Annotated in this window: 54 protein-coding genes and 1 pseudogene (1 of these 55 cut by a window edge); 34 read left to right on the top strand and 21 right to left on the bottom strand. The window is 70.6% G+C overall.

The features are described from left to right. Positions 1 to 97, bottom strand: partial view of a WcbI family polysaccharide biosynthesis putative acetyltransferase gene (locus tag ACIA6A_RS18750; protein WP_396098937.1) — the 5' end (the start) only. It extends 818 nt beyond the left edge of the window; the window shows 97 of its 915 coding nt (coding positions 1-97); its start codon is at positions 95 to 97; the stop codon falls past the left edge of the window. 175 nt (positions 98 to 272) lie between these two features. On the opposite strand from ACIA6A_RS18750, the gene ACIA6A_RS18745 reads away from it, so the two are divergent. The 5 genes from ACIA6A_RS18745 to ACIA6A_RS18725 all read left to right on the top strand — a co-directional run bounded on the left by ACIA6A_RS18745 (position 273) and on the right by ACIA6A_RS18725 (position 5,727). Next, positions 273 to 1,388 carry a hypothetical protein gene (locus ACIA6A_RS18745; RefSeq protein WP_396098936.1) on the top strand — a complete coding sequence of 372 codons (1,116 nt, stop codon included), beginning with the start codon at positions 273 to 275 and terminating at the stop codon, positions 1,386 to 1,388. Further along, the gene (locus tag ACIA6A_RS18740) at positions 1,385 to 2,518 is read left to right on the top strand and encodes a glycosyltransferase (RefSeq protein ID WP_396098935.1); all 1,134 of its coding nucleotides are present in this window, start codon (positions 1,385 to 1,387) and stop codon (positions 2,516 to 2,518) included. The genes ACIA6A_RS18745 and ACIA6A_RS18740 overlap by 4 nt, the downstream gene beginning before the upstream one ends. Beyond that, on the top strand, positions 2,509 to 3,501 hold the full coding sequence (locus ACIA6A_RS18735) for a glycosyltransferase (protein WP_396098934.1): 993 nt from the start codon (positions 2,509 to 2,511) through the stop codon (positions 3,499 to 3,501). Before ACIA6A_RS18740 ends, ACIA6A_RS18735 begins: the two co-directional genes overlap by 10 nt. Then, positions 3,498 to 4,310 (top strand): glycosyltransferase family 2 protein, encoded by an 813-nt coding sequence (locus ACIA6A_RS18730; protein ID WP_396098933.1) that lies wholly within the window; start codon positions 3,498 to 3,500, stop codon positions 4,308 to 4,310. Before ACIA6A_RS18735 ends, ACIA6A_RS18730 begins: the two co-directional genes overlap by 4 nt. Positions 4,311 to 4,377: 67 nt before the next feature. After that, positions 4,378 to 5,727, top strand: coding sequence for a serine hydrolase domain-containing protein (locus tag ACIA6A_RS18725; RefSeq protein WP_396098932.1), 1,350 nt, complete (start codon positions 4,378 to 4,380; stop codon positions 5,725 to 5,727). On the opposite strand, the gene ACIA6A_RS18720 is transcribed toward ACIA6A_RS18725, so the two are convergent. After that, positions 5,717 to 6,409, bottom strand: coding sequence for an alpha/beta hydrolase (locus ACIA6A_RS18720; RefSeq protein ID WP_396098931.1), 693 nt, complete (start codon positions 6,407 to 6,409; stop codon positions 5,717 to 5,719). The two genes, ACIA6A_RS18725 and ACIA6A_RS18720, sit on opposite strands and share 11 nt — an antisense overlap. 45 nt (positions 6,410 to 6,454) lie before the next feature. Here ACIA6A_RS18720 and ACIA6A_RS18715 point away from each other — a divergent pair, with 45 nt between their 5' ends. From ACIA6A_RS18715 to ACIA6A_RS18690, 6 genes are all read left to right on the top strand, one after another. Then, a complete protein-coding gene (locus ACIA6A_RS18715) occupies positions 6,455 to 7,009 on the top strand; it encodes a TetR/AcrR family transcriptional regulator (RefSeq protein WP_396098930.1) in 555 nt (184 codons plus the stop codon). A gap of 64 nt (positions 7,010 to 7,073) precedes the next feature. Next, positions 7,074 to 7,205: a hypothetical protein gene (locus ACIA6A_RS18710; RefSeq protein ID WP_396098929.1), complete on the top strand. Its 132-nt coding sequence runs from the start codon at positions 7,074 to 7,076 to the stop codon at positions 7,203 to 7,205. 320 nt (positions 7,206 to 7,525) lie between these two features. Further along, positions 7,526 to 8,587 (top strand): FecCD family ABC transporter permease, encoded by a 1,062-nt coding sequence (locus tag ACIA6A_RS18705; RefSeq protein WP_396098928.1) that lies wholly within the window; start codon positions 7,526 to 7,528, stop codon positions 8,585 to 8,587. A gap of 10 nt (positions 8,588 to 8,597) precedes the next feature. After that, positions 8,598 to 9,569 (top strand): ABC transporter substrate-binding protein, encoded by a 972-nt coding sequence (locus ACIA6A_RS18700; protein ID WP_396098927.1) that lies wholly within the window; start codon positions 8,598 to 8,600, stop codon positions 9,567 to 9,569. Continuing rightward, positions 9,566 to 10,339, top strand: coding sequence for an ABC transporter ATP-binding protein (locus ACIA6A_RS18695; RefSeq protein ID WP_396098926.1), 774 nt, complete (start codon positions 9,566 to 9,568; stop codon positions 10,337 to 10,339). Before ACIA6A_RS18700 ends, ACIA6A_RS18695 begins: the two co-directional genes overlap by 4 nt. Beyond that, positions 10,336 to 11,016, top strand: coding sequence for a class I SAM-dependent methyltransferase (locus ACIA6A_RS18690; protein WP_396098925.1), 681 nt, complete (start codon positions 10,336 to 10,338; stop codon positions 11,014 to 11,016). The genes ACIA6A_RS18695 and ACIA6A_RS18690 overlap by 4 nt, the downstream gene beginning before the upstream one ends. A gap of 235 nt (positions 11,017 to 11,251) precedes the next feature. Here the strand turns inward: ACIA6A_RS18690 and ACIA6A_RS18685 are convergent, their stop codons facing one another. Together ACIA6A_RS18685 and ACIA6A_RS18680 are read right to left on the bottom strand one after the other, a co-directional pair. Next, positions 11,252 to 11,521: a superoxide dismutase gene (locus ACIA6A_RS18685; protein WP_396098924.1), complete on the bottom strand. Its 270-nt coding sequence runs from the start codon at positions 11,519 to 11,521 to the stop codon at positions 11,252 to 11,254. After that, positions 11,511 to 12,137 carry a superoxide dismutase gene (locus ACIA6A_RS18680; protein ID WP_396098923.1) on the bottom strand — a complete coding sequence of 209 codons (627 nt, stop codon included), beginning with the start codon at positions 12,135 to 12,137 and terminating at the stop codon, positions 11,511 to 11,513. The genes ACIA6A_RS18685 and ACIA6A_RS18680 overlap by 11 nt, the downstream gene beginning before the upstream one ends. A gap of 156 nt (positions 12,138 to 12,293) precedes the next feature. Here ACIA6A_RS18680 and ACIA6A_RS18675 point away from each other — a divergent pair, with 156 nt between their 5' ends. The 4 genes from ACIA6A_RS18675 to ACIA6A_RS18660 all read left to right on the top strand — a co-directional run bounded on the left by ACIA6A_RS18675 (position 12,294) and on the right by ACIA6A_RS18660 (position 16,133). Continuing rightward, positions 12,294 to 12,725 carry a Fur family transcriptional regulator gene (locus tag ACIA6A_RS18675; RefSeq protein ID WP_396098922.1) on the top strand — a complete coding sequence of 144 codons (432 nt, stop codon included), beginning with the start codon at positions 12,294 to 12,296 and terminating at the stop codon, positions 12,723 to 12,725. An 81-nt stretch (positions 12,726 to 12,806) separates the two neighbouring features. Beyond that, entirely contained in the window at positions 12,807 to 13,598 is a 792-nt protein-coding gene (locus ACIA6A_RS18670; RefSeq protein WP_396098921.1) for a hypothetical protein, read from the top strand. A 250-nt stretch (positions 13,599 to 13,848) separates the two neighbouring features. Then, a complete protein-coding gene (locus tag ACIA6A_RS18665; RefSeq protein ID WP_396098920.1) occupies positions 13,849 to 14,802 on the top strand; it encodes a ferritin-like domain-containing protein in 954 nt (317 codons plus the stop codon). A gap of 50 nt (positions 14,803 to 14,852) precedes the next feature. Further along, positions 14,853 to 16,133, top strand: a complete 1,281-nt coding sequence (locus ACIA6A_RS18660; protein WP_396098919.1) for an Nramp family divalent metal transporter — start codon at positions 14,853 to 14,855, stop codon at positions 16,131 to 16,133. Here the strand turns inward: ACIA6A_RS18660 and ACIA6A_RS18655 are convergent. Together ACIA6A_RS18655 and ACIA6A_RS18650 are read right to left on the bottom strand one after the other, a co-directional pair. Next, positions 16,087 to 16,557, bottom strand: a complete 471-nt coding sequence (locus tag ACIA6A_RS18655) for a DUF4260 domain-containing protein (RefSeq protein ID WP_396098918.1) — start codon at positions 16,555 to 16,557, stop codon at positions 16,087 to 16,089. The genes ACIA6A_RS18660 and ACIA6A_RS18655 overlap by 47 nt on opposite strands. Continuing rightward, complete coding sequence (locus ACIA6A_RS18650) at positions 16,550 to 17,413, bottom strand: alpha/beta fold hydrolase (RefSeq protein WP_396098917.1); 864 nt, start codon at positions 17,411 to 17,413, stop codon at positions 16,550 to 16,552. Before ACIA6A_RS18650 ends, ACIA6A_RS18655 begins: the two co-directional genes overlap by 8 nt. A 129-nt stretch (positions 17,414 to 17,542) precedes the next feature. Here ACIA6A_RS18650 and ACIA6A_RS18645 point away from each other — a divergent pair, with 129 nt between their 5' ends. Together ACIA6A_RS18645 and ACIA6A_RS18640 are read left to right on the top strand one after the other, a co-directional pair. After that, complete coding sequence (locus ACIA6A_RS18645; protein ID WP_396098916.1) at positions 17,543 to 18,181, top strand: TetR/AcrR family transcriptional regulator; 639 nt, start codon at positions 17,543 to 17,545, stop codon at positions 18,179 to 18,181. A gap of 85 nt (positions 18,182 to 18,266) precedes the next feature. Continuing rightward, on the top strand, positions 18,267 to 20,120 hold the full coding sequence (locus ACIA6A_RS18640; RefSeq protein ID WP_396098915.1) for a cellulase family glycosylhydrolase: 1,854 nt from the start codon (positions 18,267 to 18,269) through the stop codon (positions 20,118 to 20,120). Here the strand turns inward: ACIA6A_RS18640 and ACIA6A_RS18635 are convergent. Next, entirely contained in the window at positions 20,114 to 22,969 is a 2,856-nt protein-coding gene (locus ACIA6A_RS18635; protein WP_396098914.1) for a BTAD domain-containing putative transcriptional regulator, read from the bottom strand. The genes ACIA6A_RS18640 and ACIA6A_RS18635 overlap by 7 nt on opposite strands. A gap of 28 nt (positions 22,970 to 22,997) precedes the next feature. Further along, entirely contained in the window at positions 22,998 to 23,471 is a 474-nt protein-coding gene (locus ACIA6A_RS18630; RefSeq protein WP_396098913.1) for a MarR family winged helix-turn-helix transcriptional regulator, read from the bottom strand. 100 nt (positions 23,472 to 23,571) lie between these two features. Here ACIA6A_RS18630 and ACIA6A_RS18625 point away from each other — a divergent pair, with 100 nt between their 5' ends. Genes ACIA6A_RS18625 through ACIA6A_RS18615 form a run of 3 tightly spaced genes read left to right on the top strand, consistent with a single transcriptional unit; the run spans position 23,572 to position 25,581 of the window. Beyond that, positions 23,572 to 24,477, top strand: a complete 906-nt coding sequence (locus ACIA6A_RS18625) for an NADP-dependent oxidoreductase (protein WP_396098912.1) — start codon at positions 23,572 to 23,574, stop codon at positions 24,475 to 24,477. 43 nt (positions 24,478 to 24,520) lie between these two features. After that, positions 24,521 to 25,387 (top strand): rhamnogalacturonan acetylesterase, encoded by an 867-nt coding sequence (locus ACIA6A_RS18620; protein ID WP_396098911.1) that lies wholly within the window; start codon positions 24,521 to 24,523, stop codon positions 25,385 to 25,387. Next, positions 25,345 to 25,581, top strand: coding sequence for a hypothetical protein (locus ACIA6A_RS18615; RefSeq protein WP_396099009.1), 237 nt, complete (start codon positions 25,345 to 25,347; stop codon positions 25,579 to 25,581). Before ACIA6A_RS18620 ends, ACIA6A_RS18615 begins: the two co-directional genes overlap by 43 nt. On the opposite strand, the gene ACIA6A_RS18610 is transcribed toward ACIA6A_RS18615, so the two are convergent. From ACIA6A_RS18610 to ACIA6A_RS18600, 3 genes are read right to left on the bottom strand one after another with little or no spacing between them, the layout of a single operon-like run. Further along, complete coding sequence (locus ACIA6A_RS18610; RefSeq protein WP_396098910.1) at positions 25,578 to 26,513, bottom strand: SDR family oxidoreductase; 936 nt, start codon at positions 26,511 to 26,513, stop codon at positions 25,578 to 25,580. The genes ACIA6A_RS18615 and ACIA6A_RS18610 overlap by 4 nt on opposite strands. A 16-nt stretch (positions 26,514 to 26,529) precedes the next feature. Next, entirely contained in the window at positions 26,530 to 27,372 is an 843-nt protein-coding gene (locus ACIA6A_RS18605) for a helix-turn-helix transcriptional regulator (RefSeq protein WP_396098909.1), read from the bottom strand. Positions 27,373 to 27,391: 19 nt separating this feature from the next. Continuing rightward, positions 27,392 to 28,345, bottom strand: coding sequence for a LysR family transcriptional regulator (locus ACIA6A_RS18600; RefSeq protein WP_396098908.1), 954 nt, complete (start codon positions 28,343 to 28,345; stop codon positions 27,392 to 27,394). Positions 28,346 to 28,422: 77 nt separating this feature from the next. On the opposite strand from ACIA6A_RS18600, the gene ACIA6A_RS18595 reads away from it, so the two are divergent. Next, positions 28,423 to 29,205: an NAD(P)-dependent oxidoreductase gene (locus ACIA6A_RS18595; protein ID WP_396098907.1), complete on the top strand. Its 783-nt coding sequence runs from the start codon at positions 28,423 to 28,425 to the stop codon at positions 29,203 to 29,205. Position 29,206: 1 nt separating this feature from the next. On the opposite strand, the gene ACIA6A_RS18590 is transcribed toward ACIA6A_RS18595, so the two are convergent. The 3 genes and pseudogenes from ACIA6A_RS18590 to ACIA6A_RS18580 all read right to left on the bottom strand — a co-directional run. Then, positions 29,207 to 30,883, bottom strand: coding sequence for a CocE/NonD family hydrolase (locus ACIA6A_RS18590; RefSeq protein WP_396099008.1), 1,677 nt, complete (start codon positions 30,881 to 30,883; stop codon positions 29,207 to 29,209). Beyond that, positions 30,880 to 31,020 (bottom strand): hypothetical protein, encoded by a 141-nt coding sequence (locus ACIA6A_RS18585; protein WP_396099015.1) that lies wholly within the window; start codon positions 31,018 to 31,020, stop codon positions 30,880 to 30,882. Before ACIA6A_RS18585 ends, ACIA6A_RS18590 begins: the two co-directional genes overlap by 4 nt. A gap of 55 nt (positions 31,021 to 31,075) precedes the next feature. Further along, positions 31,076 to 31,279 (bottom strand): annotated as a pseudogene (locus tag ACIA6A_RS18580) (MarR family transcriptional regulator); the annotation flags it as partial. A gap of 69 nt (positions 31,280 to 31,348) precedes the next feature. On the opposite strand from ACIA6A_RS18580, the gene ACIA6A_RS18575 reads away from it, so the two are divergent. Continuing rightward, positions 31,349 to 31,795, top strand: a complete 447-nt coding sequence (locus ACIA6A_RS18575; RefSeq protein ID WP_396098906.1) for a hypothetical protein — start codon at positions 31,349 to 31,351, stop codon at positions 31,793 to 31,795. Between the two features lie 370 nt (positions 31,796 to 32,165). Here ACIA6A_RS18575 and ACIA6A_RS18570 read toward each other — a convergent pair whose 3' ends face one another. Next, positions 32,166 to 32,369, bottom strand: a complete 204-nt coding sequence (locus ACIA6A_RS18570) for a cold-shock protein (protein ID WP_203840614.1) — start codon at positions 32,367 to 32,369, stop codon at positions 32,166 to 32,168. A gap of 494 nt (positions 32,370 to 32,863) precedes the next feature. On the opposite strand from ACIA6A_RS18570, the gene ACIA6A_RS18565 reads away from it, so the two are divergent. The 3 genes from ACIA6A_RS18565 to ACIA6A_RS18555 all read left to right on the top strand — a co-directional run bounded on the left by ACIA6A_RS18565 (position 32,864) and on the right by ACIA6A_RS18555 (position 35,964). After that, on the top strand, positions 32,864 to 33,970 hold the full coding sequence (locus tag ACIA6A_RS18565) for an RCC1 domain-containing protein (protein ID WP_396099007.1): 1,107 nt from the start codon (positions 32,864 to 32,866) through the stop codon (positions 33,968 to 33,970). Positions 33,971 to 34,060: 90 nt separating this feature from the next. Then, positions 34,061 to 34,687, top strand: a complete 627-nt coding sequence (locus ACIA6A_RS18560) for a DUF6518 family protein (protein ID WP_396098905.1) — start codon at positions 34,061 to 34,063, stop codon at positions 34,685 to 34,687. A 41-nt stretch (positions 34,688 to 34,728) separates the two neighbouring features. After that, positions 34,729 to 35,964: an FAD-dependent monooxygenase gene (locus tag ACIA6A_RS18555; RefSeq protein WP_396098904.1), complete on the top strand. Its 1,236-nt coding sequence runs from the start codon at positions 34,729 to 34,731 to the stop codon at positions 35,962 to 35,964. A gap of 268 nt (positions 35,965 to 36,232) precedes the next feature. Here ACIA6A_RS18555 and ACIA6A_RS18550 read toward each other — a convergent pair whose 3' ends face one another. The 3 genes from ACIA6A_RS18550 to ACIA6A_RS18540 all read right to left on the bottom strand — a co-directional run bounded on the left by ACIA6A_RS18550 (position 36,233) and on the right by ACIA6A_RS18540 (position 39,623). Continuing rightward, positions 36,233 to 36,577, bottom strand: a complete 345-nt coding sequence (locus ACIA6A_RS18550) for a peptidase inhibitor family I36 protein (protein WP_396098903.1) — start codon at positions 36,575 to 36,577, stop codon at positions 36,233 to 36,235. Positions 36,578 to 36,767: 190 nt separating this feature from the next. Next, positions 36,768 to 38,402, bottom strand: a complete 1,635-nt coding sequence (locus ACIA6A_RS18545; RefSeq protein ID WP_396098902.1) for a glycoside hydrolase family 27 protein — start codon at positions 38,400 to 38,402, stop codon at positions 36,768 to 36,770. A gap of 246 nt (positions 38,403 to 38,648) precedes the next feature. Further along, positions 38,649 to 39,623: a glycoside hydrolase family 11 protein gene (locus ACIA6A_RS18540; protein WP_396098901.1), complete on the bottom strand. Its 975-nt coding sequence runs from the start codon at positions 39,621 to 39,623 to the stop codon at positions 38,649 to 38,651. A gap of 49 nt (positions 39,624 to 39,672) precedes the next feature. Between ACIA6A_RS18540 and ACIA6A_RS18535 the strand changes: the two genes are divergently transcribed. From ACIA6A_RS18535 to ACIA6A_RS18495, 9 genes are all read left to right on the top strand, one after another. After that, positions 39,673 to 40,011, top strand: coding sequence for a hypothetical protein (locus tag ACIA6A_RS18535; protein WP_396098900.1), 339 nt, complete (start codon positions 39,673 to 39,675; stop codon positions 40,009 to 40,011). Between the two features lie 184 nt (positions 40,012 to 40,195). Beyond that, entirely contained in the window at positions 40,196 to 42,532 is a 2,337-nt protein-coding gene (locus ACIA6A_RS18530; RefSeq protein ID WP_396098899.1) for a beta-L-arabinofuranosidase domain-containing protein, read from the top strand. 55 nt (positions 42,533 to 42,587) lie between these two features. Continuing rightward, entirely contained in the window at positions 42,588 to 44,300 is a 1,713-nt protein-coding gene (locus ACIA6A_RS18525; RefSeq protein ID WP_396098898.1) for a cellulose binding domain-containing protein, read from the top strand. 154 nt (positions 44,301 to 44,454) lie between these two features. After that, positions 44,455 to 45,444, top strand: a complete 990-nt coding sequence (locus ACIA6A_RS18520; protein ID WP_396098897.1) for a LacI family DNA-binding transcriptional regulator — start codon at positions 44,455 to 44,457, stop codon at positions 45,442 to 45,444. Positions 45,445 to 45,572: 128 nt separating this feature from the next. Further along, positions 45,573 to 46,517 (top strand): alpha/beta hydrolase, encoded by a 945-nt coding sequence (locus tag ACIA6A_RS18515; RefSeq protein WP_396098896.1) that lies wholly within the window; start codon positions 45,573 to 45,575, stop codon positions 46,515 to 46,517. A gap of 39 nt (positions 46,518 to 46,556) precedes the next feature. Beyond that, the gene (locus ACIA6A_RS18510) at positions 46,557 to 47,888 is read left to right on the top strand and encodes an ABC transporter substrate-binding protein (RefSeq protein WP_396098895.1); all 1,332 of its coding nucleotides are present in this window, start codon (positions 46,557 to 46,559) and stop codon (positions 47,886 to 47,888) included. A 4-nt stretch (positions 47,889 to 47,892) separates the two neighbouring features. After that, on the top strand, positions 47,893 to 48,795 hold the full coding sequence (locus tag ACIA6A_RS18505) for a carbohydrate ABC transporter permease (protein WP_396098894.1): 903 nt from the start codon (positions 47,893 to 47,895) through the stop codon (positions 48,793 to 48,795). Next, entirely contained in the window at positions 48,792 to 49,616 is an 825-nt protein-coding gene (locus ACIA6A_RS18500) for a carbohydrate ABC transporter permease (RefSeq protein ID WP_396098893.1), read from the top strand. The genes ACIA6A_RS18505 and ACIA6A_RS18500 overlap by 4 nt, the downstream gene beginning before the upstream one ends. A 26-nt stretch (positions 49,617 to 49,642) precedes the next feature. Further along, entirely contained in the window at positions 49,643 to 50,545 is a 903-nt protein-coding gene (locus ACIA6A_RS18495) for an SGNH/GDSL hydrolase family protein (RefSeq protein WP_396098892.1), read from the top strand. On the opposite strand, the gene ACIA6A_RS18490 is transcribed toward ACIA6A_RS18495, so the two are convergent. The 3 genes from ACIA6A_RS18490 to ACIA6A_RS18480 all read right to left on the bottom strand — a co-directional run bounded on the left by ACIA6A_RS18490 (position 50,500) and on the right by ACIA6A_RS18480 (position 55,287). Then, on the bottom strand, positions 50,500 to 52,158 hold the full coding sequence (locus ACIA6A_RS18490) for a family 43 glycosylhydrolase (RefSeq protein WP_396099006.1): 1,659 nt from the start codon (positions 52,156 to 52,158) through the stop codon (positions 50,500 to 50,502). The genes ACIA6A_RS18495 and ACIA6A_RS18490 overlap by 46 nt on opposite strands. 67 nt (positions 52,159 to 52,225) lie before the next feature. Beyond that, on the bottom strand, positions 52,226 to 53,254 hold the full coding sequence (locus tag ACIA6A_RS18485) for a cellulose binding domain-containing protein (protein WP_396098891.1): 1,029 nt from the start codon (positions 53,252 to 53,254) through the stop codon (positions 52,226 to 52,228). Positions 53,255 to 53,352: 98 nt separating this feature from the next. Next, a complete protein-coding gene (locus ACIA6A_RS18480) occupies positions 53,353 to 55,287 on the bottom strand; it encodes a family 43 glycosylhydrolase (protein ID WP_396098890.1) in 1,935 nt (644 codons plus the stop codon). Positions 55,288 to 55,408: the final 121 nt, after the last annotated feature.

Raw genomic sequence — 55,408 nt, 5'->3', positions numbered from 1 at the left:
TGACCAGCGTGACCGGGCCGTCGCCGGCCGGCTCGTCCAGACCGTAGAACGCACCGTAGTGCCGGGTCCGGGGGCTGGGCGGCGCAGACATAGACATGATCGCCGAGGATTCCCGCCCGCACCCGGTATACACCTCCAGGGTCGAGGCGATTCTGTCGGCAACGTCTCGGATTGGATCGGGGCCCAGGGGGGAATGATGCTGTCCAGCAAGCATCCCGAGTTCGCGTCGGTCGCCTGCACCACCTTTGACCGACCCCTCGAGGAGGCCACCGATGCGGCTCGCCGTACCCACCGTCACAGTGGCGTCGATTCCGGCCGGTCACCCGTATGTGCGGCACGTGACTCGGGGTGACGGGATCGACCTGCTGCCCGATCCGCCGCCGCCCGGCGCCATCGACGGGCGCTGGTGGCCACCGGTCATGCTCGACGCCGCGTGGGTGGCCGCGAACCACGACCGCTTCGACGTCATGCACGTGCACTTCGGGACGGAGTCGTACCCGGCCGAGCACCTGCGCTCGCTCGTACGCGCGTTGCGCGCGACCGGCCGCCCGCTCGTCCACACGCTGCACGATCTCGAGAACCCCCAGCTGATCGACCAGGCGCCGCACCTCGAGCACCTCGACATCCTGGTCCCGGCCGCCGCTGGGATCATCACGCTGACCGCCGGTGCCGCCGCCGCGATCGAGCGGCGCTGGGGCCGGGTGGCGCAGGTCGTACCGCATCCGCACGTGCTCGATCTCGACGCCGACCGGCCGGCCGGGAACCGTACGGACGAGGTCGTGCTCGGCGTGCACCTGCGCGACATCCGTCCCGGCATCGACGCCGTCCGCGCCGTCGCGACCCTGCTCGACGCCGTGGACCGGCTGACCGCGCGGGGCCTCGCCGCGGTCGCCCGGGTGCAGGTCAACGAGCGGGTCCGGGACGAGAACGCCCGTGCCGAGGTTGCCGCGCTCGTCGCCGCGCATCCCGCCGCCGAGCTGCGCCGGACCGAACGGCTCGACGACGCCGCCCTCGCCCGGTCCATCGCCGACCTGGACATCGCCGTCCTGCCGTACCGCAGCGGTACGCACTCCGGTTGGGTCGAGCTCTGCTGGGACCTCGGTGTCCCGGTGGCCGGCCCGCGCGTCGGCCACGCGGGCGAGCAGCATCCGGCGGACTTCGCCGCGTTCGACGCGGGCGACGGTGAGTCGCTGGCCCGGGCCGTGCGCCGACTGGTCGCCGGGGCACCGCGGCCGGGCTCGGCCGGGCGGCTGGCCCGTCTCGCCGACCGGCGCCGGCAGCGGGTGGCCGGGGCTGACGCGATCACCGCCGCCCACACCGCGCTCTATGACCGCGTCCTGGCCGACCACGGTGGGGTCGTTGCCGGTTCCGCTGGGCGAGCCGCGTGAGCGCCGGGTCCGTGCGTCCCCGCACGATCGCCGTCATCGCGCCGCTGCGGCACCCCATCCGGGAGCCGCACGCCGGCGGGCTCGAGGCCATGGTGTGGGACCGCGTCCGGATGCTCCGTGCCCGCGGGCACCGGGTGCTGCTCTGCGCGGTGGAAGGCTCGCAGTTCCAGGAGGACGCCCCGGCCGCGTTCCGGCTGCCGGCCGCCGTCTGGCCCGACGAGGTGGACGCCACCGACTCCACGTATCCGCCGGGCCACCTCGACCGGGCCATCCCGGCCCTCGAGGAGGCGCTCGACTTCATCCGGCGCCACGCGGACACCATCGACCTGGTCGACAACCACAGCCTGCACCCGCAGCCGCTGACCTGGGCCGACCGCCTCGGGGTGCCGGTCGTGACCACGCTGCACACGCCGCCGCTCCCGGCCCTCGTCGAGGCCGCCCGCACGGCTATCCACCCCGGCCGGTTCCTCGCCGTCAGCGCCTACACCGCCGCCGAGTGGTGGGCGCACGGCGTGGACGCGCTCGTCGTGCCGAACGCGATCGACGTCAACCGCTGGCGCCTCGGTCCCGGCGGCCGTGGCCTCGTCTGGTTCGGGCGGATCGTGCCGGAGAAGGGCGCGCATCTGGCGGTGCAGGCCGCCCGGCTCACCGGCCGGCAGCTGCGCATCGCCGGCCGGGTCGGCGACGCCCCGTACTTCCGGCAACACATCCGGCCGTTCCTCGGCGACGGCATCGAGTATCTCGGGCCGCTGCGGCAGCCGGCTCTCGCCCAGCTCGTCGGCGGCAGCGCCTGCGCGCTCGTCACCCCGCTCTGGGCGGAGCCGTTCGGTCTCGTCGTCGCGGAGGCGCAGGCCACGGGCACCCCGGTCGCCGCGTTCGACATCGGCGGCATCGGCGAGGTCGCGGGCACCGCGCCCGCGGTCCGGCTGGTGCCGGCGGGCGACGTCGAGGCGCTGGCGGAGGCGGCCGAGCAGCTCGCGAGCGCCCGGGGCGGCGACGGCCGGCACCGCCGGCAGACCCGTGCGGCGGCCATCACCCGTTTCTCCCTGGACCACCGGGCCGCCGAGCTCGAAACCGTGTTCGACCGCTCCGCCGCGGTCGCCCGGCCGGGAGCTGACGCATGGGTCTGACCGGCTGGTACATCCACCATCACGGCGCGGGCCATCTGACCCGGTTCCGCGCGGTGCGGCCGCACCTCCCCGGCGAGGTGGTGGTCTTCAGCTCGCTGCCCGAACCGGACGTGCTCCCGCCGGGGACCCGCTGGACGCACCTCGACCCGGACAACGACCGGCCGCCGGGTGCCCCCGACCCGGCCGGCAGCGACCCGACCGCCGGTGGCCTGCTGCACTGGGCCCCGCTCGGGCACGCCGGGCACGCGCGCCGGCTCGCCGTCATCGCCGGCGCGGTCGCAGCCGGGCCCGTCGACCGTTTCGTCATCGACGTCTCGGTCGAGGTGGCGCTGTTCGTGCGGCTCCTCGGCGTCGCGACGGTCGTCGTCACCCAGCCCGGCGACCGCGGCGACGAACCGCACCGGCTCGCGTACGCGTCGGCGTCGCGGGTGCTGGCGCCCTGGCCGGTGGGAGCGCACGCCCGCGCCGCGGAGCATCGGTTCGTCGAGGTCGGCGGCATCTCGCGTTTCGACAGCCGGACCCGGGACACCGAACCGGATCCCGGCACGGTGCTCGTGCTCGGCGGTGGCGCCGCCGAGGACGATCTCGCCGATCGCGTCGCCCGCGCGTCCGCCGCGACCCCGGGCACCCACTGGCAGCTCGCGGGCGGCTCGGCGGCGACCTGGCTCGAGGACCCGTGGCAGGCGCTGCAACGGGCCGAGGTGGTCGTCGCGGCCGCCGGGCAGAACAGCATCGCGGATCTCGCCGCGGCCGGTGCCCGGGCGGTCGTCGTGCCCCAGCCGCGTCCCTTCGGCGAACAGGTCGCGACCGGCCGCGTTCTCGCCGCCCGCGGCCTCGCGGCCGTCGAACCGGCCTGGCCCGCCGACGCCGCCTGGCCCGGGGTGCTCGAACGGGCCCGGTCCCTGCGTCCCGACTGGACCCGTTGGCAGGTCACCGGCGCCGCGCGCCGGGCCGCCGACGCGATCGCGGAGGTCGGACCGTGAGCGCTACGACCGCGGTCGTCACCATCTGCTCCGCGTCGCGGCTCGACCACGTGCGCCGTCAGCAGCGGTTTCTGGCCCGGGAACGGGTACGCCGCGTCGTGGTCTGGCTGGACGCCGGCCCGCCGCCGTCCGTGCCGGAGTTCGCCGGCGCCGAGCTGGTGCACGTCCCGCCGGGGGAGCGGGGCATGAGACTCGCCGCCGGACGTGACCGGGGTGTCGAGCGGGCGCTGGCCGGGGGAGCCGGCTTCCTCGTCCTGCTCGACGCCGACTGCCTCCCCGGCCCCGGGCTGCTCGCTCGGTACCGTGCCGCGGCGGAGGCGCACCCGGGCGCCCTGCTGTGCGGCCCGGTCACCTACCTGCCGGAGGGGACGGTCCCACCGGGCCCGGCCGAGCTCCCCGCCCTGACCGACCCGCACCCGGCGCGGCCGAGTCCGCCCGACGGCGAGAACGTGCCGGGCGAGCACCGGTTGTTCTGGTCGCTCTCGTTCGCGGTGACGGCGGCGACCTGGCACGCGGTCGGCGGCTTCGACGAGAGCTACGAGGGGTACGGCGGCGAGGACACCGACTTCGCGTTCACCGCCCGGGCCGTGGGCGTCCCGCTCGTCTGGGTCGGCGGCGCGCACGCCTACCACCAGTACCACCCCACCTCGACCCCGCCGTGGCAGCACCTCGACGACATCCTGCGCAACGGCCGGCTCTTCGCCGACCGCTGGGGATCCTGGCCGATGCGGGGCTGGCTCGACGCGTTCGCGGCGGCCGGGGCCGTCGAGCACACCCCGCAGGGCTGGACCCGGTCAGCCGGCCGGTGAGTGCGGCCGGTGGTCCGACCGGTCGGCAGGTGCCCCGCGGGCGGCGTCGTCGTGGCATCATGCTGCCGTGTCGATATCTCGCCGCACCGCCCTGCTGACCGGTTTGTCCGCCGTAGCCGCCACCGCCGGCTGCCGATCGCCCGAGCCGGCCGCCCCCAGCTGGCAGCAGGCCGCCGCGACCGGGGACGCGGTGGCCCCGATCGCTCCGGCCGGCGCCGCGCCGACCGCCCCGGCGGCGACCACGGCCGCACCCCGCGCGGTGCCGGCCGATGTCGCTCAGGCCCTGGCGCCGCCGTACGTGGCCCGGGTCAGGACCGTGCTGACGAAATACCTGAAACCCACCACGGACAACCCGAAACATCCCGGGTACGCCGGGGCGGTCGCGCTCGTGCTCGTCGACGGGAAGACCACGCTGCACACCGCCGTCGGGCACGCGCTGCGCTACAAGGCCGGCCCGGTCGAGCTCCCCGCCGCGAAGCGGGTCGCGATGCGCACCGACTCGATCTTCGACCTGGCCTCCATCACCAAGGTCTACACCGCGCTGCTGGTGCTGCAGCTCGCCGACCAGGGCAAGATCGACCTCGACGCCCCGCTGGCCGGTTACCTGCCCGAGTTCACCGGCACCGGCAAGGGCGCGATCACCATCGCCCAGCTCCTGGCGCACACCTCGGCCCTGCCGGTCGGGGCCAAGGTCACCGGGCTGGCGAACAACACCGCCCGGTGGAAAGCGGTCATGACCACCCCGCTGGTCTCCGGCGGCGTGCCCGGCACCACGTTCCGGTACTCCAGTGTCGGGCTGATGGTGCTGGGCCGGCTCGTCGAGAAGCTCACCGGCAAGACCCTGGACAAAGCCGTCCGGGACGCCATCACCACCCCGCTCGGTCTCAAGGACACCGGCTTCAAGCCGCTGACCTGGGTCGGCGACAAGCAGCGCCTGGTCGCCACCGACGCGCGGTCCTCCCGGGGCCTGCTGCGCGGCACCGTGCACGACGACGTCGCCAACAACCTCGGCGGCGTCGCCGGGCACGCGGGCATCTTCGCCACCGCCAAGGACGTCGCGGTCATCGGGCAGCTCATGCTCGACGGGGGCACCTACAACGGCAAGCGCCTGCTGTCCGCCGCGATCCTGAAGAAGGCGCTGACGAACGTCAACAAGGGCAAGAAGGCCATCGACCTCGAGCGCCCGAACCGTACGGCCGACCACGGTCTCGGCGTCGAGATGAACCAGTCGTGGTTCATGGGCAAGCTGGCCTCCCCGACGAGCTTCGGGCACACCGGTTTCGCGGGCACCAGCCTGCTCGTCGTACCCGCGAAGAAGATGGTCGTGGTCCTGCTCACCAACCGGGCCCACCCGAACTGGAGCTGGTCCAACCCGGACACCCATCGCGTCGCCGTGCACAACGCCGTCAACGGCTGACGATGTCCGCGACCGTCCGCGGCCGGGACAGGAACGGGTGGTGGCCGGCCGCCACCTCGACGACCGTGTCCGCGCGGCGGGCGAACTCCCGTTGGGCCGCGGCCGGCGTGCCCCGGTCCTCGGTGCACACGAGATAGGTCGTGGGCAGGCCGGGCCAGGCCACCTCGCGGACGGGCTGCTGGGTCACGGCGAGCGTCTGCCGGACCAGGCGGGTCGCCGCGTCGCGGACGATCTCCGGTGCGCAGTCCTGGGCGAACGTCTCGGCGAACAGCTCGGGCCGGGCGCCGAAGGTGCCCGCGCCGGGGTCGAAGTCCAGGAACGGCGGGGGAGTGTCGGCGCCGAACGTCGACAGCGACTCACCGGGCTCGGGCAGATAGCTCGACACGAACACCATGTGACGCACCGTGGCCACGCCCACCGCCGCCGCGGAGGCGACGATGCCGCCGTAGCTGTGCCCGACGAGCACGGTCGGCTCGTCGCCCTCCAGTAGCACCGCACGCACCGAGGCGATGTCTTCTTCCAGGCCGGGGCCCTGCGGACCGGCCGGCACCCCGGTTTCGCCGCAGCTCGGCAACGCCGGGGCGACGCTGGTGACACCGCTGTCCCGCAGCGCCTCGGCGGTCGGGTGCCACCACCATGATCCGTCTCGCACGCACGCTCCGTGCACAAAAATAATACGCATGCCCCCACGGTAGACGTACCACCAGTTACGTGAAAATGTGTGGTCATGGGACGGCACAAGCAGCCCGCGATCCGCGGCCGGATCCTCGCCGCGTGCGTCGACCATGCGCTCGCGCACGGGCTGCCCGACCGGCTCGAGCCGTTCGCGGCGGCGGCCGGCGTGTCCACCCGGATGCTGATCTACCATTTCGGCACCCGCGACGCGCTGCTGCGCGAGACGCTGGGGCAGGCGCGGCAGCGGCAACGCGACCTCTTCGGTGACCTCGTGACCCCACGCCCCGGCGAGGAGTACCCGGTCACCCTGCGCAATGCCTGGCGGGTCATGACCGGGCCGGCCGGCCGGCCGTACCTCAGCATGTTCTCGAAATTGCGGGAGAGCGCCGACCAGCGGTTGTGGCCGGGTTTCCGTCGCGAGGCCACCACCGACTGGCTGCGGCCGTTCGAGGACGGCATGCGCAGCCTCGGCCGTCCCGAGCTGGGCACGCTGGTGCTCGCGGTGGTCCGCGGGCTCATCATGGACCTCGACGCCACCGGCGACACGGCCCGCGTCGACCGGGCCTTCGACGACTTCCTGGCCACCCTGGAGGTGTCCCCGCGCTGAACCCGCGCCCGGCGATGAACTCGACGGCTTCCGATGCGCTGGCCAGACGGCCGCCACGCGGGTGGTGGAGCACGAACGCGCCCGGACCTGTCCCGACGGCCTGTTCGCCGCGTGCAAGCTGCTGGGCCTGCCCTACCCGGAGGTGATGGGTGGCAGCCAGCCGTACGAGGTGTATGTGCAGCTCCGCAACGGATGAATGGCGGCGGCGCGCCGGATGCCCTGCCGAGGCCGGGTGAAGGGCACGGTGGCGCCCTTGAGGGCCGGGGCGAAAATCGGTTCGACTTCTCCGGTGCGGGACCGCGTGCCGGTGGCGACGGTGTCCCGTTGAGGAAGTAGTCGCTGAACCGGGTGGATGCTCTGACGACGCCGGGGTCGGTGTACTCCCGGTCAACGGTGCCGTCGGGTCCGGAACGGCCCGATGGTGATCATGGCCATGTCGGTGAGCTGATCCGAGCTGCTAGCTTTTGCACATCATTGGCAACAGCCTTGATGAGGCATGTAGAAGGGCGTCGGGGTGTGACCGATCTGCTCGGAGTCGGAGCGCGTCAGCGCCGAACCGTCGCCTGGCTCTTGGGGCTGACGGCCGGACTGATGCTGACCGGTGTCGTCGCCGTGGGATCGGGTGCGGTCGGGATCGCCCCGCTGACCGTGGCCCAGGTCATCGGCCACCATGTGGCCGGGTGGCCGGGTGAGGTGAGCTGGAGCCCGCCGCAGGACGCGATCGTCTGGCAGGTGCGCCTGCCGCGGGTGCTGCTCGGCATGCTCGTCGGCGCGGGCCTGGCGGTGTCCGGGGTGGCGTTGCAGGCGATGGTCCGCAACGTGCTCGCCGACCCGTATCTGCTGGGCGTCAATTCCGGTGCCTCCAGCGGTGCGGCGGCGGCGATCCTGTTCGGCGTGGGCGCCGGGTTCGGTCAGTACGCGCTGCCGTTCAGTGCGTTCCTCGGTGCTCTCGCGGCGTCGCTGCTGGTGTTCCTGATCGCCCGTACCGGCGGGCGGGTGACCTCGATCCGCCTGCTGTTGTCCGGTGTCGCGGTCGGCTACGCGCTGTATGCGACAACGAGTTTCCTGATCTTTGCGTCCGGGTCCGCCGAGGGCGCCCGGTCGGTGATGTTCTGGCTGCTCGGCTCGCTGGGCCTGGCCCGCTGGGACGGTCCCCTGGCCGTGGTCGCGCTGGTCGTCGTGCTGACGATCGGTGTGCTGACCGTGCAGGGCCGGCGCCTCGACGCCCTCGCGATCGGCGACGAGACCGCCCACACCCTGGGTGTCTCGCCCGACCGGTTCCGGACCGGGATGCTGGTCGTGGTCGCGCTCTGTGTCGGTGTGCTGGTCTCCGCGTCGGGCAGCATCGGATTCGTCGGCCTGGTCGTCCCGCATCTGGCCCGGCGCATCGTCGGTGCCACCCACGTGCGGGTGGTGCCGGTGGCCGCGTTGCTCGGCGCGATCCTGCTGGTCTGGGCCGATGTCATCGCCCGGGTGCTGCTGGCCCCGCAGGAGATCCCGATCGGCATCATCACCTCCCTGCTCGGCGCACCCTTCCTCATCGTGCTGATCCGTCGTTTCCACTCCTCCGCCGCGTAAAGGACATGTCATGCGGACACCTCATTTCGCCGCCGCCTCCGTGCTGATCCTGCTGAGCGCCGGATGCGGTGCCGACACCACCGCGGACACCGCGGCGGCCACCGGCGATTACCCCGTCACCGTCTCCAACTGCGGCGTGGATGTCACATTCACAGCCGAGCCCAAGCGGGTCGTCATGCTCAAGAGCGCCGCAGTGCCGTTCCTGCACGACCTCGGGGTGATGGACCGGGTGACCGCCCGCGCCGGCGCGTACCCCGACGCGTACTACGACGCGGCGACCATCGCCGAGCTCAAGGCGGTCCCGCTGCTGACGGACAAGACCGATACCAGCGGCCACCTGCAGATCTCCAAGGAGATCGTGATCAGTCAGCAGCCCGACCTCGTCCTCGGGGAGGTCGACAACCTGTCGCGCGACACGTTGTCCGCGGTGGACATCCCGCTGTTGGAGGAACCGGCACTGTGCGAGCAGGGCGTGCCTGATCCGTCGTTCGACGACATCTACGAGCAGATGCAGTCCTACGGCAAGGTGTTCGACCGGGGCGCCGAGGCCACAGCGGCGGTCGCGACGCTCAAGGAGCGGATGGCCGGCATCAAGGCGGTGGCGCCGGGGCGGACCGCGGCGGTGCTGTACCCGACGGTCGGTGGTGGCGTGACGTACGCGTACGGGAAGAAGAGCATGGCTCACCCGCAGCTGGCCACCGCCGGTTTCACAGATGTGTTCGGTGACGTCGACGAGCGGGTCTTCGAGGTCACCATGGAGGAACTGCTCGGCCGCAATCCCGATGTGCTGATCCTGCTGCACAGCGACGGTGACCCGAGGGCGGTCGAGCAGGCGATCACCACGCTGCCGGGTGCGAAGGACCTGACCGCTGTCAAGAACGGCGACGTCATGGCTCAGCTGTTCAACTTCACCGAACCGCCGAGCCCGCTGTCCATCGACGGTCTCGAGAACATCGTGCAGCGGTTCGGGACCGGGGCATGATCGAAGCCGAGGCGGTGTCGTGGACCTACGGCACGAACCCGGTCATCGAGGCCGTCAGTGTCACGGCCCGGCCCGGGCGGCTGCTCGGATTGATCGGCCCGAACGGCAGCGGCAAGACGACCCTGCTGAGGTTGCTCTACGGCGCGCTCCGTAGCCGTACCGGCCGGGTCACCGTCGACGGTGACGAACTGCCGTCGCTCGCGGCCCGCGAGGCGGCGCGCAGGCTGGCGGTGGTGGTGCAGGAGAGCGGTGGCGAGACGGCGCTGACGGTGGGGGAGATGGTGCTGCTCGGCCGTGGCCCGCATCTGTCGACGTTCCAGCGCTCCGGCGCCGCCGACCACGCGATCGCGGCGCGGTGCCTGGCCCGGGTCGGCGCGTCCCATCTGGGTGCCCGCGCGTTCGCCGGACTGTCGGGCGGTGAACGCCAACGGGTCCTGATCGCCCGCGCCCTCGCGCAGGAGGCGACCCATCTGCTGCTCGACGAGCCGACCAACCATCTCGACATCCGCTACCAGCACGAGATCCTGCGCCTGGTCCGTGACCTCGGCACCTGCTCCATCGTGGTGCTGCACGACCTGAACCTGGCCGCCCGCTACTGCGACGACCTGGTGCTGCTCGGTGCCGGTGGTGGTGTCGTGGCGGCGGGCACCGTCGACGAGGTCCTCGACCCGGCGATCCTCGAACCCGTCTACGGCATCGGGATCCAGCGTCTCGAGCTGCAAGGGTCGATCCATCTTCTCTTCCATCCGCGTGAAAGGCAGGACGCATGAGTGACGTGCAGGGACGTATCAACGGTTACTGGACGGGCCGCGCGCCTGCCTACGACGACTATCAGCGGCGCCCCGAACGCTTCTCCGCCGACCAGGCCGCCTGGGCGAAGGTCTGGGAACAGGCACTTCCCGCCGCGCCCGCGGATGTGCTCGACGTCGGGACCGGCAGTGGCCAGGTCGCCGTCATGCTCGCGGGTCTCGGTCACCGCGTCACCGGCATCGACCTCGCCGAGGGCATGCTGGACCGGGCCCGCGCCCACGCCGCGGCCATGGACAACCCGCCCACTATTCTGCGCGGTGACGCGGTGGAACCAGGCTTCCCGGCAGCCGGTTTCGACGCGATCACCAGCCGGTACCTGCTGTGGACCCTGCGCGAGCCCCAGGCCGCGCTCGCGAACTGGACCCGCCTGCTGCGGCCCGGTGGCATGATTGCCGCCGTCGACAGCACCTGGTTCCCCCGGGGCGTGGACATCTACGACGACGAGGTCCGCGCAGCACTGCCCCTGGCCGCCGCAACGTCGATCCAGCAGAGTGTCGCCCTGTTCGAACAGGCCGGTCTCACCGACGTCACGCTCACGCCGCTGACCACGATCCTCGAGCTCGACCAGCGCTACGGTGTGGCCGAGAACCACGAGGTCCAGCTGCAGTATCTGGTGACGGGACACGTCGCGGTGTGAACCAGGACCAGGCCCGTGAGTGGATCCGCCGCTGGGACCGCCAGCAGGAGCGTTACATCGCCGACCGCGGGCCCGCGCCGAGCGGGCCGGGGTGACCGGCAACGAGGATTGGCAGTCCTGTGGGACGCGGGGGAGGTGTCCCGGCGCGATGGATCATCGCTGCGCCGGGACACCGTGCCCTGGTATGGCGTCGACGACCGCCGTCATGACGTAGTTGCCCTGCCTTGCGACAAGCTCAGACGGGTGGGCCGTCTGTCGCCACGGCGGCGATGTGCAAGCTCAGCTGCTGCACCAGGTCGTCCATGCTCTCGCCGGTCTGAGCGCGCAGAATGGTCAGCGCCAGCTCGGCGAGCAACTGAAACCCGCGGGTACGGCTGGCTTCATCGGGAAACGAGGCGAGCAGCGCCTGCGCGCCGTCGAGATCGCCACGGTGTTTGGCAGCGATGGCCCCGGCGGCGCGCTGTGCGTCCTGGAACGCGTTCAGAGCGTGCGGGTCAGGGGGCAATGATGATCGGGTTGCCGGCCGCGCGGGCGGCGTCGAAGCGCTTGATCACGTCGGCCCAGTTGACCAGGTCCCAGAGCCGGTCGACGTAGTCCGGGCGTACGTTCTTGTACTGCAGGTAGTAGGCGTGCTCCCAGGCGTCGAACGCGAGGATCGGGGTGGAGCCCTGTCCGATGTTGCCGTGGTGGTCGTAGACCTGCTCGACGATCAGGCGCTGCGACAGTGGCTCCCAGGCCAGAATGCCCCAGCCGGACCCCTGCACGCCCTTGGTGGCGGTGGACAGCTGTCCCGCGAACGCCTCGAACGATCCGAAGTGCTCGTCGATGGCGGCGGCCAGCTCGCCGTCGGGGCGGTCGCCGCCGTCCGGGGACAGGTTGTTCCAGAAGATCGAGTGCAGGACGTGCCCGGAGAGGTTGAACGCCAGGGTCTTCTCCAGTCCGACCAGGGTGGAGAAGTCGCCCTTGTCGCGGGCCTCGGCGAGCTGGTCGAGGGTGTCGTTGCTGCCCTTGACGTACGCGGCGTGGTGCTTGCTGTGGTGCAGTTCGAGGATCTGGCCGCTCATCGCGGGCTCGAGTGCGCCGTAGTCGTAGGGCATGTCGGGGAGCGTGTAGAGCGCCATCGCTGCCTTCAATCTGCATAGACTTGGCTATTGCCTACATCTTGCAATACGCCGGATGGCCCTGCCGGGTTAGGTTCACCTATCTCGAACGCCCTTGCCGCTTTCGCCTGGACGTAGTTCGGGCCACCGCGCTCCCGCCGGTAGTAGGGTTGCCGGGTGCTCGACACCGATGACCGCGTCCGCGTGGACGCCATCCGCGACCAGATCCGCGCCGGCGGCCGTCGCTGGACCATCGCCAAGGGCGCCATCGTCGAAGCGCTGCTCGCCGGCCCGGGGCACCTGTCGCCGCAGCGGATCCACGAGATCATCGCCCGGCAGTACCCGCAGATCGACCCGTCCACGGTCTACCGGGCCCTGCTCACCCTGGCCGACGAAGGCGTGGTCCACACCCTCGGCCAGCCCGGCGAGGCGCGCTACGGCCTCGCCGACGAGCCGCACCACCACGCCATCTGCGGCGGCTGCGGCCTGCAGTCGGAGATCCCGGCGACCGCGGTCGCCCGGCTGCTGACCGCGGCGGGAGCGGTCACCGGGTTCCAGTTCGACCGCGACAGCGTGACCCTGACCGGCCGCTGCGTCGATTGCGCCTGACCAAACCGGGCTGGGCAGCGCGAGGGTGAGCTTGTTGCCAAGTTATGGCAACAGTAGTCCGGTCGCACTATGGTTCCCGGTATGCGGGCGACGCACGGCCATCTGTGGCAACTGGCGGACGGCACCGGTCTGCACGCGCGGCCCGGCGAGCTGACCGTCGAGGACGCCACCGGCCGGCTGTGCTGCCACCTGTGCGGGCGCTGGTTCACATCGCTGGGCTCGCATGTGCGAGTGCACGGCCATACCGCTCAGACCTACCGAGCCGCCATGGGACTGTGCGTCCGGGAACCGCTCACCGCCGCAACGCTGTCCACGGCGATCCGGCAGCGCCAAGCCGGCCGTTACCACCGGGACGAGCAACTGCGCGAGACGTTCGCGCAGGGGTCCGCTCTCCTGCGCGAAGCTCACGCCGGGGCGCCGCCCCGCGACGATGACGAGCCGCCGCAGCGCGTCGCCCGGCGCCGGGCAGCGTTGCAGGCCGGCCGCGACACCGTCGCCGCGCGCCGCGCGCACAAGCTGCGGGACCGCCTGGCTCGCCTAGGTCACGAGACCCTCGACGACTATCTGCGCTGTGCGTACCCCTCCGGTGCCTCCCTGGAATCCCTGGCCGCAGCCACCGGTCTGGGGCGGGCGCGCCTTCGTGCCGCTCTCGACGAGGCCGGCATCGCCGTGCGCCTGACCGGTGTCAACACCGTGGCGGGCCGGCGCTCGCGTGCCGTGACCGCCGAGCGTATCGCCGCCGCCCGGCTCGGCACCGATGACCTGCACGGCTGGCTGTGCGCGCGGCGCAACGCAGGATGGTCCCTCGTGCGGCTCGCCGAGGCCGTCGGTCACAGCACGCACTGGGTCCGCTGGCGGCTCGACGCCGGCTGAAACTGCCTCCGGCTGGCAATAGCACGCAATTTTCAGATTCGGCCCAGGGTGGGCCCGCAGCGTGGTTATGTTTGGCTGGCCGACCCGCCGCACGCCGCCCACCCGGCACTACCGGCTGTCCCGGTACGTCCTCGGTGGCCCGACGACCTCGTCGAGCGGCAGATCCGCTGACCCGCACCGCGTCGCAGTCCGCCCGCCGAACGGGTCCACCGCGGACGCTCGCAATCTTCTACCCGTCAGGGAGTTCACCGTGTTCGGAAAGACCTTCGTCAAGGAACTGATCGGCCGCAGCGCCGAGAACAGCTCCGACCGCCGCCGTTTCCTGCAGAGCGCCGGCGCGCTCGGGCTCGGGGTGGTCGGCGGCAGTGTGCTCGCCTCCCCGGCTGTCGCCGCGCCGGAACAGGAAGCCGCCGCGGCGGAACAGGAAGCCGCCGCGGCGGCCGCCCCGAGCGACGGGGCGGTGCTCAACTTCGCGCTGAACCTGGAATACCTCGAGGCGGAGTTCTACCTGCACGCCGTGAACGGGGAGGGCCTGGCGGACAGCTTCACCACCGGAAAAGGCACCCGGGGCGGGGTAACCGGCGGCCGGGCGGTGAAGTTCGATACCCCGGCGATCAAGCAGTACGCCCAGGAGATCGCCAACGACGAGCGCGCACACGTCAACTTCCTGCGTGGCGCGCTGGGCAAGGCAGCGGTGTCGCGTCCCACGATCGACCTCCGCGACAGTTTCACCGCCGCCGCCCGCGCGGCCGGGCTCATCGGTGCGACCGAGACGTTCGACCCGTACGCCAACGAGAACAACTTCCTGCTGGCGGCGTACCTGTTCGAGGATGTCGGGGTCACCGCGTATAAGGGCGCCGCGCCGTTGATCAGCAACAAGACGTACCTGGAGGCTGCGGCCGGCATTCTCGCCGTCGAGGCATATCACGCGGCGACGATCCGTACCTCATTGTTCGAGAAAGACCTGGCACCGGCCGTGGAGAAGCTGTCCGCCGCGCGCGACTCGCTCGACGGCAAGACGGAACTCGACCAGGGCATCCTCGTCAACGGACGGGCCAACATCAACCCGACCAACAAGAGCGGGATCGCTTACAGCCGTACGCCCGGCCAGGTGCTCAACATCGTGTACCTGAACCCCGGCAAGGTCAGCAAGGGCGGTTTCTACCCCAAGGGCCTCAACGGCGACGTCCGGGTCAGCGGCTGACGGCGTACCGGCAGCGCCTGCCCCATCGCCCGCCCGAGGAGGACAACTACGTGACCCGGACATCACCAACGCCGCTGATCACGGGACCCCTCCCCGGGCGGCTCACCCCGGGGGCGAAGAACCTTCGTATCGCGACGGCGCTGGGACCGGCGTTCGTCGCGGCGATCGCCTATCTCGACCCCGGCAACTTCGCCACCAACTTCGCCGCCGGTTCCAGTACGGGCTACCGGCTCGTGTGGGTGGTGGTGCTCGCGAACGTCGTCGCCATGCCCATCCAGTACCTCGCGGCCAAGCTCGGCATCGTGACCGGCCAGAGCCTGCCCCAGTTGTGCCGCGCCACGATGGGCCGTCGTAGCCGATGGGTCATGTGGGGGCAGGCCGAGATCGTCGCCATGGCCACCGACCTGGCCGAGTTCGTCGGCGCCGCCATCGGCCTCAATCTGCTTTTCGGCATGCCACTGCCGCTCGCCGCGGTCGTCACCGCCGTGCTGGCATTCGTGATCCTGGCTTTCCAGCGGCGCGGGCACCGGCCTTTCGAACTGGCCGTCGGTGCGATGCTCGCCCTCATCTGCGCCGGATTCGTGTACACCACCCTGCGGATCCCGCCGTCCGCCACCGGCGTGCTGGGCGGCCTGGTCCCGAACTTCGCCGGTGACGACACCCTGCTGCTCGCGGTCGGCATCATCGGCGCCACCGTCATGCCGCACGCCATCTATCTGCACTCCGGGCTGACGAGCAACCGGGTCGGCGTGGCCGGCGATACCTGCCGCAAGAGGATGCTGCACTTCGCCCGGATCGACATCGGCATCGCGATGGGCATCGCGGGACTCGTCAACCTCAGCATGCTGGCCATCGCCGCCAAGATCTTCTATGCCGGTCCCGGCACCCCCGCGATCGGGCTCGACGAGGTCCACCACCGGTTCGCCGAGACCATCGGCGGCAGCGTCGCACTCGCCTTCGCGGCCGCGCTGCTGGCCTCGGGCATCTCCTCGTCCAGCGTCGGCACCGCGGCCGGTCAGATCATCATGGACGGTTTCCTGAACTTGCGCATCGCGACCTGGCTGCGCCGCGCCATCACCATGACCCCGGCCGTCGTGCTGCTCATGTCGGGCCTCGACCCCACCAAGGCGCTGGTACTGAGCCAGGTGACCCTGTCGTTCGGAATCCCGTTCGCCCTCGGGGCCCTGCTGTGGCTGACCAGCCGCCGAGACCTCATGGGTGACCACGTGAACACCAGGACCATGACCGCCGGCATGGCGGCCGTGGTCGCGGTGCTCAGCGGTCTCAACCTCGTGCTGCTGGCCCAGCAGTTGCTCGCGTGGTTCTCCTGACCCCGTCGTGCTGGTCGTGGATCGAGTCACCCGCTCTGTCGGGGCCGTGGACGCCGAGGTGGGTCAGGGCGAAGCTGTGGTCGTACTTGAGGCCGTACCTCAGGACGCGATCGAGCCCGATGTGGAACAGGCCGACGACGCCGGCGACGATCAGGGCGTCGCGGTCCCAGTGGTATCCGGCGAGCAGCAGGGCCAGGGGCAGCGGCGCGGAGTGCATGAGGTTGTAGAACCAGGCGCCGGCTTTCGGGCCCGCCAGGTAGGCGAGCCAGGACAGGTCCGGGACGAGGAACAGCGCGGGGATCAGCCACCAGGGCTCCCCGGTGGTGGCGAAGACGGCCAGGGCGGCCACCGCGACGGCGAACGCCTCGACCCGCAGCCAGATCGCGGGCCGGCCGGTGACCACGCCGGGGGAGGGCTCAGACATCGGCGTGCGCCCGCAGGAACGAGAGGATCAGCGTCGCGGTCCGGTCGGGATACTGGTCGTGCGGGTAGTGCCCGGCGCCGTCGATCATGGCGAGTTCGCCGATGCCCGCCGGCAGCGCGGCGACGATCGCCTCGCCCTCGGCCCGCGGGTCGGTCCAGTCCGGGTCAAGCGAACCCTCGATGATCAGGGCCGGGCAGCGGACGCCGGTCAGCTGTGCTCCCGCGTCGGCCGGTGAGGTCTTGAGCATGGCCTGCAGCGCCTTCATCCGGCCGGGCTCGCGCAGCTCCGCCGCGATGCCGGCCTGCCGGCCGGCCCAGTCGGCGGGCTTGGCGCCCGGGTAGGCGTGGTCGAGGTAGCCGAGCCACTGCGACACGCTGCCCATCATGGTGCCCGCCATCCGGTACGCGCCCCGGCGGTAGGACCGGGACCGGAAGTCGCCCAGTCGCATCGCCTGTGCGCGGGTGAACGGCGCGATCTCGACGATGCCGGTGAGCAGGCCGGGTTCCCGGGCGGCCGCGATGGTGGCGGCGCCACCGGAGATGGAGTGGCCGACCAGGGTGGCCGGGCCGCCGAGGTGACGGATCAGCGCGAGCAGGTCACCGGCGATGTCGCTACGGGTGTACGACGGCCACGCCGCGGTCGACTCGCCGCAGCCGCGCAGGTCGGCCGCGGCGACCCGGTATCCGGCGGCGATCAGGCGCGGTGCCACGAACCGGTATGCCGCCCGGCTGTGCCCCATGCCGTGGGCCAGCACGACCAGCGGTCCCTCGCCGGCCACCTCGTAGGCGAGCCGCCCGCCGTCGACGGTCAGGTATGACGTGCCGGTGGCCACGTCGGGGGGCGTGTGCTGGCTCATGGTCTGCTCCTCGGAGGCGGCGTTATAGAGTGATCTCAAGTACAAGAACAAACCAAAGTCTAATGTTGGACTCCGGTACAACGACGGTAAGTACAGCACACGTGACGTCGTCAGGGAAGAGAGCATGCGGTGACTGCCCACACCCCGGGTCCCGGTGACCCCGGATCGCCATCGCCGGACCGCCGCGCCCGTCAGCGGGAACGACGCCGGGCCGAGCTCTACGACGTGGCCATCGGGCTGTTCGTGGAGAAGACGTACGAGGGCACGACGATGGAGGACATCGCCGATCGCGCCGACGTCGCCCGGGCCACGGTGTTCAACCACTTCCCGCGCAAGGCCGCCTTCCTGCAGGAATGGGCCACCCGCCGGCGCGAGAAAGCGGTCCGGGCCGCCTACGAGGGCGGGCCGGAGTCGTCGGCACGGGACGTCCTCGTGCGCTACTTCACCGCGATGGGGGAGCTCAGCGACGCGTCCCGGCCCGAGAGCGTCGCGGTGATCATCGCGTCGATGACCCTGACCGACGTCTGGCGGCGGTCACCGCTGGCCGTCGAGTTCGCCGGCATCGTCGCCCTGGCCCAGCAGCGGGGCGAGATCGATCCGGCCGTCAACGCGGCCCGCGTCGGGCTGCTCCTGTCGTCGTCGTACTACGTCATCCTCACCGCGTGGGCCGGCGAGGAGCCGGCCCCGTTCGACCTCACCGAGGAGATGGCCGGCACGGTCGACCTCATCCTGAACGGTGTCCTGCCCCGCGCGGATCCGGCCGGCTGAGCCGTCCGCCGGAAATGTACGGCGGCTGTACGCCCGGTCCTTACCCTCCTGTTGTCACCATCCGGCAGCAGGGAAGGCACCACAGGTGAGAGTACGTATGATCCTGGCCGGTCTGGCCGCGGCGGTCGTCACGGTGAGCGGGGCTGTCGCAGCCTCGCCCGCCGTCGCGGCGAGCACGGTCACGACCATCGAGGACACCGCGCAGGGTACGGGGGCCGGGCAGGTCGAGTTCTCCGCTGGTTGGGGCGCTTGCTCGGGCAACTGCGCCAAAGCCTCGGACAACAGCTTCACATGGACCTCGACCGCAGGCTCGACGGCCACGGTCCGGTTCACCGGCACGCAGATCACGCTGTACGGCCTGAAGGAACCGTGGGCGAACATCGCGACCGCGAAGATCGACACCGGCGCGGCGAAGGACGTGGACTTCTACGCCGCCACCGCGACCACGGAGACCGTCGACGTCTACACGTCGCCGGTGCTCACACAGGGTACGCACACGCTGGTGCTCACGATGACCAGCCGGCGCAACCCGGCGTCGGCCGGCGGCTCGTCGATCACGTTCGACAGCGCCGCCGTCACGGCCGAGGACGTCCCGGTCGTGACAGCCGACACCGTCATCGAGGACACCGCGGTGGGCACGGGCACCGGCCAGGTCACGTTCTCCAGCGGTTGGAGCGCCTGCTCCGGCAACTGTGGCGTGGCCTCGGACAACAGCTTCAAGTGGACCTCGACCGCCGGCTCCACCGCCACCGTGCGGTTCACCGGCACCCGGATCACGCTGTTCGGGCAGAAGGAGCCGTGGTCGATGATCGCGACCGCGAGGATCGACAGCGCCGCGGCGACCGACGTGGACTACTACGCCGCCACCGCGACGACCGAGACGGTCGCGGTCTACACGTCGCCGGTGCTCACGCAGGGTACGCACACGCTGGTGCTCACCATGACCAGCCGGCGCAACCCGGCGTCGACCGGTGGCGCGTCGATCACGTTCGACAGCGCGCTGGTGACCGGTACCGGCGGCACCACGCCGCCGCCGGCCACGAGTGCGCACCGCTCCGGCCTGCCCTGGTCGGACGGCGGCTGGTTCAATCACGATCCCGCCGCGGCCCGGGGCTTCGCCTCCTGGCGTGGTCGCCCGGTCGACAACGTCGTGGCGTTCACGGACCGTACGTCGTGGCCGCTCCAGCTGAACACCTGGTGGGCGAACAGCGTGCCGGCCGGAACCGACCAGTACGCGTTCAACGCGGCGACCGACGACTTCATCCTGTCGGTGCCGCTGTGGACGGACGACGGCGACAAGGGCACGAACGACCAGTGGAAGCAGCTGGCCCGGTCGATCGCGGCGGTCGACCCGAACGGCTACGTCCGCCTGGGCTGGGAGATGAACTGCTGCTTCTCGCACGCCCGCGACGCGACCACGTGGAAGAACCAGTACGTCCGCGCGGTCGACCTGATCCGCGAGGCCGCTCCCGGGTTGAAGATCGTGTTCAACCCGAACGAGGGCACCAGCGACAACGACACCGTCGCCGACCCTCGTACGCTGTTCGTGGCCGGCAAGGCCGACGTGATCGCCATCGACTCCTACGACTGGTGGGAGCCGTTCTCCACCGACGCGAGCGCCAAGGATCACTTCACCAAGACCTACGGCTGGGACTTCTGGTACGACTTCGCCCAGTCCAAGGGTCTGCCGTTCGCCCTCGGCGAGTTCGGTGTCGTCTCCAGCAACATCGCGGAGCACCACTCCGGCGGCGACAACCCGAGGTACATGACGTACGTCTACGACTGGCTGAAGGCGAAGAACGCCGCCAAGCCCGGCTCCATCGCGTTCGTGTCGTACTTCAACGACCGGGAGGTCTGGATGTCGCACCTGTACCCGGCGGACACGAACCCGTCCGCGGCCGCCCGTTACCGGCAGATCATCACCGGTCTGGCTCAGTGACGAGCTTCCGCCAGTAGCGCCTGGGTCAGTTCGACGGCGTCGGTGAGACCCATCTCGCGATAGCCGTCCATGGCGGCGGTGAGCAACGGCACCGCCGCCGTGGGCCGGCCCTCGAGCAGTTCGATCCGCCCGGCGATCCGCCGGGCGGACGCGACGCCCCACCGGTGCCCGATCCGGGTGGCCCGGGCGAGGCAGCGCGTGGCGAGGGCCCGGGCGTGCTCGACGGAGTCCAGTTCCAGATACACGGTGGCCAGCACGATCTCGGCTACCGTGAGCTGCATCGGGTCGTGCAGCTCGGTGTAGGCGACGACCGCCGCCCGCGCGTGCCGGGCCGCGACCGCGGGCAGCTGCCGGCGCCGGTAGCCGTCGGCGAGGAACGTGTGGGCCTCGGCGCCGCCCCACGCGTCGCCGGTGGCCTCGAAGATCTCCAGGGCCCGGCTCAGCGCGGCGGACTCCTCCTCGGGCGAGGAGCTGATCGGCTGCCGGAACGCCAGGTGGACGTAACCGGGCGCGGGCGTGCCGTCGAGCATCGGCAGCAGCGCGGTGGCCCGGCCGTAGGCGGCGATCGCCTCCTCCCGCCGGCCGAGCTGCTGTGCGGCGACGGACCAGCCCAGCGCGGCCCCGGCCATGCCGGCGGCGTCGTTCACCGTGCGGTACAGCTCGTACGCCCGGCGCAGATGCGGTAGCGCCGTCCGGTTGTCGTCGCGGAACCGGTGCAGACTGCCCACGCTCAGCGCCAGCAGCGCGCCGGTGCCGTTCGGCAGGGCGGCATCCGCGGGGAGCACGTCGTGCGTGGCGGCCCAGTCGTCGACCCGCCCGCGCAGCACGCAGAAGTTGACGGTGGCGGTCGCGAGCCGCGCGGCGAGCTCGACCCGCCCGGCCGCGACCAACGGCGCCACGAGCGTACGGATGCTGTCGAGCTCGGTCTCGAACCACTCCACCGGCGCCGCCCCGGCCCCGGGCTCGGGTGACACCGGTGCGGGAAGTGTCATCGGCCGGCCCGGCAGGCGCAGGTTCGCCGTGAGCGCGGCCGCCAGGAACGCCTCTCCCGCGGCGGCGAGCAACTCCCCGGCAGGCGGCCCGGGCTGTTCGGCGGCGGACAGCCGCACCAGGTCGTGCAGGGCGTAACGCTCGGCGCCGGTGCGGGTGAGCACCTGCGCGTCGCACAGCTGCTCGGCCAGCGAGTAGGCCACCGGCTCCGGTATCCCCAGCAGGGCGGCGGGCAGCCACGGGGCGAACGTCCGGACCGGCAGCACACTCGCCGTCCGCAGCAGGGCGAGCGCCGGGGGATCGAGCCGGCGGTAGCTGAGCGCGAGGCTGGACCGGATGTCGAGGTCGCCGACGGTGAGCCGGTCGAGTCGCTGGCGTTCGTCGCGGAGTCGGGCCGCGAGGTGCCCCAGCGCCGGGCCCGGCTGCGACGCCGCCCGGATGCCGACCGCCCGGATCCCGACCGCCCGGATCCCGACCGCCCGGATGCCGACCGCCCGGATCCCCAGTGGCAGGCCGCCGCACAGCTCGGCGATGGCGGCCGCGGCCTCGGGCTCGGCGGCCACCGCGCCGCCCCCGGCGATCCGGTCGAGCAGGGCGACCCCCGCCGCGGTGGACAGTGGCCGCAGCTCGATCAGGTGCGCCCCGGGCACGGTCAGCAGCGCCCGGCTCGTCACCAGCAGCGCGCTGCCCGGCCCCGGCATCAACCGCCGCACCTGATCGGCCTCGGTGGCGTTGTCCGCGACGATCAGCACCCGGCGACCGGCCAGCAGCGACCGGAGCTGGTCGGCGCGCTCCTGCCCGGTACGGGGCTGTGCCTCGTCGGGTATGCCGAGCGCGCGCAGGAAACGGCCCAGCACCGGCCCCAGGGGTGTCGCGGTGCCGTCCGGCTGCCGCAGATCGGCATAGAGGCAACCGTCGGGGAACAGCTCGGCGACCTCGTGCCCGGCGCGCGTCGCCAGGGTGCTCTTGCCGGCGCCGGCCATCCCGCTGATCACCGCTGTCACACCGGCGCCCGGCACCGGCACCGGCCGTCGCAGCAACGTCGTCAGGTGGTCGATCTCGTCCTCGCGCCCCACGAAGTCGGCCACCGTCGGGGGCAGCTGGAACGGCGGTGCGGGACGGTTGCCGTCACCCGCCCCCGCGGTCAGCAGACGGCTGTCGCGGCGCAGCACGGCCTGGTGGATCGCGGACAGCTCGGGGCCGGGGTCGATGCCCAGCTCCGCGGCGAGCGCCGAGCGCGCCTGCTGGTACGCCTGGAGCGCTCCGGCCGGGTCCCCGCCCTGGTAGATCGCCAGCATGAGCAGGCTGCGGAGGCGTTCCCGCAGCGGGTTGCCGTCCACGGTGTCGCGCAGCAGCCGCTGGGCCGTGGCCGGGTCGCCGTCGCGCATGAGCAGTTCACTGTGCAGCTCGACGGCGGCGAGGTAGTCGTCCTGCGCGGCGGCGGCCCGTGCCTGCAGCACCGGCCCGACCGTCTCGCCCATGAACGGCTGCCCCCGCCACAGCTCGAGCGCGGCCCGCAGGCTCTCCCGCGCCTGGGCCGGCCGGTGGTCGGCGTCCGCGCGCCCGGCGGCGACCAGCGCGGTGAACTCGGCCAGGTCGAGCTCGCCGGGCCCGACCTCGAACCGGTAACCCCCGCCGCCGGAGCTGATCCGCCCGGGGAACTCCTGGCGCAGCCGGGAGAGGTAGGTGCGGATGTTGGCCACCGCGGAGACCGGCGGGTGCCGTGGCCAGAGCTCGTCGACGAACGCGTCGAGCGACACCGGACGGTTGCCACCGGTCAGCAGCAGCAGGGCGACGACCCGGGGCTTGGCGGCGAGGACCGCGGGGAGCTCGATCGGTCCCAGCACCCGGAACAGCACGCCGCAATCCTAGCCAGGGGCTTCGTCCTCAGTGGGCGCGCGGGTCGAGGGAGCGCGCGATCCGGGCGGTGATCCCGCCGAGTTGCTGGGCCTGCTCGGCGGTCAGCCGGCCGAACAGGTGCTCCTGGAGCGTCGCGTGGTAGCCCGGCGACGCCTCGGCGTACTTGCGCGTCCCCGCCTCGGTGAGCGAGGCGATGGTGTAGCGGGCGTCCGCGGGGTCGGTCCCGCGGACGAGCCAGCCCTGCTTCTCCAGCCGCGCGGCGATGCGCGACAGGTGCGACGGGGTGAGCCGGGAGAGCTCGGCGAGCGAGCTCATGGTGTGCGCGCGGTCCCGGTGCTGGGTCAGGCACCACAGGATCAGGAACTCGGGGTGGCTCAGCCCCTGCTGCTTGAGCCGGGTCTCCAGGGCCGCGGGCAGCCACAGCAGCACCGCCAGCATCGACTCCCACGTCTGGGCCTGGTCCGGTGCCAGCTCCGCTCCCGGCTGCTCGTCCGCTCCCACAGCCGAGACGCTAGCACGTGATCCGCGAGACGCTTGCCGCGGAAAGTAATTTACCGTAAGTTACTTTCCGCAGGAAGTAATTCGCCACCGAGGAGTTCCCATGCGTGCTGCCCGCTACCACGACTACGGCTCGGCCGACGTGCTCGCCGTCGAGGACGTCCCGGAGCCCCATGCCGGGCCCGGCGAGATCCGCATCAAGGTAACCGCAGCCAGCGTCAACCCGGTCGACTGGAAACTGCGCTCCGGTGCCGGCCGGGCCGCGTTCCCGGTCGCGTTCCCGGCCATCCCCGGTCGCGACGCCGCCGGAGTGGTGGACGAGGTCGGACCGGACGTCACCGGCGTCACTGTGGGTGATCGCGTTTTCGGGCTGGGCGGCCTCTTCGGCGCTTCGGCGGAGTACGCCACGCTGACCGCCTGGGCGCCGGTGCCGGACCCGTGGACCCTGGAACAGGCCGCCGGGGCCGGGCTCGCCGTCGCCACCGCGGGCCGGGGGCTCGACGCGCTCGGCGACCTCTCCGGCCGTACCCTGCTGATCGAGGCCGCCGCGGGTGGGGTCGGCAGTGCCGCCGTGGCCATGGCGGTGGCCCGTGGCGCGGTGGTCATCGGCACCGCGAGCGAGGGCAAGCACGCGTTCCTGCGCGGCCTCGGCGCGGTGCCCACGACGTACGGTGAAGGACTGGCCGGGCGGGTCCGCGAGCTCGCGCCCGGCGGGGTGGATCTGGCGCTCGACGCGGCCGCCTCCGGTTCGCTCGCCGACCTCGTCGCCATCACCGGCAGCGCGGACCGCGTGGTGACCGTCGCCGACGCGGCCCGCGCGGCCGAGCTGGGCGTGCGGCACTACTACGCGGAGAACGACTCCACAGTGCTCGCCGAGGGTGCCGCGCTGGGTGCTCGTGGCGGCTACGCGCCGTACCTCGCCGCGACGTACCCGCTGGACCGGATCGCCGAGGCGCACCGGGAGGCCGAGCTCGGCCACACCCAGGGGAAAATCGTCGTCACCCTGTGACAACGAGGCTTGTCAGATCGACGAACGTTGATTTAATGGGTCCATGGGAATCAGGCGGAGAACGGTGCTGGGCGGTGCGGCCGGCGGTGCGCTCGCCGGTCTGGGCTGGGCGTCGGGGGCCGGCGCGTCAGGGGCCGGCGCGTCAGGGGCCGGCGCGACCGGCCGGCGCCGCACGGTGTTCGTGACCGGCGACTCCACCGCCGCGACGTACGCGACCGCCGACGTCCCCCGGGCCGGCTGGGGACAGGCGCTGCCGGTGTTCCTGCGCCCGGGCGTCGCCGTGCACAACGCGGCGCTGTCCGGCGCGAGTTCCAAGAGCTTCGCCGACCTGGGCCGCCTCGACCTCGTCCTGGACCTGGTCCGGCCGGGGGACACCCTGCTCGTGTCCTTCGGCCACAACGACGAGAAGGCCGAGGACCCGGCCCGGTACACCGAACCGTGGACGACGTTCCAGCAGTACCTGCTGCGCTATCTCGACGGTGCCCGGGCCCGGCACGCCCACCCGGTGCTGGTCACGCCGGTCGAGCGGCGGCGCTTCACGGCCGACGGCGTCGCGTACCTGTCGCACGGTGAGTATCCGGACGCCATGCGCGCCCTCGCGGCCCGGACCCACACCCCGCTGATCGATCTCACGGCGTTGTCGTTCGACCTGTGGAGCCGGCTGGGCCCCGAGCCGACCAAGGAATACTTCCTGTGGCTCGACCCGGGCGAGGCGCCGAACTACCCGGCCGGCGCCACCGACAACACGCACTTCCAGGCCCACGGCGCGATCGAGGTGGCGCGGCTGGTCGCGGCACACGGCCGGACCCTGCCCGGCCGCGACCACGCCGCGATCCACCATCCCGACATCCCGGACGACGTCCTGGTCTGGCCACCGACCAGGCCGGCCGAACCCCCGGCCGGCCTCTGAGATCGCTTCCGGCAGTCCGCAGCCTCGCCGCCCTGCGCGAGCTGCCCCTCGGGGTCAAAGCGGCCGGCTCCAACCCCCGCAAGAGCGGCAAGACCGGGGCCGGCGAACGCGATGTGCCGATCACGTTCGGCGGCTGCACGTTCCGGCCCGGTGCCCATGTCCACAGCGACGACGACGGCGTGGTCGGTCTCTAAACCGGGAAGGTCGCACCCACCAGCCGCTCGGAGACCTCCCAGATCCGCCGGGCGTCGGCCATGTCGCGCAGCGGGGGCCACAGCTCGCGCCGGGCGGGCGCGCCGCCGACCTCACCGAGCCCTTTCGGGCCGTACATCTCGTCGCCGCGCGCGTCCGGGCCGGTCGCGGCGAGCAGTGCCGGCAGCGCCGCGGAGCGCACCGTGCCGGTCAGGCCCACACGGGACAGGACGCGGATCATGCGGACGCCGGCGGTGTCCTTGCGGCGTCCCAGCCCGGGCTGCGCGGCGAGCAGGTTGGTGGGGGACACGCCGGGATGGGCGAGGTTGCTGGTGATGCCCCAGCCGGCCGCCGTACTGCGGGCATCGAGCTCGCGGGCGAACAACCCGACGGCGATCTTGGAGTGCCGGTAGGCCCGCATGGCGTCGTAGTCGCGGTCCTGGTTGATGTTCTCCCAGTCGATCGTCCCGCTGCGGGCGGCGACGCTGGTCTGGTGGGTCACCCGGGCCCGGCCCTCCCGCAGCAGGGGCAGCAGCCCCATGGTGAGGGCGAAGTGGCCGAGATGGTTGGTGCCGAACTGGAGTTCGAACCCGTCCCGGGTCACCTGGTGGCTGGGCGGGGACATCACGCCGGCGTTGTTGATCAGCAGGTTGACCGGGCGGCCGTCGGCGGTGAGCCGGTCGGTGAGGGCGGTCACCGACGCCAGCGAGGACAGGTCGAGCTCCGGGGTGCCGATCGTGGCGTTCGGGTGCAGGCCGCGGATGCGGTCGGCGGCCGCGGCGCCCTTGGCGGCGTCCCGCACCGGCATGATCACCTCGGCACCGGCCGCGGCCAGGCGGGTGGCGATGACAAAACCGATCCCGTCGCTCGCGCCGGTCACGACGGCGAGCTTTCCGGACAGATCGGGGACGACGACATCGATGGTACGGGGCATGGGGTGCTCTCCTTGGTCAGCGCAGGGGCTGCGTGCCGATGACGGCCAGCAGCTGCAATTTCTCGTAGCTCTCGGTGCCCGGGGTGGCGGTGTAGACGTGCAGGTAGTGCGACTGACCCGGGTCGATGAGCGTCTGGCAGTTCAGTTCGAGCCGGCCGAGATCGGGGTGCACGAACGTCTTGCCGTCGCCGGGACGCAGGCCGACCTCGTGCTGCTCCCACAGCGCCCGGAACTCCTCGCTGTGGGCGAGCAGCAGGTCGGCGAGCTGAGCCGCTCGCGAGCCGGGCCCGCGCAGGGTCGCGGTCTCCCGGGCACCGGAGGCGAACATCCGGGACAGGAAACGGTGCTCCTCAGCCGCGTACCGTTGTCGGGTCCCCGGATCGGTGAACCAGCGGTAGACGATGCTGCGGGCGGGGCCGGTGTAACGGGTCGTGTCGCCGGTGAGCGCGACGCCGAGGGTGTTCTGCCGCAGCGTCTCGCCGAGCTCGCTGACGATCTCGGCGGGGGTGTCGTCGAGCCGGTCGAGCACCCGCAGCAGCCCGGGGCCGATGTGGTCGCTGATGCCGCCGCGCGGCGGAGGCCGGTGCCCGGCGAGCCGGAACAGGTGGTCCCGCTCGTCGAGGGAGAGGTGCAGTCCCTGGGCGATCGACGCGATCATCTGCTCGGACGGGTGGGGTCCACGCTCGCGTTCGAGCCGCGAGTAGTAGTCGGTGGACATGTGGCAGAGAGCGGCCGTCTCCTCCCGCCGGAGCCCGCTGGTGCGCCGGCGCGGCCCGCGCCGCAACCCGACGTCCTCGGGCTGCAGCAACTCCCGCCGGTGCCGCAGGAACGCGGCCAGCCCGGCCCGATCAATCGTCATACGCTGCCCTTTCTCTGTGCTACTCCCTTCCTACCGTCCCGGGCGCCGGGGTATCCACGGCCTGTTGATCCCCCCATCCGGCGGTGACGATCCGGGCGGCACCCGTCGTCAGCAGCGTCAGCATGTGGCGGACGGCCGGTGTCGGTTCGCGGGAGGTGGCCGCGAAGACCTGACGGGTGGCGATGTCGTCCGGATGCAGCCGCAGCAGCACCAGGTCGGCCGGGGTGGCCCGGATCGCGAGCGCCGGCACCATCGCGACACCGAGACCCGCGGCGACGCAGCCGAGCTTGCCGGTCCACTCGGCCGCCACGATGTCGATCCGCGGGCGGAAACCGCTGTGCAGCGTGGCTCGCAACAGCGTCTCCCCGGGGGTCCGCGAGCCGGCGATGAACGACTCGTCGGCGAGCTCGGCGAGGCGGATGCTCCCGCGCCCGGCCAGCCGGTGCCCCAGCGGCACCGCGACCAGGAGGTGTTCGTCGAGCAGGTGGTGCAGGCCGAAGCGGGCGCTGTCGAGCGGACGGTCGGGCGCCGCGCTGACCACGGCCAGATCGGCGTCACCGCGGGCCAGCCGGTCGAGCAGCGCCGGGGTCAGTCCTTCGAGCAGGGACAGGTCCACCTTCGGGTACGCGGTCCGAAAAGCGGCCAGCGCCCGGGGCACGAGCGCGGCGACCGCCGTGGGGAAGGCGCCCACGCGCAGCCGCCCGCCGCCGAGGTCCCGCAGCGCGTCCAGGTCGTGCTGGGCGGTGTCGAGCCGGTCGAGGACGGCCTCGGCGTGCGGGAGCAGGGACCGCCCCTGGTCGGTGAGCTCCACCCCGCGTCCCCGGCGGTCGAAGAGGGCGGCGCCGAGCTCCTTCTCCAGGGTGGCGATCTGGCGCGAGACCGCCGACTGGGTGTAGCCGAGGGCCTGCGCCGCCGAGGTGAAGGACCGGCGCCGCGCCACCGTCACGAATACTTCGAGTCCCTGGATCTGCATCGAATCATGCTAGGGACGCATATCGGCAATGCCAAACATTCGTGGTACGCATGCTCAAACGCGTCTAGCGTCGAGGCATGACATCGATCGCTGTCCTGGGAACCGGGCGCATGGGCACTGCTCTCGCCACCCGACTGCTCGCCACCGGCCACCGGGTGACCGTGTGGAACCGCACGCCCGCGAGGACCCGGGCCGCTGCCGCGGCCGGTGCGTCCGTCGCGTCGTCGCTCGCGGACGTGGACGCCGGGGTGGTCATCACGATGCTGACCGACGCGGCCGCGGTCCACGACGTGCTGGCCGGGCTGCGACCGCGGCCCGGCACCGTCCTGGTGGAGATGTCCACCATCGGCCCGGACGCGGTGCGGGCGCTCGAACCGCCCGCCGGCGTGACGATCGTGGACGCGCCGGTGGTGGGCAGCGTGGCCGCCGCGGCGACCGGAGCCCTGACGCTGCTCACCGGCGGTGACGTCGCCCGGGTCCGGCCGGTGCTGGAGGCGCTGGGCACCGTCCACGAGTGCGGCCCCCTGGGCAGCGGGGCGGCGTTGAAACTCGTCGCGAACACCGCCCTGGTCACCGGCATCGCGGCCCTGGCGGACACGGTCGCGGTCGCCCGGGCGCTCGGCGTGGACGACGGCGCCGCGCTGACGTTGCTGGCCAACGGGCCGCTGGCCGGTGCCGCCCGCCGGGCCGGCGCGGCCGGCGCGGACTTCCCGATCGCCCTGGCCGCCAAGGACCTCGACCTCGTCCGGCGGATCGCATCCCCGCCCATGGTCGACGCCGCGGCCGCCGTGCTGCGCGCGAGCGCGGACCCCACCGCCGACCTCGGCACCGTCGTGCCGGGAGCCCTCGCCCGGCGCTGAGTCAGGCCGTCCAGATCGGCAGGCCGATCCGGGACGCGTGTGCGCCGTCGTGGGAGATCTCCTGAGTGGCGCGGTGCAGCGTGGCCGCCCGGGCGGCGGGTTCGCCGGAGCCGGGGTTGCGGGCGTACCGGGGGTGGGCGCCGGAGCTGACCTGCACGCTGATCCGGTGCCCGGCGGCGAACTCGTGGAACGTGGGCCACAGCGTGACGTCGACGTCGCGGAAGCCGTCCTCGTCGGCCTCCCGCTCGTCCGCGATGCCGCCCACGCGCCGGACGCCGTCGCACACGGTCATCGAGCGGCCGTCCGGGTGCACGTCGCAGATCCGGACGAAGACGTCCGCGCCGGGCTGCGACGACCGGAACCGGATCCGGGCCGTCGGCTCACCGGCGATGGTCACCGGCTCGGAGAGTTCGTCACCCCGGAACACGACGACATCGGTACGGCGTTCGTGCGCGGCGTTGTCGACCGGCCCCGAATCCCGTTGCAGGCTGGGCCCGCCGACAGCCGGAGTGGGATCCTCCGGGTCGTACACATAGCTGGTCGTCCCGCCGTCCGGCGTGCTCGGGCGCAGCTCACCGGAGCGGTGCAGGTGCCAGGTCCGGCCGGTGGTGCCGGGCGGCGGCCAGGCCGGCAGGTCGTGCCACTGCCCGGCGCCGGTGCGGTAGGCGCGGACCGGCGCGACCCGGGCCGACGGTGTCTTCAGGAAGTGTTCCTTGAGGAAAGCCGTGGTCTCGCGCAGCGCGGGTGCCTTCATGCCGGGGGAGACGTGCCCCCAGGGCCCGAGCGTGAGCCGGGGTGGGTTGCCGGCGGCGGCGAGCGTGGCGTACGTGCGCAGTTGCCAGGGCAGGAAGATGTCGTACCAGCCGCTGATCATGAGGACCGGGGCGGTGACGGCGGGCACCGTGGCGGTGTGCGACTGCCGGGTCCAGTAGTCGTCGGTCAGGCGTTCGTGGGCGACCCAGTCCTGGTACCAGTGCACCGGGCCGCCGGTCGCGACCGTGTCCCCGGCGGACAGCGGCAGCGCCGCGAACGCCGCCGTCAGCTTGGGGTCGGGGCGCAGCATCCCGAGGCCGAGGCGCAGCAGGTCCCCGCGGATCATGCGGTCCATCAGCTGTGTCCAGCCGAGCGCGTTGCGCAGTGAGAACGCGCCGTTGTCCCAGGTGATGGCGCCGAAGTCGGGCATCGTGACGAGCAGGCAGAGCGCGTCCGGGGCGATCTGCGGCTCCCGGCCCTGCAACTCGCCCGCGACCGCCCACTGGGTGAAGCCCATGTAGCTGGGGCCGAACGTGACGACGGCACCGGTGCACCAGGGCTGCTCGCGGACCCAGCGGTGGGTGGCGATGCCGTCCCGTTGCTCGTCGACCTGCGGGGTGAAGACACCCCCGGAACCCCAGGTGCCGCGACAGCTCTGGAACAGCACCGGGAAACCCTCCCGGGCCAGCGCGGAGGCGAAGTCGGCCACGCCGCCGCGGCGCCCGTACGGTCCGCGGATGACGATCGTGGGCAGTCCCCGCTCGCTCTCGCCCACCGGGGTGATCAGATCGGCGAGCAGCTCGACCCCGTCGTCCATGGGCACCCGCAGGTCCCGCTGGACGGCCAGGTCGAACGGCCCGGCCGGGACACCGGCGAAGGTGCGGGTCTGCCGCCATCGGGCGAAGCGCTGACGCAGGGTGCTCATGGGGCTTCCTCGTGGTGCTGGAGGGCGTCCCGCAGTCGGCCGAGTGCGGGCAGGGCGGCGGCCAGCGCGGCCCGGGCCGCGGTGAGCGCGGCCTGGTCGGCGGCGCCGAGCCCGGCCACCGCGGTGGTGACGAGCACCCCGGCGGTCCGGTCGAAACGCGCGAACAGATCGAGCGCGTACGATGTGCCGCCGGTCGCCGGGCGCGGACCGGCGCACGACGAGCCCCTTGCCTTCCATGGCGGAGAGCAGGTTGCTGACGGTGGGCCGGCTCAGGCCCAGCCGCCCGGCCAGCTCGCCGGACGACACGGCGGTGCCGGCCGGTAGCGCGCGGATGACCTCGGCCTGCGCGTCCGGGAGCTCCGGGAGGTCCTCGGCGACCCGGACCGCATTGCGCAACTAAATCCTGTCAAGCCCCTCCCGGCCCCGGCCGGCCCGTCGCGGGTCCGGTTGAGGCACAATCCGATCATGACCCCCGCCGAAGCACTCGATCTCGTCGAGCGGTTGCTGACCGCCGCCCAGCACCCCGACGTCAGCCGCGTCTACCGCTACGACGGCGCCACGTCCGGGGTCGCGCTCACCTACCGCAGCGACGCGAAGGCCTTCTTCTCACCGATGCCCGGCAAGGTCGGCGTCCAGCCCGCCGACCTGCCCGAGGACCTGGGCCGCTGGACGTTCCGCGGCAACTACGCGCTGAAGATGCTCGTCGACCTGCTCGAAGCGGTCCGGCCCGCGGCGGTCACCGGATGGCGCACGGTGGCCATCGACAAGATCGCCATGAAGCCGGCCGGCATCGAACTCAGCGGCCCCGGCGGCACAGTTGTGCTGCGCGTCACCTCGGGCGGCCCGATGGGCCTGGACTCCGACCCCGCCGACTTCGAGAACTGGCGCCTGCCCGAGGGCATCACCGTGTGAGGCACGCCGGCGGGCGCGTCACGAGCGGGCCGAGGGCCTCACCCTGCAGCAGGCTCAGCGGGACCTTCGTGACCTGGTCGCCGCCGGCCTGCTCGTGCCGGTCGGGCGCCGTTCAGCCTCACCCCGTCCTACCCCGGCGTCTGGCGATGAGGTGCCAGTAGGCGAAGCCGGTGAGGCGGAGCAGCTGGGCGGCGACGATCGCGAGAAGAGTTTTCACGCAGTGAAGAACGACCAGCGGCCCGCTGTGTTCGCGGACGTGACGCGCGCCTCCCGGTCAGAGGTACGTGGTCCACCGATCGTGGAGATCGGGGGGAAACGCCGAACGGCGGCCCACTGCGCGAGCAGTGGACCGCCGTTCGTACTGCAAAAATCAGAGCGGACGGATGTTCTCCGCCTGCGGGCCCTTCTGGCCCTGCGTGATGTCGAACTCCACCTTCTGGTTCTCGTCGAGGCTGCGGTAGCCGCTCGTCGAGATCGCGGAGAAGTGGGCGAAGACGTCAGCGCCGCCGTCGTCCGGGCTGATGAAGCCGAAACCCTTGTCGGCGTTGAACCACTTCACGGTGCCTGTAGTCATGTCTGCTCCTTCGCAGGCTGGGGAGACCACACTGTATGGACTCCTACGCCGCTGCGTTGATGACCCGCGTCGGAACCGACACGAAAAACGAAAAGCGCCCGATCAGGTTGAGTTACCCCATCAGGCGCCAAAAACGTCTACGGAAATCAAAACTGCAACGGGGGAACCCTAGCACAGAATACGCGATGCACATCCGGCACCCGAGCGGCACGCCTGAGACAGGCGCCCACGAATTTTTTGCGGCCCGCCGACGGCCCGGTAGCCGGCCCGGCGACGAGGTCTCCACGGCGGCTCTGTTCCCGGTTCTGTCCTCGGGGTGGTGGCCGTGACCGTCGACTGACCTACGGAGAGTGACTGTTTTTATCGAAAATAACGGCAATGATCGAGATTCTTGAATGCGTGGGAGCGCTCCCGTAACGTGTGCGTAACCTTATGCAGCGAGGAGTCACGTGGTGGTCACTGGAAGACGAACGCTCGTCGCCGCCGTTCTGCTGATGATCGGGATGGCGGTGTTCGGACTCGGCGCCACCGCCGCGTCCGCGAACGCCGCCCCGGCGAATCCCACGGTGGCCGCCGGGTACGCGCACACATGTGCGATCCGCACCGACGCCTCCCTGTGGTGCTGGGGGAGCAACGCCAGCGGCCAGATCGGTGACGGTACCGCCACGAACCGGACCGTTCCGGTACGCGTCGGCACCGCCACGACCTGGGCGAGTCTCGACGCCGGCACCAGCTACACCTGCGGGATCCGCACCGACGCGACGTTGTGGTGCTGGGGCAGCAACACCCGGGGTCAGCTCGGCGACGGCAGCACCGTGAAGCGCACCGTCCCGACGCAGGTGAGCGCCGGGACGTCATGGTCCTCGGTGAGCGCCGGGGACAGTCACACGTGCGGTGTCCGTACCGATGGATCGTTGTGGTGCTGGGGTTTCAACCGCCTGGGCCAGCTGGGTGACGGCGCCGTCGTCTACACCGCGACCACCCCGCTGCGGGTGGGCACGGCGTCCACCTGGGCGAGCGTCACCACCGGCTTCGCGCACACCTGCGCGACCCGCACCGACGGCACCCTGTGGTGCTGGGGGGACAGCTCGGCCGGGCAGCTCGGCCTGGGCATCCTGAGCTACCAGACCACCCCGGCGCAGGTCGGCACCGCGACCACCTGGGCCGGTGTGACGGCCGGATACGCCTCCGCCTGCGCCACCCGCACCGACGGGACGCTGTGGTGCTGGGGCGACAACGGATACGGGCAGCTCGGCACCCCCGGCCCGTACCAGGCCGCGCCGGTGCAGGTGGGCAGCGTCGCCACCTGGACGGCGGTCCGCGCGGGCTTCGACACGGTGTGCGCCGCCCGCACCGACGGCTCGCTGTGGTGCTGGGGCAACAACGCGACCGGCCAGGTCGGCGACGGCAGCACGACCCACCGGTCCGCCCCGGTCCGGGTCGGCACCGCCACCACGTGGACCGGCAACGCCGCGACCGGCTACCACAACTGCGCCTTCCGTACGGACGGCAGCCTCTGGTGCTGGGGCGGCAACGCGAACGCGCAGCTGGGTGACGGCACCACCACCCAGCGGACGGCCCCGCAGCAGGTGGTGCTGTAACCGGTACGTCTTTCGGTCGATGCGGGCCGGCCGTGGGGTCGGCCCGCAGCTCGATCACATCGCCGCCGGTTGTTCCTAGGATCGGCGACCATGGAACACGAACGTCGCGTCGCCGTGGTCGCCCCGGTCGCCGGCCTGCTGCTCGGAGTCCTCGACTTCGTCTGGATCAAGTACCTCCCGTTCCCCCTGGCCGGGCTGGGCAACTCGATCGCGGTGTGGGCGGTCGCCGCGTTCCTGTTCACCCTCGGCAACCGGTGGAGCATGCCGCTCGCTGTCTGCGGGGCGATCGTCATGCTGGTCGTGGCCGTGCCCGCCTACTACGCGGCCGCGGCCCTGATCCAGCGCGACGACTGGGCGAACCTGTGGGCGGTGCCGTCCCTGCTGTGGATGGGTCTGGGTGTCGTGGCGGGCGCCTTCTTCGGCGCCGGGGGAGTGCTCGCGCGTACCCCTGGACGGCTGCGGCTGCCGGCCCTCGCCCTGCCGGCGGCCGTCCTCCTCGCCGAGTTGATCATCGAGCTGCGCCGCCTCGGCGACGCCGGCTACGACCGGCACGACACCGTCGGGTACGCGGCGGTGCTGGCGATCCTCGCCGTGGCGGTCACCGTGCTGGTCGGGCGCACCTGGCGGGACCGGGCGCTCGCGCTGGTCTGCGCGGTCCCGCTGTCGGTGGTGGGACATCTGCTCCTGGTGTCCACCGCGTTCCGAGGAGATGGCTAGCCTAACTAGCTAATTGTTTACCTAGTCGCTAGTTTATCTAGATGACTAAGAAACCGACCGTGCTGGTGACCGGAGGAAGCATCGCCGGACCGGCACAGGCCTGGGCGTTGCACCGGGCCGGGTTCGAGGTGACCCTGCTGGAGCGGGCGCCGCGGATGCGCGAAGCAGGACAGAACATCGACATCCGTGAGGCCGGCCACGATGTGCTCCGGGCCATGGGGCTGCACGAGCGGGTCGCCGCGGCCTCGACCGGGGAAGCCGGCACCCGCTACTACGATCACCTCGGGCAGCCGTACGCGGAGCTGCCGGTCCGGGCCGGCAAGGACGGGGCCACCGCCGAGCTGGAGATCCTGCGCGGCAAGCTGTCCGAGCTGATCCTGGGGCTGACCGAGGGCCGGGCCGCGCACCGCTACGGCAACCACGTCACGAGCCTCGATCAAGATCCCGATGGGGTACGCGTGGAGCTCGCCGACGGCACGGATGAGCGCTACGACCTCGTGGTCGTCGCGGAGGGACGCAACTCCGCCACCCGCCGGCTGGTGTTCGGCGACGACATCGGGCTGCGCACCCGGGGCCTGTACATCGCCTACGGCACGATCGCGCGCACCGAGGACGACGACGACTGGTGGCGCTGGCTCACCGCGACCGACGGCCGGATGGTCGCCGTACGCCCGGACAACGTCGGCACCATCCGGGCCCAGCTGGGCTTCCTCGCCCCCGACCTGGGCCTCGACCGGCTGGACCACGCGACGCAGATGCGGATCCTGCGCACCCGCTTCGCCGGGGCCGGTTGGCTCACCGACCGCATCCTCGACGGCTTCACCGCCGCACCCGCGGAGTTCTACCTGGAGCGCACCGACCGGGTGATGCTGCCCGCCTACTCCCGCGGCCGGGTGATCGTCGTCGGCGACGCCGCCTGGGCGGGCGGCCCGACCGGCATGGGCACCACGCTCGCCCTGGTGTCCGCCTACGTCCTCGCCGGCGAACTGCACCGCGCAGGTCACGACCACGAACGGGCCTTCGCCGGGTACGAGAAGGTCATGCGGCCGTACGCGGAGAAGGTGCAGTCGTTCGGACCGGGCTACACCAGCGCGCTGCTGCCCCGCACCACCCGGGGACTGCGCCGGCTGCGGGCGGTGCATCGCCTGTTCACCCGGCCCGCCCTGCGCGACATCCTCGAGCGCAACCTGCTGTCCCGCGCCGGCAAGGACTTCGTGCTGCCCCGCTACCCCATGTACGACACAGTGCAACCTCTTGCGGGTGCCGAACTCTCATAGGGGTACGTCGATTGTTCACACGACCCGGCTGCCGATGTCCGGCCGGTCGATCGGGACGACACCGCAGAGCCGGTCCCGGATCCGCTCGGCGAGCGTGGTGGCGGCCCGTTCGTCGAGGGGCGCACCGGGCCGGGAGGCTGCCAGGCGGCCTGGCCCAGCAGGGCGAGACCGAGGACGTACAGCAGGTCGACGAGCGAGCCGGGCTGATAGTGCCCTCTGGTGACCAGAGTGAGGTAACCGGTGTCGTCGACGAAGCCCAGACCGACCCCTACGCGCAGGCGCTGGAGATCTTGTTGTCCATCCCCCGGTCCGCCAGGTTGGCGATCTTGCTGTTGGCCGGCATGGTGATCCGCTTGCCGCCCATGATGCTGTCCACGGTGAGGATCGCCGGGTAGGACGTCTTGTTGATCACGGATGAGGTGTGGTCGTCCACCAGGTTGCCGTTGTCGTAGCGATCTTCTGCGAGGAGTGCATCGCACGGCCTTCCGTTGTCGGCGGGCACCATGACGCGTTTGAATCCACCGCTGAAGTTCGCCTTTTCGAACAGGCACAACTGACCCGTACGGCACTGACTCTCGCTGGCCTGTGCGCCGGTCGGCATCAGCAGGGACATGGGAAGTGCCAGCAGGAGAGCCGACAGCGCCTTCCTGCCTCGGTTCCTGGTAATCATGCGCATGACCTTCCAGTTCTGGTACGTGGGAGAACGACCAGACCATGGCACCGCACACTGGACACTCACTTCATTCGTACTGAACGTCGCCCACCCCGGGCACCTCGTGAGGTCGGTGGCGCCGGCAGCCGGGTCAGCGCCGGGTCCATTGCTGATTGGTGGCGCCGGTGCAGCTCCAGAGCAGGGTCAGGGTGCCGTTGGCGGTCTGGTTGTTGGTGACGTCGAGGCAGAGGCCGGACTGGTTGCCCCGGACGGTGCCGTTGGCCTGGAAGGTCCATTGCTGGTTGGTGCCCCCGTTGCAGTCCCAGATCTGCACCTTCGTTCCGGCGGTGGCGCCGATCGGTGCGTCCAGGCACTTGCCCAATGCCTGCAGGGTCTGCCCGGACACGGTCCACTTCTGGTTGGCGGCCGTGCCGCAGTCCCAGACGACCGGCTGGGTGCCGTTGGTGGTGTTGCTGTTCGGCACGTCCAGGCAGCGGCCCGATGAGGTGCTGACCAGGTTGCCCGAGGCCGGTGCCGGCGGTTCTCCGGTGGTGCCGCCGGCGACCCGGTAGACGACCGTGCCGTGTGCCGGGACGCTCGCGCTGATCGCGCCGCCGGTGGTCGTCGTGGCACCGCTCCAGGCCTCGGTCAGGGCGTACGACGTGGCCCCGGATTTACCGATCGCCGCGGCCGAGGTGGTGATCGTGCGGGTGGCACCGCTCTGGTTGAACAGGGCCACCGCGACGTCGCCGTTGGACAGCCGCTTGGCGAGCACCCGCTGATCGGCGTCGCCGGCGACCTGGACCCCCTGCAGCCCGAGGCTGTCCTGGTTGATGGCGATCAGCCGGGGGTTCTGCAGGATCGTGCGGGTGGCGGCGGTCATGGAGCGGATGTCGTTGCCGGCGATCAGCGGAGCCGCCATGACCGCCCACATCGCGAAGTGGGAACGCTGCTCGGTGTCGGTCAGGGTGCCGCGGCCGACCTCCATCATGTCCGGGTCGTTGAAGCCACCCGGTTCCGCGTACGCGGCCAGCGGCACATTCACGTTGATGATGTTCTGCACGCCCATCGGATAGCCGTTGGTCTGGTCGGTGTTCCAGGTGAGCTGGATGTCCTCGGTGGTGCGCCAGATGTTGGCCACGTCGCCCCAGTCGCGCTGCGGCCCGGTCTTCGCGTGGACGCTGTTCGAGTTGATGCTGTACAGGATCGGGCGCCCGGTGGCGGCCAGGGCGTCCCGCATCTTCGCGAACGTGGTGACCTGTTCGCCGATGGTGCCGGCCGGGGAGCACCAGTCGTACTTCAGGTAGTCGACACCCCAGGCCGCGAACTGCCGGGCGTCCTGGGCCTCGTGTCCCTGACTGCCGGTGGCGCCGGGGTAGGAGCCGAAGTACTGGGCGCAGGTCTTGTCCAGCGGGGCCTGGTAGATCCCGAACTTCAGGCCCTTGCTGTGCAGGTAGTCCCCGAGTGCCTTCATGCCACTGGGGAAGCGCGTCGGATCGCCCTGCAAGTTGCCGCTCGAGTCGCGGTTGGGGTTCATCCAGCAGTCGTCGACCACCACGTACTCATAACCGGCGGCGCGCATGCCGGAACTGACGATGCTGTCGGCCATCCCGCGGATCAACGATTCGTTGATATTGCAGAAGAACGTGTTCCAGCTGTTCCACCCCATCGGTGGCGTCCGCCCCACCCCGTTTTCCAGGGCCTGGGCCGGTGCGGCGGTGGCGACGGACGCGGTGCCCGAGAGCAGCAGGAGTCCCGTGGCGAGCATGGCTTTGAGACGTCTCATGGTGATCGACCTGTCCGGAAATGGTCGGCCGCAGTGGCCGAGGATAGGAAGGGCAGATTGCCATAATTTTCCAACACATTCAAGGCCGTAAATTGATTGAGCCGGTATTCGCGACCTCTCGATACGCGATCACGTAACACTTTTTCTGGCGGAAATTTTAATGTCGGCGTAACGGTCGGCGGGTGCACGCGGAAGTCCGGGACCGGCGTGACGCCGGGCCCGGACCTTCGGTGACACGGTCCCGGATCAGCTCGCGCTGCAGGAGACCGTCGGCCAGGTGGTGTTGCCGTTCTTCATGATGGTCACGCCGAACGTATTGCCGTTGCCGTTCGGCTTGGCCGTCATCACCTGACCGCTGCTGTCCCAGCTCGCGGTGGTGTTCCAGGTCGAGCTGATCTTCTCGGGGGACGGTACGTTCATCGTCACGGTCCAGTTGCTGGATCCGCTGACCGCCACGTTGAGGTTGTAGCGGTCGCTCCAGCTGTCCCCGGCCGACAGCGCCGCGGTGCAGCCACCGCCGCCGGGGTTGCCGGGCGTGGTGGGCGGCGTGGTGGTGCCGCCGCCGGAGCCTTCGCTGACGGTGATGCTGGAGCTGGCGTTGCTCTGGTAACCCTCGGTGGCCATGATCTGGTAGTCGTGGGTACCGAGGGTAAGGCCGGCCCGGGACCAGGCGTTGAAGTGGTTGGCGGTGGTGATGGTGCCGCTGGTGCGGTGCTGCTGGCGCACGCTCCAGTACTGGTAGAACGTCGCGTTGCCGATGATCGAGGGCTGGTTGACACGCTGGGTGCGGTACAGGTCGTAGGTGCTGCCGTCAGTGGTGACGGACCCCAGCCGGGTGGTGCCGTTGCTGGGGTTGTAGTTGCCGTAGTCCTCGACGATGTAGTACTCGATGAGCGGGTTGGTGGTCCACCCGTACAGCGCGAGGTAGCCGTTGCCGTTGGGGTTGAAATTGCCCGAGTAGTTGACGGTGTGACTGGATCCGGGCTTCCAGCCCTTGCCGCCGACCCAGTTGTTGATGCCGTTCATCTGAACGCTGTAGCTGCCACCGGCGCCCAGGTTCATGGTGACGTTGCCGCTGTCCTTCCAGTACGAGAAGAAGTAGCCGTTGTGGTAGCCGGTCAGGTTCGAGGTGAGGGTCCGGTCCGCCTCGGCCCGGGCGGCGCCGGCCGTGACCATCGAGATCAGGGTCAGGACGACGGCGCAGACAGCACTGATGAGCATCCGGACGCGATTGCGTCCGGCGCGTATCGGTCGGGGGGAGATCTCGTGCATGTACTTCCTCCTCGATGAAGCCGGCGAGAATCAGGTTGATGCCTGTCGATGGAAAAGTATTGGATCGGCTCCGCAGGCTTGTCAACATCTTCCGGTAATGTTCCGGAAACAAGAGACTCTTCGCGGGTCGTACCGCGTGCGTGCTGATCAGGCATTTAGCAGGTCGCGCGTGGACTGCGGTCGCGCCAAAGATCGACTGGTGCGAGCATTGGGAGATCATCAATTTCCGGAAGTTTCGGAACTCTGCGATCGGGTGCACCGTGCTTTCGCAGCATTCTCGAAAACTTCTGCCGGAAAAAGTGTGGTGATCTTCCGTTGCATTCCGCTGCCTGCATGAATGCGTCGACCCGCGCCTCGCGACAAAAGCAGCCGGCATTGGCCGGAAGGTAAGCCCAGTGACGTCCTTGAATGCAATGGGGGACTGGCCGTAACCTTCCGGAAACGATTGTTACCGTTCACCTCGGGCGCGGCAGGAAGGCCCGGAGCCGGTTGCCGTCCCTTCGACGCGTTGGAGTCCGCCCATGTCTTCCTCGTTCCTGAGCCGCCGCCGTCTGCTGCAGGCCGCCGGCGCCGGTGCGCTGGCATCCGCCGCCGGCGGCGCCGATGCCTTCCTGGCCGCGCCGGCGCGAGCGGCGGTGGTTCCACCCACCCGTCCTGATCTCGGTGTGTCGGCCTACCCGTTCGATCTGGGCCAGGTGCGGCTGACCGCGGGCCGGTTCCAGGACAACGAGAACCGCACGCTGAACTACCTGCGGTTCGTCGACGTGAACCGGCTCCTCTACGTCTTCCGCGCCAACCACAAGCTGTCCACCGCCGGGGCCGCGGCCAACGGTGGCTGGGACGCGCCGAACTTCCCGTTCCGCAGCCACATGCAGGGTCACTTCCTGACCGCCTGGGCCCAGGCGTACGCGGTCCTGGGTGACACCACCTGCCGGGACAAGGCCGACACGATGGTCGCCGAGCTGGCCAGATGTCAGGCGAACAACGGCGCGGCCGGATTCAACACCGGATACCTGGCCGGCTTCCCGGAATCCGACGTCACCGCCGTCGAGGCGGGCACGCCCGTCGCGGTGTCGTACTACGCCATCCACAAGACCCTGGCCGGGTTGCTCGACGTCTGGCGGTACATCGGCAGCACCCAGGCCAGGGACGTCCTGCTGCGGCTCGCCGGCTGGGTCGAGTGGCGCACCGGCCGGCTGAGCTACAACCAGATGCAGGTCGTCCTGCAGACGGAGTTCGGCGGTATGAACGCGGTGCTGACCGATCTATACCAGCAGACCGGCGACACGCGCTGGCTGACCGTGGCGCAACGGTTCGACCACGCCGCGATCTTCGACCCGCTCGCGGCGAACCGCGACGAGCTCAACGGCAAGCACGCCAACACCAACCTGCCGAAGTGGGTCGGTGCGGCGCGCGAGTACAAGGCGACCGGCACCACCCGTTACCGCGACATCGCCGGCAACGTATGGAACATGATCGTCGGCGCACACACGTACGCGATCGGCGGCAACAGCCAGGCCGAGCATTTCCGCCCGCCGAACGCGATCGCGGGTTACCTGTCCGACGACACCTGCGAGCACTGCAACACGTACAACATGCTGAAGCTGACCCGCGAGTTGTGGCTGCTCGACCCGAACCGGGCCGCCTATTTCGACTATTACGAGACGGCGTTGCTCAATCACCTGGTCGGCGCGCAGAACCCGGCGGACAGCCACGGCCACATCACCTACTTCACGCCGCTGAAGCCCGGTGGGCGCCGCGGTGTCGGCCCGGCCTGGGGCGGCGGCACCTGGTCCACCGACTACAACAGCTTCTGGTGCTGCCAGGGCACCGGCATCGAGACCAACACGAAGCTGATGGACTCGATCTACTTCTACAACGGCACCACGCTGACGGTGAACCTGTACGTGCCGTCCGTGCTCACCTGGGCCCAGCGTGGCATCACGGTCACCCAGTCCACGACCTACCCGGTCAGTGACAGCACCACGCTGACCTTGTCCGGCGCGATGAGCGGGTCATGGGGCATCCGGTTGCGCATCCCGTCGTGGACCGCCGACCCGGTGATCAGCGTCAACGGCACGGTGCAGAACGTCACCGCGACGCCGGGCAGTTACGTGACCGTCACCCGGGCCTGGGCGGCCGGCGACACCATCACCGTGCGGATGCCGATGCGGGTCATCATGAAGGCGGCCAACGACAACGCCAACCTTCAGGCCATCACGTACGGGCCCGCGGTGCTGAGCGGCAACTACGGCACCACCACGCTGTCCTCGTCGCCGGCGCTGACCGTCTCGTCGATCACCCGCACCAGCACCAGCAGCCTCGCGTTCACCGCGACCGCGAACGGTGCCACGGTGACCATCGGACCGTTCCACGACGCCCAGGGCTTCAACTACAACGTCTACTGGAACACCGCTGGTGGCGGCAGCACCCCCGGAGGAACCTTCAAGCTGGTCAACGTCGGTACCGGACTGGTCGTCGGCGTGCAGGACATGTCCACCACGGACGGTGGGCTGGCCGTGGTCTGGGGTGACACCGGCACCGCCGACCACAACTGGGTCCGGATCGCCGACGGTGCCGCGTTCAGGTTCCGGAACGTCAACAGCGGCAAGGTGCTCGGCGTCGAGAACATGTCGGCCGCCGACAACGCCCGCGTCCTGCAGTGGGGCGACACCGGCACCGCCGACCACCGCTGGACCCTCGTGGCCAACAGCGACGGCTCGTACCGGATCCGCAACGTCAACAGCGGCAAACTCCTCGCCATCCTCAACGCCTCCGGCACTTGGGGCGCCCAGGTCGTCCAGGACGCCGACAACGGCAGCGCCGACAACAACTGGCGCCTGGTCCAGGTCGGCTGACGTCATGCCGGTATCCACCCCCTTCCGTCGTCCGTTCCCGTTCAGGAGGAATGTCATGGGCAGAATCACCTGGCGCAAGGCGGTGACGGCGTCGGCCGGAGCCGTTCTGGTGGCTGCGGCCGGCACCGTCGCGGCGATGCCGGCCGCGGCCGCCGCCACGGGCTGCTCGGTGAACTACACGGTGACCTCGCAGTGGCAGGGCGGCTTCGGTGCCGACGTCGCTCTCACGAACCTCGGTGACCCGGTGACCGCCTGGACCCTGACCTGGTCCTACAGTGCGGGCCAGACCGTCACGCAGGCCTGGAACACCACGCTCACCCAGAACGGTGCCGCGGTCACCGCCACGAACGTCAGCTACAACGGGGCCGTCGCGACCGGTGCGACCACGTCGTTCGGGTTCAACGGCTCGTCGCCGGGCGGCAACCCCGCCCCCACCGCGTTCGCGCTCAACGGCGTCGCCTGTACGGGAGGCACGACACCTACCACCGGGCCGACACCCACCACCGGACCGCCGCCCACCACGTCCCCGGCACCCGGCGCCGCCCCGGACGTCACCGTCACCAGCGCGACCAGATACCAGACCGTCGACGGTTTCGGGGCCGCGGTCTCGATCTGGGGCGGCGCCTGGTCCACGGCCGAGACGCAGACGCTGGTCGGGACGGGGGCCGGCCAACTGGGTCTGTCCATCGTGCGGACCGGCATCTCGCCGGTCTCCAGCGAGTGGCCGGCGCAGGTGAGTGCGCTGAAGACGGCGAAGGCGTCCGGGTCGAACGTGAAGATCCTGGCGTCACCGTGGACCGCTCCGGCGGCCTGGAAGACGAACAACAGCCGGATCAACGGCGGCAAGCTGAAGACCGACTACTACGACGACTATGCCAATCACCTGAACAGCTATGTGCAGTACATGCGCGGACAGGGTGTGACGATCGACGTCACCTCGGTGCAGAACGAACCAGACTGGCACCCCGCGTACGACTCGATGGACTGGAGCGGCACCGAGCTGCAGACCTTCGTCCGTGAGCAGGGCGCGAAGGTGCAGAACACCAGGTTGATGGTCGCCGAGGCGGTGAACATGAACTACGGCTACACCGATCCGTCGCTCACCGACGCGAGCGCCCGCGCCAACGTCGGATACATCGGCGGTCACCTGTACGGCACCGAGGACGCCGGGCGGCTCAGGCCGTACGCCCTGGCCCAGCAGTACGACAAGCCGGTGTGGATGACCGAGTGGAATTTCCACGAGGCCGACGGCAACGGCTCCAACATCTGGGGCAATCCCAGCAATCAGGCGGTCTGGGACGAAACCCTCGACGACATCATGCGTACGGTCCACAAGTCGATGGAATCGAACTGGAATGCCTACATCTGGTGGTACGGAAAGCGCTACTACTCCTTCATCGGTGACGGGGAGGCGGCCTACGGCACCACCGCGGGGGCACCGCTGAAGCGCGGGTTCGCCTTCTCGCAGTACGCGAAATACGTCCGTCCCGGCTATCAGCGCGTCGCGCTCACCAAGAGTTCCAAGGCCGCACCGCTCGAGGTGACCGCCTACCAGGGCGGTGGAAAGCTGACGCTGGTCATCCTGAACCGATCGACCAGCGCGGTCTCCAACGCCGTGTTCCAGGCCCCGCAGAACGTCACGAAGGCCGAGTACTACCTCACCTCGCAGACCGCGAACGCGGCCGCCCAGCCGACCGGCGTGAGCGGGGGACAGGTCACCGTCACCGTCGGCGCCCGGAGTATCTCCACCCTCGTGCTCACCCTTTGATCCGGCTCGTCCGATCAACAGCCCGGTACCGTGGAAGCGGTGCCGGGCCGCGGGCGGTGTCCTGACTGTTAGAGTGCTTTTGCCGAAGTGCTTCGGCGGCTGCTGACGCCGGCACCCGTGACGAATCCACCGGGCGGAGCGAAGGCGGGCAGCGGTGGCAGCACATCGAGTCACGATCTACGAGGTGGCCGAACGGGCCCAGGTCAGCATCTCGACGGTGTCCAACGTGCTGAACAAGCCGGACCGGGTGCGTGCGGCGACCCGGGCCCGGGTGCTGGCCGTCGTCGACGAGCTGGGTTTCGTGCCGAAGGTCCAGGCGGTCAGTCTCGCGCGGCAGGGCACCGGCCGGATCGGGGTGATGGCGCCGTTCACCTCCTACAGTTCGTTCCTGCGGCGGTTGTCCGGGGTGCTGACCGCGGCGACCGAGCTGGAGACCGACGTGCTGGTCTTCGACCACGAATCGGCGGCGTCGACGTCGTCCCCCACGCTGGCCAGCATGCCCATCCACGGGCGGCTGGACGGCCTGATCGTGATGGGGCTGCAGATCGAACCGGGGATCGCCGAACGGCTGCGGGGGCGAGGTCTGCCGACCGTGGTGGTCGACGCCGACAGTGACCTGTTCAGCCGCGTGGTGATCGACGACGACGACGGCGGCCGGATCGCCGCCCGGCACCTGCTGGAGCGGGGACACCGCCGGCTGGGCTATCTGCTGGAGCGCCAGGTCTCCGACTACGAGTCCCAGGCGGTCAAACGGCTCGCCGGGTTCCGGGTCGCCGCGGCCCGGGCCGGGGCCACGGTGGCGGTCGCGACCAGTGACAACGCGGTCGAGGCGGCCCGGCATGCGGCCGCCGGCCTGCTGGACGCCGCCGACCGTCCGTCCGCGATCATGGCGCACCACGACGCGCTCGCCGTCGGTGTCCTGCTGGCCGCCCGGGACCGCGGACTGCGGGTCCCCGAGGACGTGGCCGTGATGGGCTTCGACGACGGCGAGTCCGCGGCGGCAGCCGATCTGACCACGATCCGCCAGCCGTTCGAGGAGTCGGGCAGCACCGCGTTCGGGGTGCTGCTGGGCCACATCGGCGGGGCGGGGCTGCGGTCGGCCACGGTGCTCGATGTCCACCTGGTCGAGCGTTCGACCACCTGAAGTGTGAACTGTCCGTTGCTGACCTGCGACGACGTAATAAAAGTGCTTCTATAAAAACTCTTGACTTGGTGTTGGCGGTGATGTTTCGTACGTGTGACGAACTCGTCAATCGCACCGGAGAGGTGGCCATGGCGTTGTCCGCAGCGGTCGAGAGTTTCCTGGCCACCAAGCCCGATTCCGGAGATCCCGGTGCACCTGTCGCGGTACGCCGGGCTGCCATCCTCCGCGGCTCCGACGAGCTGTTCGAGACGTTCGGAGCGCCGGTGCAGCCGGTCGGTGTCCGGGATGTCGTCGTCCACCGGCCCGGCGGCGACCTGCGGCTCCGGGTCTACCGCCCGGACACCACCCGGCCCCTGCCGGTGTATGTCTTCCTGCACGGCGGGGGATTCTGGCTCGGTTCCGTCGACGAACTGGTCAACGACGCCCTGTGCCACGACCGCAGCCGGCGTGCCGGTTGTGTCGTCGTGGCGGTTGACTACCGACTGGCCCCCGAACACCCGTTCCCGGCGCCGCTCGAGGACTGTTACGCGGGACTGACCTGGGCCGTCGAGCACGCCGCGGAGCTCGGCGGTGACCCGGGCCGGGTCGCCGTGGGTGGCGTCTCCGCGGGTGCGAACCTGAGTGCCGCGGTGACCCTGCTCGCCCGGGAGCGCGGCGGTCCGCGCATCGACCTTCAGGTGCTCGAGGTCCCGCCCCTGGACCTGACGCTGGACACCATGCGCGAGTCGGGTGTCGCCGACGACTACGGCATCACGGTCGACGACATGCGGCTCTGCGGCGATCTCTATCTCGGCCCGGCGCACGACCGACGCGACGAACTCGTGTCACCCCTGCTCGCGAGTGATCTGAGCGGCCTGCCGGCCACCCGGATCATGAGCGCCGAGCACGATCCGCTGCGCCTCGACGGCGAGCGCTACGCCCGGCGGCTGACCGACGCGGACGTGCCGGTGTCGTTCGAGGTCTATCCGGGGGCGGTGCACGGATCGCTGGCCCTGACCGGCTCCTGGCCCGCCGCCGCGACCTGGCAGGACGACGTGGTCAGCACGCTCCGGAGCCTGCACACCCCAGCTTGATCTCCCCTTTCCGCACCGATCCACCGAGGAGTGCCTTTCATGAAACGTATGGTCGCTGTCCTCGCCCTCTCGGGAACGCTCGCCGCGACGGCGTGCAGTGCCCCTGGTGGCGACCCGGTCACCACCGGCGGTAGCGCGCCGGTGAACGTGAAGTCCACCTGCGGCACCGATCCGGTCAAGCTGAAGGGCTATTTCGAGACCGGGTTCCCGTTGCCGAGAACCCTCTCCGAGGAATTCACCGCGCAGTTCCCGAACGTCACGTGGGACATCCGCGAGGACCAGTTCGCGGTCATCACCCAGAACGCCCCGCGGGTGCTCTCCGACGACCCGCCGGACCTCGTCCGGGTGCCACAGGTGTCGGAGCTCGCCAAGGACGGCCTGCTGCTGAACCTGGACAGCTACGCCACGGCGTACGGCTGGGACAAGTGGCCGGCTTCGCAGCTCGAACAGATGCGGTTCGGTGCCGACGGGGAACGCGGCGACGGATCGTTGCAGGCGATGGGGCTCAACTTCAGCATGACGGGCATCTTCTACAACAAGAAGCTCGCCGCCCAGATCGGGATGACCGAGGCGCCGAGGACCCTGGCCGCGTTCGACACCGTGCTGCAGAAGGCCAAGGACGCGGGCATCACCCCGATCAACCAGTTCAACGGTGGCGCCACCGGCGGTCTCGCGTTCCCGCTGCAGAACCTGATGGCGGCGTACGGCGACGCCGCGCCGATCAACGACTGGATCTTCAACAAGCAGGGCTCCACCATCGACACGCCCAGCAACGTGCAGGCGGCCCAGCACCTGGAGAAGTGGATCAAGGCCGGGTTCTTCGCCCCGGACATCAACTCGCAGGACTACGCGATGATGATGAGCCGCTTCATCGGCGGCAAGAACCTCTTCATCTTCAGCGGTGACTGGGAATCCGGGAACCTCGACAAGCAGATGGCCGGTAACGCCGGCTTCTTCCTCATGCCCTCGAACGAGGCGGTCGGCAAGCAGGCGGCGATGTCCGCACCGCTGACGTACGGCATCAGCGCCAAGTCCACGAACGCGGACTGCGCGGCGTTCTTCCTGAACTGGGTCGCCACCAACGAGAAGGCCCGCGACATCGGGGTCACGGTCGGCGGATCGCACCCGATGGGCCCGACGGACGCCTACATGCCCGCGGTCGGCGCGGACACCGTCACCGCCGGCACCCTGGCGGCCGGCGCGACCATCGGCAAGGACAACGGCTCGATGGACTTCATCGCCAACGCGACCGGGTCGATCTACGCCAAGAGCTGGACACCGCAGCTGCAGAAGCTGGTCGCGGGCCAGCAGACGCCGCAGGGGCTGCTGACCGCGGTGCAGAAGGATTACGAGAGTCAGGTCAAGGGCTGACCCGATGACCCTCTCACCCCGGGGGCGGCGTGCGCGCCGCCCCCGCTCGGCCTGGCTCGGCTGGCTCTTCGCCCTGCCGGCGGTCGTGGTCTATGCCACCTTCGTCATCCGCCCGTTGCTGCTGACCGTGCAGTACTCCTTCTACGACTGGAACGGCATCGGCGCGGCCACCTGGGTCGGCCTGGACAACTACCTCCGGCTGTTCACCGACTCCGAGCTGTTCGCCACGATCGTGCACGCCTTCGAACTGATCGTGTACTTCAGTTTCGTCCCGGTCCTGCTGGGACTGGCGGTGGCGGCGACGATCCGGCGGATCGCGCAGAGCCGGCTCGCGCTGGTGGCCCGGACGGTGCTGTTCCTGCCACAGGTCATTCCCCTGGTCGCGGCCGGCATCATGTGGACCTGGCTGCTGTCGACCACCGGTCTGATCAACCAGCTGCTCTCCGCCGTCGGCCTGGGCGGGGTCACCCGGGCCTGGCTCGGCGACTTCGACACGGCGCTGCCCGCGGTCGGGGTGATCGGCGCGTGGGTCCAGGTCGGTCTCTGCACCCTGCTGCTACTGGCCGGGATGAGCAAGATCGACAATTCGCTGTACGAGGCCGCCCGGCTCGACGGGGCCGGCCCGCTGCGCGAGTTCTGGTCCATCACGCTGCCCAGCCTGCGCCAGGAGATCGGCGTCTGTGTGACCGTCACGGTGATCTCCGCGCTGGCCAGCTTCGACATCATCTACGTCTCGACGCAGGGCGGTCCCGGCAACTCCACGATGGTGCCCGGGCTCGAGATCTACTACCTCGCCTTCGCGGAGCGCGAGGTCGGCATGGCCTCGGCGCTCGCCGTCGCCCTGACCGTCCTCGTCCTGCTCTGCGTCCTGCCCATCCAACGGTTCACCAGGGACGGCACCCGATGATCGTCACCCGTCGTGAGACCCTGACCGGGCGAGTCCTGCTCGTCCTGTTGATGGCGATGACCGTGCTGCCGTTCATCAGCCTGTTCGTCACCGCCCTGCACCCGTCGGGCACCTATCCCGACGGGCTCTCGTGGCCGAGCAGCCCGCAGTGGGGCAACTTCGCCGACGCGTTCAGCGCCGCGAACATGGACCGCCTGCTGTTGTCGAGTGCTCTGATCGTGCTCGGTGTCGTACCCCTGTCGGTCCTGTTCGGCACCATGGCCGGATTCGCGTTCGGGCATCTGCGGATGCCGGGGCACCGGGTGGGGTTCATCGTCTTCGTCCTGGGTCTGACCCTGCCCTTCGAAGGCCTCATCACCCCGCTCTACTACCAGGTGCGCGACATGGGCCTGCTCAACACGAGATGGGCCATCATCCTGCCGCTCATCGGCCTGTTCATGCCCTTCTCCGTGCTCTGGATGCGGGCGCACTTCGTGAACATGCCCGAGGAACTGTCGGAGGCCGCCCGCATCGACGGGGCCTCCACCTGGCAGCTGTTCCGGCGGGTCCACGTCCCGCTGGCCAAGCCGGCCCTGTCGTCGCTGAGCATCCTGCTGTTCCTCTGGACCTGGAACCAGTTCCTGCTGGCCATCGTGCTGGTCGACGACCCCGCCAAACGGACCATGGCCGGTGCGCTCGGCGCCTTCCAGGGCCAGTGGGGCACCGACATCCCGTTGCTGTGCGCCGGATCGCTGCTCATCCTCGCGCCCACCCTGATCATCTTCCTGATCTTCCAGCGCCGCTTCGTCGCCGCCCTGTTGCAGGGCTCGATCAAGGGATGACCCCCGAACCGACAGGAGACACCGGCGTGAACGCGCCCCTTTCCGCCTACGATCGCCGCCAGTTCCTGCGATACACCCGTACCGAACGCTGGCCGATGCTGGACCGCCGCCCGGTCGACGCGACCGTGCACCGCGACCTGCTCGCCGGGATGCTGGGTGTCCCGCCGGAGCAGGTGACCGCGGAGATCGAGGCGATGCGGGCCGAGGCCGTCCGCGCCGCGGCCGGGCTGCTCACGGATCCCGGGCTGAGGGCGGCGGTCGAGGCACTGCCGTTCGGCGCCGGCGACCGCGTCGTGGCCGTCGGTGACTCGATCACCGCCGACCGGGTCGGCTGGTTCGAGATGCTCGACGCGGCGGTCGCCGTGACCGGCACCGGAGGCTTCACCCTGCACAACCTCGGGCTGAGCGGTAACACGACAGCGGACGTACTGGAACGCTTCGATCTGATCGAGGCGGCCCGGCCCACCCGGGTCCTGATGATGCTCGGGACGAACGACGCCCGGCGGCACGGACGGACCACCGGTTATCCGATGGCCACCGTCCGCGAGACGGAGCGCAATCTGCGAGCCCTGGTGCAGCTCATCACCGGCGAGCTCGGCGCCGAGGTCACCCTCATCACACCGCCGGCCGTCGACGGCCGGTCGGCCGACGAGTTCTTCGCTGCGCTCCCGCTGAGCTGGGACGTGGCCGCGGTTGCCGGCATCGCCGCCGTCGTCCGGACGATCGACGCCGGGTGCCTCGACCCGCACGCCGCGATGCGGGCGCACGGACCGCGGGAACTGCTGGAGACCGACGGGGTGCACCCGACCCCGGCCGGGCAGCGGTTCATCCTCGCCACGATCCTGCGCGGCCTGGCGCCGGGCACCCGCACCGCGCGGGGCGGTCAGGAACCGGCGCAGGTCAGCGCCGGTTCCGACGCGCCGCCCTGAGCCAGGAACCCGAAGGTCGTCGATGCGTTCGCGGCGACCGTGCCGTTGTAGGCGGCGCTCGCCACCGTCACCGCCGAACCGCTGGTGGTCAGCGTGCCGCTCCAGACCTGATCGACGCTCTGGCCGGCGCCCAGGGTCCAGCCGACCCGCCACGAGCTCAGCGGTGCGGAGCCGGCCGTCACGGTGACCTCGCCCTGGAAGCCCCCGGACCAGGTGCTGGTGGTGCGGTAGGCCGCCGAGCATCCGGTGGCGGCCGGCGGCGGGGTGGTCGGCGGGGTGGTCGTACCGCCCGGCGCGGTGAACCTCCACCAGTCGAGGTTGAACAAGGTGCCGCTCCCGCCGGCGAAGCGCAGGTAGAGGTCGTGGGTGCCGGTCGCCCCGCTGACCGGGCAGGAGACATTCGCCCAGTTCTGCCACCCGCCGGTGCCGGCGACGGTGCACGTGCCCACCAGCGGGCCCGAGGCGCCGTCCAGGCGCACCTCGATTCTCCCGCCGCTGGTCGCGGACGCGACGGCCGCGGTGAACGAGGCCGCCCCGGATCCGAAGGCCACGCCCTTGACCTTGATCCAGTCGCCGTTGTCGGCGTAGGAGACGTTACGTCCGCCGGTCGCGGTGGCCTCGGTCTCCACACCGGACTCGAAGGCGATGGTCTCCGCCTCCTGGCGGACGTAGGGGTCGAGCGTGCCGATCTGCGGAGCCCCGGTCGTGCTCATGGTGATGGTCGGGATGGTGTTGTCGGCGCGATAGGTGAACTGCTCCACGGCCACCGAGCGGGTGTAACCGCCCCCGCCGGGGAGAGCCCCGTTGTGATAGAAGAAGTACGAGCCGCCCTTGAAGTCGATGACGGCGGGATGGTTCGTGAAGCTGCTGCCCTGGGTGGGCATGACCGTGCCGCGGTACGTCCACGGTCCGAGCGGGCCCGGAGCGGTGGAATAGGCGATGAACTCCGAGCAGCACTTGGCGGCGTACACCAGGTAGTAGAGGCCGTTGCGCTTGTAGACCCAGGGCCCCTCCTCGTACAGCGTGGGCCGGTTGGCGTCGCCCGTGCGGGTGCCGAACCCGGCGGTGGTCAGCGGGATCCTGGTGGGACTTCCGGTGAAGGAGATCATGTCCGCGTTGAGCTTCACGTACCACAGGTTGGGGTTGCCCCAGTAGAGATAGGCCTGGCCGTCGTCGTCGACGAACACGGTCGGGTCGATCTCGTTCGTGTCGGCGAGCGGACGGCCGATCGCGTCCCGGAACGGTCCGGTGGGGCTGTCCGCGACGGCCACGCCGATGGACATCCGGTTGGTGGCCCGGGCGGTCACCGGCACGTACCAGTAGAACTTGTTGTTGCGTTGCACGACCTGACCGGCCCAGGCGTTGCTGCTCGCCCAGCTGAACGTGGCGAGGCTCAGCGGTGACCCGTGGTCGGTCCAGTTCACCATGTCGGCCGACGACCAGACCCGCCAGTCCTTCATCGTGAAGTACGACGAGCCGTCCTCGTCGTGCCCGGTGTACAGATAGACCCGCCCGTTGTGGACCAGCGGTGCCGGGTCCGCGGTGTAGACGGTCTGCACGATCGGGTTGTCGGCCTGTGCCGGCCCGGGCACGACGAGTACCAGCAATGCCATGGCGAGAAGGGCGAACAGGCTACGGACGCGATGGGGTGTCACGGCGCTTCCTCCGGGGCATGAGGGGTCAGGCTGCGGTGCATTGCGCGGTGGGGGTGCCCGCGGTGCTCTGGGTGGTACCGAGCACGCCGAACCGGACGTTCTGGCCGGCGGGGACGGCACCGTTGTAGTCGGCGTTCGTGGCGGTGACGGTGCTGCCGCTCGTGCTGACCGTGGCGTTCCACGCCTGGGTGACGCTCTGGCCGCCGGGGAGCTGCCAGGTGACGGTCCAGCCGGCGATCGCCCGGCTGCCGGCGGTGACGGTGATCTCGGCCTGGAAGCCGCCCTGCCACTGACCGGTGACGGCGTAGGACGCGGTGCAGCCGGAGCCAACGGGCGGCGGGGTTGTGGGTGCGGGGGTTGTGGGCGCGGGGGTTGTGGGAGCCGGTGTCGTCGGTGACGGGCTGCCACCGCCGGGGGTGCCGATACTGCCGGGCACCGCTTGCAGCGCCGCGTACCAGCGCGCGGCCATCTTGTCGTACCCGGTGGCGGTGGGGTGGACGCCGTCGATGAGGTCGCCGGTGGTCAGCGCGCTGTACATGTTGACGAGACGGACCCGCCGGCCGGCATTGACCTGACCCTGCACGATGCCCGGCACAGCGGCGTTGAACGTGCGGACGGCGTTGTTCTGCGAGGCCGAGGACAGCGGGATGAGGGTCGACACGAACACGTCGGCGTTCGGTGCCGCGGCGGTGATGTGGTCGATCAGGGTGGTCAGCCGCCGCGGGGCGTTGCCGACGTCGTAGTTCTGCAGGATGTCGTTGGTGCCGATGTGCAGCAGCACCGTGCGCGGGGTCGTGGCACGTAGCCAGCCGCTCATGGACGCGTCGATCTGGTCGATCCGCCAGCCGGGGTGCCCCTCATGGTCATGGTCACCGAGGTTCGCCGGGCCGTTGTACTGCGAGCCGACGAGGTCGACGCGGTACCCACCGGTGGCCATGCGCTGCCACAACCCGATCCGGTAACCGCCGGGCACCTGGGTGCCCTCGGTGATGGAGTCGCCGAGCGGCATGACCCGGACGCCGCCGTTCGACTCGGCGGCGGCCGGATCACTCACCACCCCGAGGAGGCCGGCTCCCACAGCCACGGTCGCTGCGGTCAGGAGAAGCAAACGGGTACGCAGGCCTCGCACGGGGGCACCTCCGGGCATCGTGATCAGGGTGTGGTGAGTGCGAACTGGCTCACGGCGACGGAACCGCCGAGGGCGCGGGTGGCGTAGTTGAAGACGCCGAAGCGGTAGCCCATGAAGAACTGCCAGTCGCTGTTCAGGGTGAACGCCGGGCCGAGAGTGGTGAATGTCGTGCCGTTCGTGCTGTAGGAGAACGTGGCCGTACGCCCGGAGCCGGGTTGGATGTTCGCGGTTGCCCGTAGCCAGATCGTGCCGCCGGAGACGGTCGCGCCGGCTGCCTCGGTGCCGGTGCCGGTGGTGGTCCAGCCACTGGTGGACATGGTGAGACCGTTGGTCATGGAGACCCGGGTGACGCCGTTGTCCTTGCGGACACCGACCCAGGCCGACTGGTCGCGCAGCATGGCCAGGCCGCTGCGGTCGCCGTCGGCCATCGTGGAGTAGTCGAGTCTGACCGTCGCGGTGGACGACGGTCCCTGGATGCGCCGGGTCAGGGTGTTCCGCGCGTTGTAGAGGTCGTTGGTGACGGTCGCTGTCGAGAGCCGCAGGCCGTTGTTGACGCTGAACTTGGTGGTGTCCGGGTTGTGGTTCCATTCGTACTGCGGTCCGAGGCTGGTGCCGGTGAAGGTGTCCGTGCCGGTCATCGGGGTGAGTGGGTGCCAGGGCAGGTTCGGGCGCGGGTAGCTGGCGCCCCAGCGGCCGTTGACGGTCTGCAGCACCGGCCACCCGTCACCGCTCCAGCTGATCGGGGCCATGGTGGGCATCCGCCCGCCTGGGTAGGCGTCGGTGAACGCCATGTAGTACCAGTCGCCGTTCTGGGTCTGTACGAGACCGCCCTGGTGGGGAACGCCGCCACCCGAGATCGGGCCGGGCAGGTTCAGCAGGACCTGTTTCTGCTCGTACGGGCCCCAGGGGCTGGTCGATCGCAGCACGTACTGGCCGTTGGCGGGGCGGGTGAGCCAGATGTAGTAGTAGTTCCCGCGCTTGTACATGCGTGAGCCCTCGAGGGTGCCGATGCTCGACGGGGTCTGGTAGACGGTCTGTGAGCGGACCTCGGAGGTCAGGTCGGGGGAGAGTTGGGCGACGCTGATGGTGCCGTTGCCGTAGGCGACGTAGGGGGTGTCGTTGTCGAACAGCAGTCCGGCGTCGTAGTAGCACTTGTTGATGCGTGCTTTCTTGGCCCAACCGGCGCCGGCGTTGGTGGAGGTGTAGACGTAGGTGCGGTTGAACTCGGTGCAGCCCAGCCAGTAGTAGGTGCTGTTGCTGGGGCGGTAGTTGAATGCTGATGCCCAGATGCCTTTGACGTAGGCGCGGCTGCCGTTGAGGTCGTAAGCGTTGGAGTCGAAGTCGAGCCGGGGTACGGAGTGCCCGGCGTATTCCCAGTTGACCAGGTCGTAGGAGCGCAGGACCGGTGCTCCCGGGGAGTAGTGCATGGTCGATGCGGAGTAGTAGTAGACATCGCCGACCCGGATGATGTCGCCGTCCGCGAAGTCCTGCCACACCACCGGATTGGTGAAGGTCGAGCTGGCCGGCGGGGTGGTCGGCGGCGGTGTCGTCACCGGTGGGGTCGTCACCGGTGGAGTGGTGGCCGGTGCGGTCGGCGTCGGGCTGCCGGGTGCCGTGGTGCCGGTGCATACGACGCCGTTGAGGGTGAAGGTCGCCGGTGCCGGGTTGCTGCCGGTCCATGAGCCGTTGAAGCCGAAATTCGCCGTGCCTGCGGTGGGCAGGCTCCCGTTGTACTCGGCGTTGGTCACGCTCACCTGGGCGCCGGACTGCGCGACCGTGCCGCCCCACAGCTGGGTCACCGCCTGACCGGCGGGGAACGACCAGGTCAGCTGCCAGCCGGAGATCGGGTCGCCCAGGTTGTCGATGGTCACGGCGGCGCCGAAGCCGCCCTGCCACTGGTTGGACACCGCGTAGGTGACCCGGCAGCCGGCCGCTGCCTCGGCGTTGCCGGTGACCATGGGGACGGGGGGGGGGGGGCCCCGGGGGCGCCGCGCCCGGCCCCCCAACCCGGTACCCGGCACGGTGCAAGGTCAAAACATAAGGGGGGTTTGTTAGGCCGGCCGGGCGACCGGGGTGGGG

The organism is Actinoplanes sp. NPDC051494 (genome assembly GCF_044454705.1).
Taxonomy (GTDB): Bacteria; Actinomycetota; Actinomycetes; order Mycobacteriales; family Micromonosporaceae; genus Actinoplanes.
The sequence above is the reverse complement of the archived record's forward strand: the minus strand, read 5'-3'. Positions and strand labels throughout refer to the sequence as shown.

Excerpts from the sequence above, each read along its gene's own strand:
- ACIA6A_RS18480 (WP_396098890.1), bottom strand. The coding sequence starts at position 55,287 with ATGGTCACCGGCAACGCCGAGGCAGCGGCCGGCTGCCGGGTCACCTAC.
- ACIA6A_RS18695 (WP_396098926.1), top strand. The coding sequence starts at position 9,566 with ATGATCGAAGCCGAGGCGGTGTCGTGGACCTACGGCACGAACCCGGTC.
- ACIA6A_RS18510 (WP_396098895.1), top strand. The coding sequence starts at position 46,557 with ATGAAACGTATGGTCGCTGTCCTCGCCCTCTCGGGAACGCTCGCCGCG.
- ACIA6A_RS18500 (WP_396098893.1), top strand. The coding sequence starts at position 48,792 with ATGATCGTCACCCGTCGTGAGACCCTGACCGGGCGAGTCCTGCTCGTC.
- ACIA6A_RS18715 (WP_396098930.1), top strand. The coding sequence starts at position 6,455 with ATGGGACGGCACAAGCAGCCCGCGATCCGCGGCCGGATCCTCGCCGCG.
- ACIA6A_RS18590 (WP_396099008.1), bottom strand. The coding sequence starts at position 30,883 with ATGAGCACCCTGCGTCAGCGCTTCGCCCGATGGCGGCAGACCCGCACC.
- ACIA6A_RS18555 (WP_396098904.1), top strand. The coding sequence starts at position 34,729 with ATGACTAAGAAACCGACCGTGCTGGTGACCGGAGGAAGCATCGCCGGA.
- ACIA6A_RS18530 (WP_396098899.1), top strand. The coding sequence starts at position 40,196 with ATGTCTTCCTCGTTCCTGAGCCGCCGCCGTCTGCTGCAGGCCGCCGGC.
- ACIA6A_RS18610 (WP_396098910.1), bottom strand. The coding sequence starts at position 26,513 with ATGCCCCGTACCATCGATGTCGTCGTCCCCGATCTGTCCGGAAAGCTC.
- ACIA6A_RS18535 (WP_396098900.1), top strand. The coding sequence starts at position 39,673 with ATGTACTTCCTCCTCGATGAAGCCGGCGAGAATCAGGTTGATGCCTGT.
- ACIA6A_RS18680 (WP_396098923.1), bottom strand. The coding sequence starts at position 12,137 with ATGGCGCTCTACACGCTCCCCGACATGCCCTACGACTACGGCGCACTC.
- ACIA6A_RS18670 (WP_396098921.1), top strand. The coding sequence starts at position 12,807 with ATGCGGGCGACGCACGGCCATCTGTGGCAACTGGCGGACGGCACCGGT.
- ACIA6A_RS18690 (WP_396098925.1), top strand. The coding sequence starts at position 10,336 with ATGAGTGACGTGCAGGGACGTATCAACGGTTACTGGACGGGCCGCGCG.
- ACIA6A_RS18720 (WP_396098931.1), bottom strand. The coding sequence starts at position 6,409 with ATGCGTATTATTTTTGTGCACGGAGCGTGCGTGCGAGACGGATCATGG.
- ACIA6A_RS18625 (WP_396098912.1), top strand. The coding sequence starts at position 23,572 with ATGCGTGCTGCCCGCTACCACGACTACGGCTCGGCCGACGTGCTCGCC.
- ACIA6A_RS18570 (WP_203840614.1), bottom strand. The coding sequence starts at position 32,369 with ATGACTACAGGCACCGTGAAGTGGTTCAACGCCGACAAGGGTTTCGGC.
- ACIA6A_RS18505 (WP_396098894.1), top strand. The coding sequence starts at position 47,893 with ATGACCCTCTCACCCCGGGGGCGGCGTGCGCGCCGCCCCCGCTCGGCC.
- ACIA6A_RS18745 (WP_396098936.1), top strand. The coding sequence starts at position 273 with ATGCGGCTCGCCGTACCCACCGTCACAGTGGCGTCGATTCCGGCCGGT.
- ACIA6A_RS18620 (WP_396098911.1), top strand. The coding sequence starts at position 24,521 with ATGGGAATCAGGCGGAGAACGGTGCTGGGCGGTGCGGCCGGCGGTGCG.
- ACIA6A_RS18515 (WP_396098896.1), top strand. The coding sequence starts at position 45,573 with ATGGCGTTGTCCGCAGCGGTCGAGAGTTTCCTGGCCACCAAGCCCGAT.
- ACIA6A_RS18655 (WP_396098918.1), bottom strand. The coding sequence starts at position 16,557 with ATGTCTGAGCCCTCCCCCGGCGTGGTCACCGGCCGGCCCGCGATCTGG.
- ACIA6A_RS18540 (WP_396098901.1), bottom strand. The coding sequence starts at position 39,623 with ATGCTCATCAGTGCTGTCTGCGCCGTCGTCCTGACCCTGATCTCGATG.
- ACIA6A_RS18575 (WP_396098906.1), top strand. The coding sequence starts at position 31,349 with ATGACCCCCGCCGAAGCACTCGATCTCGTCGAGCGGTTGCTGACCGCC.
- ACIA6A_RS18560 (WP_396098905.1), top strand. The coding sequence starts at position 34,061 with ATGGAACACGAACGTCGCGTCGCCGTGGTCGCCCCGGTCGCCGGCCTG.
- ACIA6A_RS18650 (WP_396098917.1), bottom strand. The coding sequence starts at position 17,413 with ATGAGCCAGCACACGCCCCCCGACGTGGCCACCGGCACGTCATACCTG.
- ACIA6A_RS18550 (WP_396098903.1), bottom strand. The coding sequence starts at position 36,577 with ATGTCCCTGCTGATGCCGACCGGCGCACAGGCCAGCGAGAGTCAGTGC.
- ACIA6A_RS18525 (WP_396098898.1), top strand. The coding sequence starts at position 42,588 with ATGGGCAGAATCACCTGGCGCAAGGCGGTGACGGCGTCGGCCGGAGCC.
- ACIA6A_RS18605 (WP_396098909.1), bottom strand. The coding sequence starts at position 27,372 with ATGACGATTGATCGGGCCGGGCTGGCCGCGTTCCTGCGGCACCGGCGG.
- ACIA6A_RS18700 (WP_396098927.1), top strand. The coding sequence starts at position 8,598 with ATGCGGACACCTCATTTCGCCGCCGCCTCCGTGCTGATCCTGCTGAGC.
- ACIA6A_RS18600 (WP_396098908.1), bottom strand. The coding sequence starts at position 28,345 with ATGCAGATCCAGGGACTCGAAGTATTCGTGACGGTGGCGCGGCGCCGG.
- ACIA6A_RS18490 (WP_396099006.1), bottom strand. The coding sequence starts at position 52,158 with ATGGCATTGCTGGTACTCGTCGTGCCCGGGCCGGCACAGGCCGACAAC.
- ACIA6A_RS18545 (WP_396098902.1), bottom strand. The coding sequence starts at position 38,402 with ATGAGACGTCTCAAAGCCATGCTCGCCACGGGACTCCTGCTGCTCTCG.
- ACIA6A_RS18565 (WP_396099007.1), top strand. The coding sequence starts at position 32,864 with ATGATCGGGATGGCGGTGTTCGGACTCGGCGCCACCGCCGCGTCCGCG.
- ACIA6A_RS18735 (WP_396098934.1), top strand. The coding sequence starts at position 2,509 with ATGGGTCTGACCGGCTGGTACATCCACCATCACGGCGCGGGCCATCTG.
- ACIA6A_RS18595 (WP_396098907.1), top strand. The coding sequence starts at position 28,423 with ATGACATCGATCGCTGTCCTGGGAACCGGGCGCATGGGCACTGCTCTC.